Raw genomic sequence first — 57,671 nt, 5'->3', positions numbered from 1 at the left:
TTCAGATCCAGCATATTGCTGATAGTAAAATCTTTCATCATGATGATCTCTTTCCTCCCTGTCCGGAAGCTCGCTCCGGCTTCCTGTAGTTTACAGCGGCCGCATCAAAAAACTGCCGCAGGTTATACTGATAATTGCTTGCCTCCACCTGCCGGGTACGTACCCGCACAAAATGCTCCAGCTTGTCCATATATTCCTGTTCCGTGATGCTGCCCTCTGCCACATAAGTGAGTCCCTTTTCCCAGCTTGCCGTAAGCTCCGGGTTCAGAAGCTGCCGGATAGAACAATTTACCACATCAAAGATCATTTCCCCAAGAAGCGTCGGAGTGATCACCTGGGTCTTTTTGTTCAGTGCCAGATATTTAATATTAAAAAGCTTCTTCAGGATCTCGGCACGGGTAGCACTGGTGCCGATCCCGCTTCCCTTGATCTGGGCTCGAAGCTCCTCATCCTCGATCAGCTGTCCTGCATTTTCCATGGCAAGGATCATGGAACCGGAATTGTATCGTTTGGGCGGTGAAGTCTCACCCTCCTTGATACTCAAACCGTTCACAGGAAGTATATCACCCTTTTTCAGCTTCTGCAACGCCTCCAGGAGCACAGTATCACAGGAAGCCTCGTCTTCCTCTCCATTTCCGTTTTTCTCACTGTCTGAAGCCCTTTTCCGTGAAAAAGAATTGGTGGCTATCTTCAGATAGCCTTCTTCTTTGAGAACCTTAAAGGATGAAAAGAATGCCTCGCCGTCCAGCTTCGTCACAAGACTCACCTTCTGATAAACGGCCGGCGGATAAAAAATACACAAAAATCTCCGTACAATGATCTCGTACACACGCTGTGCAGTAAGAGACACACTTCCCAGCGCATTCAATCCCTGACCGGTAGGAATGATCGCATAATGGTCTGTGATCTGCTTGTCATTCACATATCTGGTCTTTGCAATACTTTTCCAGGATTCCATCCCCAGAACCTCTGCCGCCGCAGCACCGGCCTGCTGATAATTTCGAAGACCGGATATATTCTTGTATATCTCCTTGGCCACTGCCGTGGAAAGAACTCTGGCGTCTGTTCTCGGATAAGTCACCAGCTTCTTCTCATAAAGCTCCTGTACGATCCGGAGCGTCTCGTCCGGACTGATCTTAAACAGCTTTGAGCACACATTCTGAAGCTCCGCCAGGTTAAAAAGAAGCGGCGGATTTTTGTTTTCTTTTTTTCGTTCCACCTTTTCCACAATACAGGAAAGGGGCTGGTTCACCATCAGCTGATCGATCAGCATCTGTGCATGCTCTTTTTTCCTGAAGCCGTTTTCTTTATAAAGATACGGAGACTGGAAATACCGGCTGCCTTCCACAGCTCTCCATTCACCGTCAAAATTTTCGCCTGCAAGTCCAATGCTGCTAAGGACGCGGTAAAACGGTGTCTTTACAAAGACACGGATCTCCCGTTCTCTCCGCACCACCATGCCAAGAACACAGGTCATCACACGCCCAACTGCAATAGCCTGATATTTGGAATGGAGATAATTGGTGACACTGCTTCCGTAGCGCAAGGTCAGAACTCTGGAAAAATTGATTCCCATAAGATAATCTTCCTTTGCGCGGAGATACGCAGACGCTGCCAGATTATCATACTCCGAGATATCCTTCGCTTCACGGATCCCCCTTAAGATCTCTTCCTCTGTCTGGGAATCGATCCACACACGTTTCTGGACTTTTCCCCTTACTCCTGCCATCTGAGCTACCAGACGGTAAATATATTCACCCTCACGTCCAGAGTCGGTACACACATAAATGGTATCCACATCCGGCCGGTTCAGCAGTCCTTTTACGATCTCGAACTGCTTTTTGACCCCGGGGATCACTTCATATTTAAATTCGCGCGGCAAAAAAGGCAGGGTATCAAAACTCCACCTTTTAAACTTGATATCATATTTTTCGGGATAGCTCATGGTAACCAGGTGTCCTACACACCAGGTTACCACAGAATCATCAGATTCCAGATATCCGTCTTTTCTCTGACCGTTGATCTTCAAAGCCTTCGCAAATTCCTGTGCCACGCTGGGCTTCTCCGCTATGTATAAAGCCTTTGCCATACTATTTATCTGCACTCATCTTTCTAAGCGGCCATGCCAGAAGCACAGCTCCGCCAACTATATTTCCCAGTGTTACGATCACCATGCTTTTAAGCATAGCGCCGACAGACAATCCTGGCACCATACAGAATGCAACTGTAAAAATACCCATATTTGCAATACAATGCTCAAATCCGCTGACAACGAAACCTGAAATACAGATCACGATCATCAGGAACTTGCCTGACTCACTCTTCAGCTTAATGCCGCAGAGAACAGCAAGACAGACGAAGAAATTACAAAGTACCGCACGGAAAAACATCTGTCCTGCCGGAATACTCAGTTTTCCGTTTATAAATCCGGCAAAATAATCTGCTGTACCGGACGCTCCGGCACCTGCAAAAATCAGCGCCAGGATCAGGCATCCCACAAAATTGCCGATGTAACTGATTCCCCAGACCTTTCCAACATCTTTCCATGATACGCTCTTGTCATACGCACCAAAAGCCATTACCAGATTGTTACCGGTAAACAGCTCTCCTCCTACCATTACGATCAGCAGGACCGCAATGGAGAACACGATGGCTCCAAGGAATTTCCCCCATTCCGGGAATGTCTTGGAAAATACATTTCCAACAACGTTACTGTAGATCATCGCCACATCAATAAAAAATCCGGCCATGATCGCCCGCATAAAGTATTTTCCGAAATTGCTGTTCAGTAAGTTTATCTTACCCTTCGCAGCGGTTGACAGTTTCTCTACATCCTCCCTGTTCATAAATAGCACCTCCACATATTTTTAGCAAGCGTGGCACTTTGTTGCTGCTTCTTTGTTCACAGCAACACGCTTTCCGGAAATCTGCTTGTTATATTGTAACACTTTACCAATTATTTAACAATAAAAATGCGAAAATTTTCAAAAATTTCTGTTTTGTTACATACAACAAACAATATCCTTTTTATACCAGAACACGGTAGATGCCATCCCAGGCCAGTTCCTTTTTTTTCAGGAATTTTTCTGTTTCCTCCTCTGATTGCTCCACGCATTTCCATGCCAGTCCGCACTGGGCACTGATCTCTGAAGGGATCGGGATCAGTCTTCCTGAAAATTCAGATTCCCTGGCCGTTTTTTCCATTTTCATGGCAGCCGTGGTTGTGGAAAATGTCACAACTGTAGTAATTACTTTTCTGCGCATATCTCCTTTGTTCCTTCCACACACGCAAAAACAGGACACCGGAAAAACCGATATCCCGTTTCTGATGATTTTCTTTATTTCCTGTAAAGGATCCAGTTCTTATTTAGCCTGGATATATCCTTTCGCTTTCAGAGTTTCTGCACAGAGAACTGCTCCGCCTGCGGCACCTCTTACTGTGTTATGGGAAAGTCCGATGAACTTGTAATCATAAACAGTATCCTCACGAAGACGTCCTACAGATACTCCCATTCCATTCTCATAGTTCACATCCATCTGTACCTGCGGACGGTTGTCTTCCTCAAGATACTGGATGAACTGCTTCGGAGCGCTTGGAAGCTCAAGCTCCTGCGGAAGTCCCTTAAACTCAACCAGCTTCTGGATCAGCTGCTCTTTGGTAGGTTTCTTGCGGAATTTAACGAATACAGCTGCTGTATGTCCGTTGAGGACCGGAACACGTACACACTGGCATGTGATGACAGGTGTGGTAGCCGGAACGATCACGCCGTCCTCGATCTTGCCCCAGAGTCTTAATGGCTCCTTCTCACTCTTCTCTTCCTCACCACCGATGTAAGGAATGATGTTGTGCTCCATCTCCGGCCAGTCCTTGAATGTTTTTCCTGCTCCGGAAATAGCCTGGTATGTAGTGGCAACTACTTCATACGGCTCGAACTCTTTCCATGCGGTAAGTACCGGAGCGTAGCTCTGGATAGAGCAGTTCGGTTTAACAGCTACGAAGCCGCGTTTTGTTCCGAGACGTTTCTTCTGGAATTCGATAACCTCGAAGTGCTCCGGATTGATTTCCGGAACTACCATCGGAACGTCCGGTGTCCAGCGGTGTGCGCTGTTGTTGGACACAACCGGTGTCTCTGTCTTTGCATATTCTTCCTCGATCGCCTTGATCTCATCCTTAGTCATATCAACTGCTGAAAATACAAAGTCAACAGTAGCTGCAACCTTCTCAACCTCGTGGATATCCATAACAACCAGCTTCTTTACTGCCTCCGGCATCGGAGTATCCATTTTCCATCTGCCGCCTACAGCCTCCTCGTAGGTCTTACCTGCGCTTCTCGGGCTTGCAGCTACAGTAACCACCTCAAACCACGGGTGATTCTCCAGAAGAGAAATGAATCTCTGACCAACCATTCCAGTTGCACCTAAAATACCGACTTTAAGCTTTTCACTCATAATAAAACTCTCCTCATCTCGTGTCCCTCTATGGCACACATTTGTCTTTTCTGTAAATACTATACCAATTTTTCCGAAAATGCAAGCATTATCTTAATTTTTTTCAAGATATTCTTTATTCTGAGCGATCACCTGCTCCATCACGTCCGGTCCCGGCGCTCCCAAAGTCACACGTTTTTCCACGCAGGTCTTCATACTGATGGCCTCATAAATATCCTCCTCAAACACAGGACTGATTTCTTTGTACTCGGAAAGCGGAAGCTCATCCAGAGAGATTCCCTTATCCAGACAGAGAAGGACCAGTCTTCCGACGATGCCGTGAGCATCACGGAACGGTACACCGTGGTTAACCAGATAGTCTGCTGCGTCTGTGGCGTTTGTAAAGCCTCTTTTTGCACTTGCCTCCATATTGGCTTTGTTGAACTGCATAGTGGAAACCATGCCGGTAAACAGGGCGATACAGCCCTTTACGGTGTCAATGGCATCAAAGGTCAGCTCCTTGTCTTCCTGCATATCTTTGTTGTATGCAAGCGGGATTCCCTTCATGGTTGTAAGAATAGATGTCAGCGCTCCGTAAACACGGCCTGTTTTTCCACGGACAAGCTCTGCGATATCCGGATTCTTCTTCTGCGGCATGATACTGCTGCCTGTGCTGTATGCGTCATCGATCTCAACGAAACGGTACTCATTGGAATTCCACAGAATGATCTCCTCTGAAAAACGGCTCAGATGCATCATGATCGTAGAGAATGCACTGAGAAGCTCAATGACATAATCTCTGTCAGATACGGAATCCATACTGTTTCTGGTTGGTGCATCAAAGCCGAGAAGTTCTGCAGTATAGGCACGATCCAGCGGATAAGTGGTTCCTGCCAGTGCTCCCGCTCCAAGCGGACAGGTATTCATTCTCTTACGGATATCAAAAAGTCTGTCACGGTCTCTGCGGAACATCTCAAAATATGCGCCTACATGGTGTGCCAGAGTTACCGGCTGTGCCTTCTGAAGGTGAGTAAATCCCGGCATGTAGGTGTGAACATTCTCTTCCATGATCTTCTGCAGGGCAAGAAGAAGGTCCTTCAGTTCCTTATCTGTCTCATCGATCTCGTCGCGGACATAAAGCTTCATATCCAGAGCTACCTGGTCATTACGGCTTCTCCCTGTATGAAGCTTCTTTCCGGCATCTCCGATACGATCGATCAGATTCGCCTCCACGAAGCTGTGGATATCCTCATACTCCGCTGTGATCTCCAGCTTTCCTGCTTCCACGTCTGCAAGGATACCGTCCAGTCCTTCTGTGATCTGCTTCTTTTCTTCTTCTGTCAGGATCCCCTGCTTCGCAAGCATGGCAACATGTGCCTTACTTCCGCGGATATCCTGTCTGTAAAATTTCTGATCAAAGGAAATGGATGCGTTAAAATTGTAAACCAGCTTGTCCGTTTCTTTTGTGAAACGGCCTCCCCATAACTGTGCCATATTAATTCTTCCTCACTTTTCTTTTTTGCGGCAGAACTATCTTCTCCGGACATACATGAGATCCGTCTCCCGGACGTCTGCACTTTTCTGTGTTAGTGTAACATATTTTTATAAAAATGCAAAGTTTTTCATAATTATACGTTTGCTGCCTTCAGCCGTTGTTACTGTTCACTCGATTCTCAGTAACCAGCCGTTCTCTGTCCATGGCTTCTTTCTTTGAAAATACACAGCCGCAGTAATTCTGCCGGTACAGAGCATGCTCATGAGACAGTTCAATAGAACGCTTGTAGCCATTCTTTTTCTTGAAATCTGAAGTCAGATGTGGCACTTTATAGATTTCTGCCAGCTCCTCGCCAATCTCATTGATCTTCTGTGCATTTTTCAGCGGACTGATACTTAAGGTTGTGGTGAAATAATCATATCCGCCCTCCTTCGCCAGCTTTGCCGCCTCTTCCATCCGCAGGCGGTAACACCGAAAGCACCGTTCTCCTCCTTCCGGAACATCTTCCAGGCCTTTTGCCATTTCATAAAATTCCTTCGGGTCATACCGACCCTCCATAAGCGTTACCGGATGGACAAATTCCATCTCCCCGATCAGGCGGCGGATCTCAGCCACACGGTGTGAATATTCCTCCACCGGTGCGATATTGGGATTATAAAAAAATATCGTGATCTCAAAATACTGCGACAGATATTCCATCACATAGCTGCTGCATGGCGCACAGCAGGCATGCAGAAAAAGTCTGGGGGTTTTCCCTTCTTTCTGGTTTCTTTCAATCAGTTTATCCAGTTCTTTCTGGTAATTTCTCTTGTTCAATGTTTGTAATTCCTTTCTCTATGACTGTTTTCAGGCAGACATCAAAGTATGCATCTCTGCCATTGGCCTTCTCATGTTTCAGACATATGATAATATTATACCATTATCTACGAAAAGGAGGCAACATCCATGAATCCTGTCCTGAAAGTGCGGGACGTGTGTCTCTCCTATCACACATTGTCCGGTGAGACACCCGCCCTTTCTCATATATCCTTTGATCTGATGCCCGGTGAATTCCTGTCCATTGTAGGACCTTCCGGATGCGGAAAATCCACTCTTCTGAATCTCATTGCCGGCCTGCTCACTCCGGAACACGGTTCCATTACTCTGGGAAACCGTCCGGTATCCTCCGGCAGTGCCGCTGTAGGATATATGCTCCAGAAGGATCATCTTCTGGAATGGCGGAGCATCTACAAAAACATCCTTCTCGGCCTGGAGATCCGGAAAGAGCTCACACCTGAAAAACTGGCACATGCAGAAGCCCTTCTTCAGACCTACGGTCTGGACCGTTTCCGTGATGCCCGCCCTTCCCAGCTTTCCGGCGGAATGCGCCAACGTGCCGCTCTGATCCGGACCCTGGTGCTGGAACCGGAGCTCCTTCTTCTGGACGAACCATTTTCCGCTCTGGATTACCAGACACGCTTAAATGTCAGTGATGATATCGGAAAAATCCTCAAAAGCTCCGGCAAGCCTGCGATCCTGGTCACTCATGACATCTCCGAAGCCATCAGTATGGCCGACCGGGTACTGATCCTTTCTGCACGTCCTGCCACTGTACGAAAGATCATTGATATCGATCTGGATATCAGCGACCGCACTCCCCTCTCCTCCAGAAATGCTCCGGATTTTAAAAAATATTTTAACATCATATGGAAGGAGCTCAATGAAAATGCCTGAAATTTCCAGACAGCAGAAACAATATCTTGCACGGCAGAAAAAAGAAAAACACATTATCCTGGCTGCACGGACACTTCTTTTTGTTCTGTTTATGGGACTTTGGGAAATATCCTCTGATCTTGGATGGATCGATTCCTTTATCTTCAGCAGTCCTTCCCTGATCGCAGAGACCTTTCTTTCCATGTGCAGGGATCAGTCCCTGTTTGCACATATTGCCGTGACACTGGCAGAAACTCTTGTCAGTTTCTTTTTTGTTGTGATCCTGGGTGTAGGAACCGCAGTACTTCTCTGGTGCTCCCGACGGATCGCACGGATCCTGGAGCCATGTCTGGTGGTACTGAACAGTCTCCCGAAATCTGCACTGGCCCCTCTTCTGATCGTATGGCTTGGTGCCAACGAACGTACCATTGTGGTCGCCGGCATGTCTGTAGCCATCTTCGGCTCCGTTATCAATCTGTACTCAGGCTTCTGCCAGGCAGATCCGGAAAAGCTGAAGCTGATCGAAACTCTGGGGGGACACAAAAAGGAAAAGCTTCTGAAGATCGTCCTGCCCTCCTCCGTTCCTCTTATCCTGAGTGTGATGAAGGTCAACATCGGGCTTTGCCTGGTGGGCGTGATCATCGGAGAATTTATCGGTGCCCGAAAAGGCCTGGGATACCTGATCATTTACGGAAGCCAGACATTCAGGCTTACATGGGTCCTGATGTCCATTGTGATCCTCTGCATCATTGCCATGCTGCTGTATTTTGCACTTTATCTTATTGAAAAGCAGGTTCGGAAGCATTAGCTGTAAAAAGGGCGTGTAAAAATGATCTCTCATTTTTTACACGCCCCTTTTGCTCTTATAACCTCTGTTTCAAAGTTTTCCCACGGCAAAGGCCGTGCATAATAAAAACCCTGGATCTCATCGCAGTTCAGGCTTCGCAGGATCTCCACCTGTTTTGCTTTCTCCACGCCCTCGGCAAGAACCTTCATTCCCAGGCTGTGTGCCAGCGAAATGGTATGACGGATCACCTGCTGCCCACGAAAATTCTCTATGTAATCGATCAGACTTTTATCCAGCTTCAGAGTATCGAATGGCAACTGGGTCAAGCTTGTCATAGATGAATAGCCGGAGCCAAAATCATCCATATGAAGCTTGAATCCTGCATCCACCATCTCCTCTATGCGTTTACTGATCTGATCATTATACAACGCAGCAGTTTCTGTCAATTCAATGGGAACAGAAGAAAACGGAATGCCATTTTCTTCCACGATCTTCACATAACGACAGATCATATTATCGTAATGGATACTGGCACGTGACAGATTCACCGAAATCGGAAGTATCTTTTTCCCTAATCTTATACGTTCCCCCTGAATGCTGCATACCTTTCGGAAAACATATTCATCAAGGCGTACGATCAGACCGTCCTTCTCAAAAAGAGGGATAAATTCTCCCGGCGAAACTATAGTCCCTTCCGCTCTCTTCCAGCGCACCAGTGCCTCCGCCCCAACGATCTCTTCTGTCTCCACACTGTATTTCGGCTGCAGGTAGACTACGAATTCTTCATTGCGTATAGCCTCTTCGAAAGCATTCTCCATCTGTCCGTTACGGATATGTCTCCGTCTCATCTCATCATCATAAAAAGCGATCTGGTGCTCATAGTCATCCCGGATACTCTTCATGGCCAGAAAAGCCCTATCACAGATCAGGGTAAAAGGCAGTGTCTTATCCACATTCTCATAGACCCCATAGTTGACCACCAGATTAGGAATCGGTGCTCCACTCTCGACCCTGTGGATAAATTTCTCCATATCTGCCATACGGATCTCTTTCTTTCCATATATGATGGCTACAAACTGGTCTCCTCCATATCTGCCCACCGTCCCGTAGCGAACCTGATTTCTGTACGTATCTCCCAGATAGGTAAGAACCTGATCACCGGTCTTCTCTCCATAGGTTCCGTTAATCCATTTAAAGTTCTTTATATCTGCCACCACCACATGAAAATCCTGATTCGTATTAAAGCGCATCAGCGTCTTTGCATGATGGAAAAAGGCCTGTCTGGTATAAAGCCTGTCTGGTATAAAGCCCTGTAAGATCATCATATTCCAGAGCTGAGAGGACCATCACGGACTCTCTCAGCTTGATCACATTGTTGATCTTACTTTTTAATATGCGGACATTATACGGTTTCCGTACAAAATCCACTGCTCCCAGTTCCAGACATCGCACCTCATCCTCCAACCGGTTACTTCCGGTTATGATGATCACAGGTACAGAGGTCAGCATCACATCATCACGGATCAGCTCCAAAAACTGAAATTCATCACATACCGGCACACTCATATCAAGAAGAATTGCAGAAATGGTTCTGTAATTCTCAGACAGACACTTCATCCCCTCTGCTTCATTCATCGCAGGGATAACCTCAAAACTGCCCTCCAGATGTTCTGTAAGCGCTTTCCGATCCGTTTCGTCATTCGCTACAATAAGAAGTTTTCTTCCGGATGCTGTTCCTCCTGGTTCCAGTATGGCCTCCATCTCACTGTACCGTACATCCATATCCTCATTGGCAAAAGCAAACACCACGGCCTGAAAATCCTCAGCCGTTCCTACCCTGGCACATTTCACATAGAAATATTCAATCTTCCCGTTGCTTCGGCGTACACGATAATGTACCATCAACTGAGGAATCCTGGTAAGGCGTTGGCATATCTTCTCAAAATCCATCATCTGATGCATCCGGATCCTGTCCTCTGCCGCAACACTGCTCTCAATATAAATATCCATGATCTTCTCATAGGGTTCATCCCTGCGAAGTCCCTCTTCCACATAAGCTCCGCTCTGTCCCTGGAAGCGGCACACCTGGACCTTATGAGTCTCTCTGTCAACAGAATAGATATTGATAAAATTTTTTCCGAGAACATTAATGATCCCCATAAGAAGCGGATTCTCCATCATTCCGCTGCTGATCTCATCATTAGTCTCTGTATCCGAAAAGACAAGGGCATGTCCTGTCCCGCCGGATTCCAGCGGAATCTCCACAGCATCAACCGAACGCAGGATATTCTGCCCCGGTTCCAGATAGTTTTTCGGACCTTTGACCCCGTTAATGATCGGACAGACCTCACAGGGAGTTTCTCTGTTTCTCAGACAGCGATAGCATTTCTCGCCACTTCTCAGCTGCGGATAGATCTCACGTGCTGCCTGGTTATAGCTGACAATCTTATAATCCTCATCTATGACATACATTCCTGATGTATTTTTCCCCACGATCATCACCTCCGGATTCGTAAATTTCTCATAGATCCTTCGTGACAGTTACTGTCTCAAAATCCGCAAATATGTCTCCATTGTATACGATTTTTCTGATAATCGCAATTATCTTTCGTATTATTTATTTTTATTTTTCATATTGGTTTCATTATATTTCGGGTATCAGCGCATCTGAAAAGATTTCCCCCTGAGAGGGACTCCGGCAAGCTCCGCAAGCCTTTTGATCCCGGAATCTGCTATGGATACCGCACTCTCCACATGATTGAAATCTGTGGCACTGTAATCAAACAGGATATTTCCCTGAGCTTCAAACTCCTCGTCCCGCTCCCAGAAGAAGAATCTCATAGGCATACAGTCAAAGGCCCTGATCTCATATCCCACATCACCCTGGGGCAGTTCCCTTCCGTCAAGCTTGTGAAACGCTTCCCTCAGTTCCTTTTCATGACCGGAAAATGTAGCACCGAACACATCCGTCTCTCCGATCTGATACGCCGGCGCAAATGGTCTTGCATTCCTGAGATCAGCAAAAGGGACCCACTTATCCATAATAAAAGCCCCCTCTTTCGCATACCCCAGAAGCGTATAAATATTCAGCATCTCCGTAGTATCCGGTTCTCTCTGTCCATCCAGGCTCCGGATACTGCCGTCTTCCAGACTCACCCCATATTTTCTTCCGAAATGAATGATCGTGAGAAACCCGTTTTCTTCCTTCAGTTCCGGCACCCGTTTATGCAGATCTGCCTGGTCCATCTTCAAAAAGCGTTGTGCCCACTCTTCACATAGTTTTACATAGTTGGACATTCTTTCTTCTTTCATCCTGTCTTCTCCTGTCTGATATCGATATTCTTCCTCCGCTGTATTCCGGACTTTTTTTACAGAATACACTGCTTTCACATTTTCCGCAAGAATCTTCGCCGATGTATCCGAAATCCGGATATTTCCAATGTTACTTTTTTTCAGCATCCCGGAACCTTCTTAAACGTTTCTTTTTTCGACAGATCCTCCGGCAATTTTTCCAAATTCGTCTAATTTTTTAACATAAAAATAACGTTTTTTTGCACAAAAAACTGGATTTTCTTTTTTAAAAGGTGTATAATATTAACAAAGTTTATTGTTTTTATGGTTAAAGACACCTGGCAGTAAACAAGAAATGAAAGTGAGGATTCGCCATGAAACAAAACAGTATGTTAGCAATGATCCTGGCCGGTGGAAGAGGAAGTCGTCTTCACGAATTGACGAATAAAGTTGCCAAGCCAGCCGTTGGTTATGGTGGTAAATACCGTATCGTGGATTTTCCGCTCAGTAACTGTGCCAACAGCGGCATTGATGTCGTAGGTGTACTGACACAGTATGAATCAGTTTTACTGAACAGCTATGTAGCAGCCGGTGGCCGCTGGGGCCTTGATGCCAAGGACAGCGGAGTTTATGTACTTCCTCCACGTGAGAAGGCTGATGCCGGTCTGGATGTATACCGTGGAACAGCTGATGCGATCTCTCAGAATATTGATTTCATCGACTCACAGAACCCGGAATACCTTCTGATCCTTTCCGGTGACCATATCTATAAGATGAATTATGCAAAGATGCTTGATGACCATATCCAGCATAAGGCAGATGCGACTATTGCAGTTATTGAGGTTCCCATGAAGGAAGCCAGTCGTTTCGGTATCATGAACACCGGTGAAGATGACCGCATCGTGGAATTTGAAGAGAAACCGGAACACCCGAAGAGCAATCTTGCCTCCATGGGTATCTACATATTTAACTGGAAGCTTCTGCGCAAGCTCCTGCTGGCAGATATCAAGAATCCGGATTCCAACCACGATTTCGGTAAAGACATCATCCCTACACTCCTTGCACAGGACAAAGCACTCTACGCCTACAAGTTCAAAGGCTACTGGAAGGATGTAGGAACCATCGATTCCCTCTGGGAAGCAAACATGGATCTTCTCAGTCCAAACAGTGAACTGGATCTTAACGATCCTACCTGGAAAATCTACACTGAGGATGCTACCTCTCTTCCACAGTATATCTGTGATACCGCTGTGATCAACACTGCTTTCATTACTCAGGGCTGTGTTGTAGAAGGTGAGATCACCAACTCCGTACTTTTCACAGGCGTCAAGGTCGGTCCTGGTGCCAAGATCATCGACAGTGTCCTGATGCCGGGTGTTGTTGTTGAAGCAGGTGCCGTTGTCCAGCGTGCTCTCGTTGCAGACGGAGTCGTGATCGGTACCAATGCTCGTGTCGGTTCCAAGGACAGTGAGCACATCGAACTTGTATCAAAACGTGTAAAGGGGGCTGAGTAATATGTTTAAAGCATTTGGAATCGTGAATTCCTCAGAAAGAAATATCCATGTGGAGGGGCTTCAGGACTACCGTGCGATCGGCGCCTTTTCATTTCTCGGAAGATATCGTGTCATCGACTTCCCGATCTCAAATATGACCAACAGCGGAATTGAGTACATTCAGGTCTATGTAAAGAACAAACCCCGTTCTCTTGTAGAACATCTCGGAACCGGACGTCACTACAACATCAACTCCAAGAGCGGTAATCTCCAACTCCTCTTTTCAGAGCATTTCGGAGTCAACGATATCTATAACACCGATATCGACAACTACTACTCCAATCTGGAGTGCATCGAAGCAGTTCATTATCCGTATGTTGTTATCGCTCCGAATTACATGATCTACACCACCGACTATTCCAAGCTGATCGATGCCCATATCGAATCCGGTGCAGATGTGACCATGCTTTATCATTCCGTTGATAATGCCAAGGAGAACTATCTGAACTGCCACATCCTGAACCTGAACCGTCAGAAGGGTGTTCTCTCCATTGAGCACAACCACGGCAATGCAAAGAACCGCAACATTTTCATGGATACCTACGTAATGAGCAAGGAGCTTTTCATCAGCCTCATCCATAAGGCAAAAGAGATTTCCTCTCTTTATACCCTTGCAGACGTGATCAATGCCGGCTGCAGAGACGGTGAGCTGGATGTGCGTGGTATATCTCATCGCGGATATTTTGCATCGATCACTGATTTCAAGAGCTATCACGATGCAAATATGGATCTGATCGACTACAAAACTGCAACCGATCTTTTCCATGATAACTGGCCGATCTATACACGCACCAATAACTCCTGCCCGACCCATTATTTTGACACAGCTAATGTTTCCAACTCCGTTATCTCCAACGGCTCCATGATCGAGGGAACTGTAGAGAATTCCATTGTCGGACGTGGCTGTACCATCAAAAAGGGCGCTGTTATCAAGAACTGTGTAGTTCTTGCAGACTGCACCATCGGTGAGAATGTCCATATCGAAAATCTGGTCGTAGACAAGCATGCCAAGATCACACATGCCAAGGAGATCATCCGTCCTGCGGATGAGCCTGGCTACATCAAACGTAACGATACACTGTAATATTCATATATAATAAGGCCTCCGGTTCCTGTGTTACGAACCGGAGGCCTTATTTATCTCTGTACTCAGCTAAGCATATGGATTCATCATTTCAGAACAGACTGGATCCATTTCAACGCATTCTCTTTATTCTTCACATTACCCGGAAGGCAGATGCACACCGGATCATATCTCAGGCCAAATTCCTCTGCAACACTACTGCTGCCGTCAAGCTCCAGATGCTGATCATCCACAGCGCCCAGAGACTCAAACACCTCATCTCCAAACGTTTCCCTGAGATTTGCATACATTCCGCTATCTTTCTCATGTTCATAGAGTTCCTTCGGCATGATCAGGACATCAACGGTAGCACTCTGGATTTCCGTCACATATGCGATCCTGGCATAGTAATCAAAATCCTCTCCTGTCTCGTCCGTCATCAGATTCTGCGCCACACTGACTTCTGCATATTTATCCTCTGTTCCCAGTGTCTTCAAAACATCCTCTTCCACCTTCTCAGAGTCATAATTCCCTGCATTCACCACCGCAATGGAAAGCACCGTCTTCATCTGTGCGTGACGATAAATATTCACTCCCAGACAGACTCCGCCAATGGCAAGAAGCACGCACAGCATATGTATCTTATAATACATCCAGATATACTGAATCTTCTTACCTGTTCCCATTCCCTTCAGTTTCTCTCTTTCGATCCGGCGGCGTTCCTTCTTCGTCAGATCAGTTTCGTTGGGCATCTCCGGATTCAGTACACTCTCATCGTGTCCGTCACTGCCGGCCTCCGCTCTGTTTTGTAAATCCATAAAAATCTCCTTTTTCTTTCATGTCTCAGTATTTCTTACCCTGAAGCGGGATATTCCAGTCGCTTTCCCCTCATCCTCCGGGTGGGTGCTGTGACTTATCAATAAAGGATATTTTAGCATATTTTGGTACAAAATCACAGCGCATAAATATGAAAATACCATAAACTCTTCTATTTCCGGCAGATCTTCATTCCATATCCATACATTACCGCCACAGCAGTCACAAGAACACAGACCATCACCGGTCTCATCCACAGATATAAAAGATTTTTCTCAATTCCAGCTGCCACAGCCACATCCTTCAGGATATCAGCCACGCAGAGATGGAACAGATAAATAAAAAACGCATATTTCTGACCGATGGCTGCCGGAAGCTCGGGCACTTTCCGATTCTTTCCCATGATCGCAATGAGAAAAAGACCAACAGCCATAAATACTGACCCCAGAAACAATTCCAGTTTGCCAAAATACCGGTATTCCAGCAGACTTGCGATCCCGCCGCCAGCTACCATGCCATACAAAAGAAGCACTTTTTTTCCGGCAAACCAGGCTTCCAGCTTTTCCTGATGTCTGTGTATCAGATGTCCCAACATAAAAAACGGAAATCCGGTAAACAGATAGTTTCGAAACTGCATAACACGGAAATGCTTTTCCGGGAACAGGAAGATTGAAAATTCCTCCATTCCGAAATGGATCAGAAGAAGCACCGGTATCAGAACATATGCCTGCTTACAGAGCCGAAATCTTGCTGCCAGGGCAAAAAGAAGATAACAATAGAGCAGTGCCGGGAGAAACCACAGATGCCATTTCACCTGAGAGCTGTTATTATATAGAAGAAACTGGCGGATATGTTCCCCCGAAACCAGTGCTTCCAGCCATTCCTTCTGGCTTGCTCCGTCGATGTGGTTCTGGATCAGCTCCCACAGACAGCAGACCGGAAATGCCACAAGCATCAGCCTCAGAACATGCCGGATCTTTTTTCCGGTTCTTATAAATTCCGTATCATCGCCACGGAAACAAAAATATCCGGATACCATAAAAAACACAGGTACTGCAAATCTGGCAAGTACATTGGCTATAATTCCGGCATTTCCCGGAAAATGGACATGAAGAAGCACAACTGCATAAGCACAGATCGCCTTTACCATATCCAGAGTACGGTTTCGCATAAAAATTACTCCTTTTTTATCGAACGCTTATCCCGGAAATATGATTCCGGGGTTTCCTTTTTTTCGAAACGATATACTAGCAAACCAGCAGAATTTTGTCAATGCTGTTTTTCTCCTGTGCGGTTTACTCTTATACGTTTTTCTCTTGTACGGCTTCCGGATCTGAATTATAATTCTTTTATGACTTCTATTGCAGGATGTTTATTATTTCCTCAGAAAGGATTTTATTTTTTATGAAAAAAGACGGCTACTATTCTTCCGGCGAATTTGCACGCATGGCACATGTAACTCTGCGTACTGTCCGCTATTATGATAAACAGGATATCCTGAAACCCTCTCTCGTTACCGAATCCGGCGCACGTTTTTATACAGACGAGGATTTTGCAAGGCTTCAGCAGATCCTCCTTCTGAAATATCTGGGCTTTTCCCTGGATGACATCCGTGAAATGACCATCGGTGATTCCGATTATCACTTCATGCTGAATTCTCTGAATATCCAGCTTCGTCTGGTCCGTGACCGGATCGAACAAATGCAGCTGGTGGAAAAAGCGATCCAGGATACCGCACAGGTGATAAAGGAACAGCACACCATTGACTGGAGCCAGATGCTGAACCTGATCCACCTGACCGGCATGGAAAAAAGCCTCAAGAATCAGTATCAGAATGCCACCAACATTTCCTCCAGGATCAACCTCCACAGCCTGTACTCCCAGAACAAACAGGGATGGTTTCCCTGGATCTTTGAGCAATGCCGGATCTCACCCGGTCTTCGTATTCTGGAGCTGGGCTGCGGGGACGGAACGTTATGGACCGACAACCTTTCCCTTCTGCCGGAGGATATCTCCATCACACTTTCCGATATTTCCAGCGGTATGCTCCGCGATGCCAGACGAGCCATCGGTTCCTCGGATACCCGGTTTGCATTCCGGGCCTTTGACTGCCGAAAAATCCCCTGCAAGGACGAAAGCTTTGATCTGGTGATCGCCAATCACGTGCTTTTTTACTGCGATGATATTCCCTCTGTCCTGAAGGAAGTCCGCCGTGTCCTCGCTCCCGGCGGAAGATTTCTCTGCAGTGCTTACGGAAAGGCACATATGCAGGAGGTCAGCCAGCTGGTGCAGGATTTTGATGAACGGATCGTGCTTTCCGCAGACCGGCTTTATGAACGGTTCGGACGTGAAAACGGCCAGAGTATCCTGGCGCCTTTTTTCCCAAAGGCTCAGTGGCTTTCTTATGAAGACTGCCTTCTGGTCCAGGATGCGGAGCCGCTGATCTCCTACGTCCTCTCCTGCCACGGCAACCAGAATCAGTATATATTGGACCGTTACAAGGAATTCCGGGCCTACACCGCCAGAAAAACTGCCAAAGGATTCCGCATTACCAAGGATGCCGGCGTATTTCTTTGTGAAAAATAGCCAAAAATAAAAAATATGAAAAAAGCTCTTGAAGGTGACCTTGCGTCACCTTTTATAATACAGTTACAGTAACAAAGTTATGTGCAGGCACGACTTATGCTGCACATCATCACGCAAAGGAGAAAACATATGAAAGGAATTATTTTAGCCGGAGGCTCCGGAACACGTCTTTACCCGCTTACCATGGTGACCTCCAAACAGCTTCTGCCGATCTTTGACAAACCGATGATCTACTATCCTATGTCTGTTCTTATGAACGCAGGCATCCGTGATATCCTGATCATCTCCACCCCACAGGATACCCCGAGATTTGAGGAGCTTCTCGGTGACGGCCATCAGTTCGGTGTCAACCTTACCTACGCTGTACAGCCAAGCCCGGACGGACTTGCTCAGGCATTTATCATCGGCGAGGAATTCATCGGCAACGACACCGTATGTATGGTCCTTGGTGACAACATTTTCGCAGGACATGGCCTCAAAAAGCGCCTGAAAGCTGCTGTAGACAACGCAGAAACAGGCAAAGGTGCCACTGTTTTCGGATACTATGTAGATGATCCGGAGCGTTTCGGCATCGTGGAATTCGACCAGAACGGAAAAGCTGTTTCCATTGAAGAGAAACCGGAAAAGCCCAAAAGCAACTACTGTGTAACCGGTCTCTACTTCTACGACAACAAGGTTGTAGAGTACGCAAAAAATCTGAAGCCAAGCGCAAGAGGCGAGCTTGAGATCACAGACCTGAACCGTATCTACCTTGAGAAGGGACAGCTGAACGTTGAGCTTCTGGGCCAGGGCTTCACATGGCTGGATACCGGTACACACGAAAGCCTTGTAGAGGCAACCAACTTCGTAAAAACCATGGAGCAGCATCAGCACCGCAAGATCGCATGCCTTGAGGAGATTGCTTACTTAAACGGCTGGATCACAAAGGAGGACGTGCTCAAGGTTTACGAAATCCTTAAGAAAAACCAGTACGGTCAGTATCTCAAGGATGTTCTGGACGGAAAATATCTGGACGCTCTTCACTGAGCCGATCTGTTTTTTAACACTGTATTTACCGGCGGGCTCCGTTCCGACGGAATCCGCATAAGATCAATCATTCATATTATAAAGGAGATTTTTTATGACAATCATTGTTACCGGCGGTGCCGGATTTATCGGAAGCAACTTTATTTTTCATATGATGGAGGCTCATCCGGACTATCGTATCGTATGCCTGGACTGCCTGACTTACGCAGGAAACCTTTCCACTCTTGCACCGGTTATGGACAAACCGAACTTCCGCTTTGTAAAGGAGAGCATCACAGACCGTGACGCTGTTTACAAGCTTTTTGAGGAAGAGCATCCGGACATCGTGGTAAACTTCGCAGCTGAGAGCCACGTAGACCGTTCCATCGAAAACCCGGAGGTATTCCTTGACACCAACATCAAGGGTACTGCTGTTCTCATGGATGCCTGCCGTAAATACGGAATCCAGCGTTATCATCAGGTTTCCACAGATGAGGTTTACGGAGATCTTCCTCTTGACAGACCGGACCTCTTCTTCACAGAGGAAACTCCGATCCATACAAGCAGCCCGTACAGCTCCTCCAAAGCAGGTGCTGACCTTCTTGTTCTCGCATACCACAGAACCTACGGCCTGCCTGTGACCATCAGCCGCTGCTCCAACAACTACGGCCCGTATCACTTCCCGGAAAAGCTGATCCCGCTGATGATCGCCAACGCTCTGAACGACAAACCACTCCCGGTTTACGGAAAGGGTGAAAATGTCCGCGACTGGCTCTATGTTGAGGATCACTGCCGTGCCATCGACCTGATCATCCACAAAGGACGTGTAGGCGAGGTTTACAATGTAGGCGGACATAACGAGATGAAAAACATCGATATCGTAAAACTGATCTGCAAGGAGCTTGGCAAACCGGAAAGCCTGATCACACATGTAGCAGACCGTAAAGGCCATGACATGCGCTACGCTATCGACCCGACCAAGATCCACAACGAGCTTGGATGGCTTCCTGAAACAAAATTCGCAGACGGAATCAAAAAGACCATCAAATGGTACCTTGACAACAAGGAATGGTGGGAAACCATCATCTCCGGTGAGTATCAGAACTACTACGAAAAAATGTATGGAAACCGCGAGGAGGTTAAAGCATGAGATTTTTCGTAACAGGTGTTGGCGGCCAGCTTGGCCATGACGTAATGAATGAACTGTCCGGCCGTGGACATGAAGGCGTAGGAAGTGACATTGCTCCTTCCTACAGCGGCATCGCTGATGGTACTCCTGTTACCACCATGCCTTATGTGCAGCTTGATATCACAGATAAAGAAGCGGTAGCAAAAACCATCCGTGAGGTAAAGCCTGATGCAGTGGTACACTGTGCCGCATGGACAGCCGTAGACGCTGCAGAGGACGAGGAAAACCGTGAAAAGGTACGTCTTGTCAATGTTGTAGGAACACAGAACATTGCGGACATCTGCAAGGAGCTTGGCATCAAGATGATGTATATTTCCACAGACTACGTTTTTGACGGCCAGGGAACCACACCATGGGATCCGGACTGCAAGGACTACGCTCCACAGAACGTATACGGTCAGACCAAGCTTGACGGTGAACTGGCAGTATCCGGCACTGTAGATAAATTCTTTATCGTACGTATTGCATGGGTATTCGGCAAAAACGGCAAGAACTTTATCCGTACTATGGTAAATCTGGGAAAAACCCATGACAAGCTTACCGTAGTCAGTGACCAGATTGGAACTCCGACCTACACCTACGACCTTGCACGTCTTCTGGTAGACATGGTCGAGACAGAGAAATACGGCTACTATCACGCAACCAACGAAGGCGGCTTCATCAGCTGGTATGATTTCACTAAAGAGATCTTCCGCCAGGCTGCTGCCCTCGGCCACAAGGAATACGAAAAAGTAGAGGTATCTCCTGTCACAACTGCAGAGTACGGCGTTTCCAAGGCTGTACGTCCATTCAACAGCCGCCTGGATAAATCCAAGCTTGTAAAAAACGGCTTCCAGCCACTTCCAACATGGCAGGATGCCCTGGAAAGATATCTGAAAGAGATCCTGTAAAAAAAATCCATCGGTGATCGCCGGTGGATTTTTTTCGTTCTGTTTCTCATGAAAAAACAGCCGGTGGAAAGTTTTACGCTTCCCCGGCTGTTCTTATGCTAAAATTTAATAATTTTATCTTACTGCTGTGCAACAGTTCCGTCTGCACTCTGGGCATCTGCTGTGCCATTCTGTGTGGCATCTGCAGTCTCACCCTGCGCTTCTGCTGTACTTCCCTCTGCAGCTGCCTGTGCATCATTATCCGTAGCTACTGCCGCTGATGTTGCACTGTCTGCCTCCTCCTGTGAAACAGTCTCACCGTCACGAACCTTCTTCATCATGGTCTCTGCCTTCTGAACAGTAGACTCATCCGGAATCATAACGTAAGCCTTCTGGCTCATGGAGTACGGCTTCTGTGTGTCACCGGTACCATTTACACTGTAGCTTACGATATTCCAGTCGCCACCGTTGTTCAGCTGCTGCTGGAGCAGTCTGGCGATCTCCTCATAGGAGATATTGGTCTCAAAGCATCCCTGGATGCTGGAAAGGACAGAAGAATAATTCTTCAGAAGCTCCGGTGAAAGAGCCTTGTTGATCACACCCTTGATCACTGCCATCTGGTTCTTGCCACGCTGACGGTCGCCCTCTTTAAAGGCATAACGCTCACGGCTGAATACCAGAGCCTGCTCACCGTTCAGGTAGTTCTCTCCCTGATTGAAGTGATATCCTGTCTCATTCTTGGAATCAAAGTCATAGTCAGAATAAACGGTAACTCCGCCAAGCGCATCGATCAGCTGCTCAAATCCCGCAAAGTTGATACGGAAATAATAGTTGATATCCTCATTATAAAGCATTCCCAGAGTATCCATACATACATTGATACCATAGATACCTGCATGTGTCAGCTTATCTCTCTGTCCGCCTGAAATAGAAAGCGGTACAAAATAATCACGAGGTGTAGAAACCAGAAGCACCTGTCTGGTAGCTGTATTTACCGTAGCAATGATATTGGAATCGCTTCGGCTCTTTGCAACAAGGCCGCTGCGGCTGTCGATACCACTGATAAAAATGGTATATACAGAACCGTCATTGGTATTCTCTTCAGCCTTCGCCTCTGTCTCCTGCGGCTCAATGGTCGTCTCCACCTTCTTCACAGTCAGCTCTCTGATCCTGGAAGAAATATCGGAATATCCATCCATCTCTTCAATAACGCTTAAATATGCGCTGTTCAGCACGATCGCACCTGTCTGTCCGTTCAGAAGACCGTCAACCAGCTCTGTAAGTCCTGCAAACTCCTGGACCTGCACAGTCTTGCCTGTCTCGGAATCCACCTCCTGGATAGCCTTGTCAGAATTAGCTCTGTCAAGATCTGTCAGCACACCATACACATAATCTGCTGTAGCCCCTATGGAATCTGCAGAATCATCTGCACGGACATAAATGCCGACCTCCGTAACCTCTGTGTTCACACCGGAAATCCCTGCCAGTGTGGAATGTGTCTTATAAACATACATACTTCCGAGAATGAATACTGCTGCAAAGACTGCTGCAAGGATCACTCCCACTACAAATCTTATCTTACCATCCGTACTCCATACAAGCGCTCCGACGATCACGACCAGAACCAGCATTACCAGTCCGATCACTGCAATGAACTTCGTCGGGATCACCTTCATATTCAGAAGCATGACCGCAAATACGATCGCTGTGATCAGAACCACAAGCGTCACGATCAGCCCTGGGATATGTTTTCCCATTTTTCTCATATGCAATCCTCCATTTTTGCTGGTACAGAAAATATTCCATATGGACACTCTCTGTACAGATTCAAATATCCTAATCATTTTACGCTTTTTTACTGATAAAAGCAAGAAATATCGTAAATCGCCAAATGCAAAAACAGTTCCGTGATATCATGATTCTTTTATGCTCTCACGATGTCACGAAACTGCCGCTAAAATGTTCCTTCTGTAAAATGGATTTCCTTATTCCACGGTAACACTCTTGGCAAGATTTCTCGGCTTATCCACATCCAGACCTTTATTTACACTGACATAGTAACCCAGAAGCTGCAGCGGGATCACTGCCAGAGAAGTTGCAAAATGCGGATCTGTTTTCGGGATATAAACCGTAAAGTCAGCAGTATCCTCGATATTATAGTTTCCAAACGTAGTAAGCCCCATCAGATATGCCCCACGACTTCTGCACTCCACCATATTGCTGACTGTTTTCTCATAAAGCTCCGGCTGTGTCAGGACACCGATCACAAGGGTGCCGTCCTCGATCAGGGAAATGGTGCCATGCTTCAGCTCACCAGCTGCATACGCCTCAGAATGGATGTAGCTGATCTCCTTCATCTTAAGGCTTCCCTCAAGGCTGATGGCATAATCGATCCCTCTTCCGATAAAAAAGATATCCTTTGCATTGGCCTGCTTGGAGGCAAACCACTGAAGCCTTTCCTTATCCTCGATGATCCTGCCGATCTTGTCCGGAAGTGTCTTCAGTTCCTTAATGTAGGACTCACACTGCTCCTCTGAGATCTTTCCGCGGACCAGTGCCATCTGCAATGCCAGCACATAGGAAGCGATCAGCTGTGTACTGTACGCCTTGGTGGTAGCGACCGAGATTTCCGGTCCTGCAAGTGTGTAGAATACATGATCCGCCTCTCTTGCAATGGAAGAACCCACCACATTGACAATAGCCAGCGTGCGGATTCCCTTCTCCTTACATTCCCGAAGTGCAGCCAGACTGTCCGCAGTCTCACCGGACTGACTGATGATCACTGCCAGGCCGTCAGGATCCAGAAGCGGCTTCCGGTAACGGAACTCCGAAGCAAGCTCCACACGCACCGGAAGACCTGCCAGATCCTCGATCACATACTGTGCAGCCATTCCCACATGGTAAGCAGAGCCGCAGGCCACGATATAAACCTGGCTGATGCTGCGGATTCTCTCATCATCCAGACCGATCTCCGTCAGATCCAGCCTGCCCTCCCGGATAACAGAGTTCAGTGTATCTGCAACTGCTTTCGGCTGCTCATGGATCTCCTTCATCATGAAATGCTCAAAACCGGCTTTCTCCGCTGCCTCTGCATCCCACTCAATGACCTTAGGCTCCTTCTCGATCTCCTCACCATCCAGATTGTAGAAAGTGATCTCACCCGGTTTCACACATGCCAGCTCCAGATTTCCGATATAATAAACATTTCTTGTATACTTCAGGATCGCAGGAACATCCGATGCGATATAGGATTCTCCATTCTCCACCCCCAGGATCATAGGGCTGTCTTTTCTCGCTACAAAGATCTCTTCCGGATAATCACGGAACATCATTGCCAGCGCATAGGAACCACGGATACGCACCATGGCATGACGCACTGCCTCAACCGGAGATCCGCCGTATTTCTGGTAGTAATAATCCACCAGCTTCACAGCAATCTCCGTATCTGTGGAAGAATAAAAAGAATATCCCCTGCGGAGGAGCTTCTCCTTCAGCTCCTGGTAATTCTCGATAATGCCGTTATGCACAGCTGCCACATTTCCGTTATCACTGACATGAGGATGGGCATTGACCTCTGATGGTTCTCCATGAGTTGCCCAGCGGGTATGACCGATTCCGCACATACCCGGAACAGATTCACCTGCGTTTGTTTTCTCCAGAAGGACCTTCAGACGCCCCTTCGCCTTAATGATCTCGATATCCTTTTCCCCGTCACGCACTGCGATGCCGGCGGAATCATATCCCCTGTATTCCAGTTTGGAAAGCCCGTCCAGAAGGATGGGTGCTGCCTGATGCCTGCCTGTAAAACCTACAATTCCACACATGATTTTTTTCTCCTCTTATTGCATTTTTATATTCTTCTGACTGCTCCGTTCTTCAGACACCTGCGGTCTGCATCCAGGACATTACTCTGCCACATGCCCTTTCTTACGGACGATCTCAACCACCTGATCCACATATTTTCTGCAAAGCTCCTCGCTCTCTGCCTCTACCATAACACGGAGCAGGGGTTCTGTGCCGGATTCTCTCACCAAGATCCTTCCGGTGTCTCCAAGCGCCTCAGCCACACTCTCTACTGCTGCCTGCACATCCACATCTGCCTGCGCCGCTGCCTTGTCATGGACACGCACATTCTCAAGAACCTGGGGATAGATCGCTAGATCAGCGGTAAGCTCACTGAGCTTTTTCTTCCTTGCCATTATAACTTCCATCATCTTCAGACTTGTAAGGATGCCATCCCCGGTAGATGCATACTTGGAAAAAATAATGTGCCCGGACTGCTCACCACCAATACGGCAACCATTCTGCATCATATATTCATAAACATATTTATCCCCTACTGCCGTCTTCGCATAATCGATATCAAGAGCATCAAAAGCCTTGTAAAGGCCAAAATTGGACATTACCGTGGTTACAACCGTATTGGTGAGAAGCTTTCCGCGCTCCTTCATGTAACGACCGTACACATAGAGGATCGCATCCCCGCTGACCACATTTCCCTTCTCATCCACACAGAGACAGCGGTCCGCATCTCCGTCGTAGGCAAAACCAACATCCAGCCCCTTCTCCACTACAAGCTTCTGAAGACCCTCGATATGGGTGGAACCGGCATTGTTATTGATATTGGTACCATCCGGCTCAGCATTGATCACATAAGTCTTCGCTCCCAGCGCATCAAAAACCGCCTTTGCGATATTCCATGCACTTCCGTTGGCACAGTCCAGACCAATCCTCATTCCCTTAAAGGAATATACTCCCAGGGAGATCAGATATCCTATGTAACGGTTCCGGCCTGCAGAATAATCCACCGTCCTGCCGATTTCACCGCCCTTTGTAAAAGGAATCTCATGCCATTTCTGTCCGAACAGCTGAAGACGGTCATCCAGATAATCCTCCACCAGTGCGATGATCTCCTCTTCCATCTTCTCACCCTGGCCATTGATCAGCTTGATCCCGTTATCATAATAGGGATTATGGCTGGCAGAGATCATAATACCACAGTCAAAGCCATCGGTACGGGCAACATAAGCCACAGACGGCGTTGTTGTCACGTGGAGAAGATAAGCATCCGCTCCGGACGCCACCAGTCCGCCAACCAGCGAATACTCAAACATATAGCTGGAACGTCGGGTATCCTTGCCGATCACGATCCTGGCTGCAGCCGTCTCTCCGGCCCTCCTGCGCAGTTCATTATAATACCATCCCAGAAAACGCCCGATCTTAAATGCATGATCCGCCGTCAACGAAACACCCGCCTCCCCACGGAAGCCATCTGTACCAAAATATTTTCCCATTTCAGTTCTCCTTTGTGTATTAATATTTATAACTTATCTCATATATGGTTGTGTCATACAGGGTTAATCAGAATTGTTCTTATCTTTGATTGATTTTACAACCTCGCAACTTTTCAATATACTTTTGTATATATTCCGAGTGTATCTCGTAATATTCTCCCACATCTGGAAGCATTGATCCCGAAAATGTTTGCGAATCATATTCTTCTACGCCAAGTATATTGCTATTTTCTTCTATAAATGTCTTATAAATTCTTTTACCTAAACGGAAAGTACGTTCCATTGTATTGCGATTTTCCAACATATCCAACAATTCATCAGATTCTATTTTCCGATATATATATATTCCGTTGTAGGAATCATATGTCATAACCAAATATCTATTATTCTTATCATCAATACATACAAAGAGTACAGGTTCTATCCCCACAACCAGTTCCTCTTCTACATATAATTTACCTATTCCCCTGATTTCGTCCCAATATTCTTCTGGCATAGTTCGTCCACCTCTATGATTTTGAATTCATTACTAGCTGAATCAATTTTATCTTCGAATAAATACCAATTATGATGTGTTTTTCCCTCTTGAAAATCTGCTAGTCCATACTGACATTTCATGATTTTCTAGCATGATCTGTATCTCACCCTTATTTTTTCTTATATCGCTGTATATAATTCGTGCTTTCAGAGTAGCACAATACGCTCTATGTGTCTATTGATTTATTTCGACTCCGTTCGACAAACATATCCGCTTTAATTGCGAAGCTCTGAAGCTTTTTCACAAAAATCCTCTTTCCAAAAGCAATAAACTATGTTACCTTGAAAATGGATCAGATGATAAAATAACTCTGATCACATAACAAGATCGAAGGTGGTGAAACCTATGGGTACAAAGGATACCATCACCAAAGATTACATGGCTGACAACCCACAGAGAAGCAAAACAATGGCCCTCCACATCCGGAGAATATCTCACCGGCTTCTACAAAGATGACCGGCTGATTCCGGTCATCACCGTAGTCGTATACTTCGGCTCCGATACCTGGAAAGCTCCCAGGAGCCTCCACGAAATGCTCTCTGTCCAGGACCCCGAAATTCTTTCTCTGGTCCCAGATTACCGGATCAATCTCTTCTCACCTGCCGAGATAAAGGATGAAGAACTTAATAAACTTCAGAGTAATCTAAGAGAAGTCATGCTCTTCATCAAATATGCCAAAGATAAACGGAAACTTAAAGAGCTCACATTCGAGAACTCCAGTTTCCAGTCACTCGAGCTCAAAGCAGCCCGGGTCATTGACTCCATAACCGGTATCAACTTACGTTTCACAGAAACAGAAAGGAGCGTTAATATGTGTCAGGCTGTTCAGGAAATGTGCGATGACGCACGCGCAGAAGGTCATGCCCAAGGCCTTCAGGACCAAGCTTTACTCACTGCGCAACGCATGCTGCAGGATCCCAGGTTCTCCCCGGAGGATATCAGCAGATTCTCAGGGGTGCCACTGGAGGATGTTTTGAAATTGCGGGAGAAATGATGAGTTTTCTGTGATTTCCTTTTGTATGCAGTGCTTCCTGTTACCACTATTATTATCAACTCTAATATGCAAGTAAATCCTTGTTGCTATAAATGAGATGTCATGTCATTTCATTTTATCTAACAAGAGATAATTAATATTCGCACTTACTACAGAATGCCCAGGAAGTAAAAGCGCTTCCTAGGCATTATTTTTCTCAAAAAATGTCCATATAACTTTATTTCTCATTAATATAAGACACATTCCATATACAATACACGATAATAGAATAGACAATACTAACGTTGCAATACTTGAAAGAGAAAAATGTTTTACAAATTTACAACTCAGCCATATACCAATGCATCCAACACAAACCGTACAAATATTATATGCTACGCCTGCATTAAGTCGAACAATTTTCCGTCCAACATAAACACAAACAATCATCATTATAGCTTCTGCAACTATAGTTGAAAAAGCCACTGCATTTTCTCTCCAAAATGGAATACAAACAAAATTTATTGCAATATTTGCTAATGCACTAACCAAGGTTGCTATAAGCACGATTTTTTCCTTACGCGCCGGAATTAATACACACTGATTATATATCCATCCAAAAATACAAAATATAAGCGCTATACTTAATAATTTCAATGAATTTGTAGCTTTTATATATTCTTTTCCAGAAATCAATAATACGACTTCTTTGCTTAATAATATCAATCCTGTAACCGAAGGAAGCACCAACATAACCAGGACATTAAAAATCTGAGTTAAAATATTTTTATATTCTTCTATCCTTTTTTGTCCCATTAACAATGATAATCGTGGAATTGTAACAATCAGAATAGCAGCCAACATCTGTTTTACGATCCTATATATTTTTGAGGAAACAGAATATATGCCTACCTCGAAATCTGTTCCCATAAATCCTAACATGGTCGTATCGGAATTAATATAAATAGTTGTTGCAACTGTAGATGCAAAAATAATCATAATAGGTTTCAGATGTCTCTTCAATGCCAAACCCATATCAAATTTTAACAAACAGTACTTTTTAGCATGAATAAAATTCAATATATTAGATCCTGCATTTGCAAATACTGTTATTCCTGCATATACAATATAGTCATCAGGTTTTTTAACAAGCAAAAACAGCAAGATAATTGAAATTACTTTAAATACAATACTTCGAATCGTTATGTACACGTATTCCTCATATATAGAATAAATCCATTCTGTTCCAATCGTTGTAAAAAGAATTTCAATACTGAACACAGCAATTATCACAGCATAATCTTTAAATTTAGGAACAGCTGCAACTGTAAACACTAATAAAATATAAGCTGTTATTGTTGATATAATATTAATTGTAAATATTTCATTAGCAAATATACTGAACTTTTTTTTATCATCCCGAAATTTTGTTCCTTCTCTAACTGCATATGTCGATATACCCAATGCGGCAATCAGTAAAAAATATTGAATAACTGATAATGCAAAATTATATTTTCCTACATTTTCAACAGAAAGAACTCTGGAAATATATGGAAACGTAATTAATGGAAATAATGTATTCAAAACTGTTCTTATACCATTTAATAGTGCATTAAGACCAAGTGACTTTTTTTTCATATTTCTAACTATTCCTCTTAACTTTAAATTACAATTTTATGCTTAGATTTGGAAGTCAAATAAGCTAATCCCCAAATTATTATTATCGGCGCCCAAAATTCTGGATATAATAATCTTCCAACAAATGCATCAAATGTTGATCGCGGTGCCTGAAATAAAGAATTTAACATAAATAGACCAACTGCTATCTTCCAAACATTTTTGCCATCAGATATAATTTGGGATAATACTCTAAAAGTCAAGCCGTAAATAATATTTCCTATGAATACACCTATATATCCATAATCAATATACAGTTCTTCAAAGTAACAGGAACCGTAACCAGTACCAATTGCATACCCATATGAATTTGCATAGTAGGACACAAAATCTGCTAAATATGTTCCATGTAAAGCAGTACTTAATGATTGATTTCCAAAAGAAAAATCTAAATCCAAATTAAATAAGCTATTAAATGGACTATTTTGTAGCCATCTCAATATATTATATAAAGAATAGTGCGCTTCAGAATCCAAATTATTTTTATATAACTCAGCATACTTTACTGCATTTACAGATGTACCTTGTCTTACAAAAAAGCCTACAATAGGAGAATAATCATTTGCTTGCCCTACATAATTATTAGATCTAATATATTCAAATAAATACATTGCTCCCATAAGTATTGGAACACATAAACATATTGCCCAAATACCTTTTTTTCCAATCCAAGGTTTTTCACCTGGTCTTATTTTATTTCTACACATTGCATATGCAAAAATAATAAGTAAACTTGTAATAAAATTTACTCTTCGTCCCGTTCCTAAAGATAAAAATGCATATAAAATATATAACATTATTGGAACTTTAGCATCCTTTTTTTCTGGTAATGTTGCCAAAAATACATAAAATGCTGTCGGCGCAAAATATCCAATCTGTCGTACATACCATGGTATTCTACTTGAATATGAAATGTAATACGATGTATAACCATAACGTCTTACATATAAAACAACGTCTATAACTGTTAATATCCAAAATACATAACAGCCGTAAAACATTCCTTTACTAATTTGGATTATATTATTCATATAACCTTTTTTATTTTTATATTCAATTTTAGGTATATTATTTTTAATTTTGATTCTTTTTCTTGCTACGCCAAAATATCCTACACATAGTCCTACAAGGCTGATAAAAATACACACATCCATATGTTTCTCTATTACATCTGGAAAATTATAATAATAAACTTTCATAAAACGATTCAAAATCTGCCCACACAATAAAAATGTAAAGAAACATACAAGAAATGAAAACATAAATATGTTTTCATCTATATTTTTTACAGTAAGATAAAAAAAGCAAATAAAAATAGCCGCATTTAGTGCTAATATTCCATTTGTATTTCCTATTCCAAAAACAATAACAGATATAATGGAAAATATAATCAATAGTATTATATTATAATATACTTTGTTGCCTGTTTTTGAATCCATCTTTATTTTCCTTTCCTTTTATATAATTCACATATTTGTTTAATATGTATAATTCCAAAATAGATTCTATATTGATATAAAATACTCTTCATTTTATTTCTATTACTCATATATTTTCTATTTTCTTTATTGCCTGCAAATATCCATGGTTTCTCCGAATATAATTTTTTCTTAATTATCTTTTTTTCTTTTTTACTCAAATCACACTGTATATTTCCAATATAACAATCGTATATTTTTTTTAGTTCATCCAGAATATGAATACTAAATGCAGATCTCATTGGTTCACTTTCCAAATTTATTTGTTCTCTAATACAAGGCAACTCTTTTTTTATATTATAAAGCATTTTGGGATTGTACTTATGATTTGCTGAATTGCTATTCACATAATATAAATACCATATTCTTTCTACAAGCATTATTTTTTTACACTTATCTAACAGTTGGAGATTCCATACTATGTCTTCTCCCATTTTCAACTCAGTATTAAACAAAATGTTTTCAGCTATCTCTTTTTTTATCAATCTTGTCCACGGTCCTCGTCCATAGTATCCTTTCATATTTCCAAAATATTTTAATTCTCCAACTGAATTACATTTAAAACTCTCTTTTTCTATATCTGATATAATTCTATAATTTATAGGAATTCTTTTTTGCTTTACTTCATTGAATTCTTCATTATCTAATAACGTATTTCCTCCAATAAGAAAATCTACATTTTCTTTTTCACATAAATGTACCGCTTCTGAAAAAAAATATGGTACTAATACATCATCCGCATCTACAAATGTAAGGTATTTTCCTTTAGAATGTTTAATGCCTTCATTCCTTGCAGCGGATACTCCTAAATTGCTTTGTGTTATAACTTTTATTCGTTCATCAAGTCGAGCAATGTCTCTTATTTCGCTTCGAAACGTCTCTTCGCTTCCGTCATCAATTAAGAGTATCTCATAGTTCATATATTCTTGATTTAATACACTTAAAATGCATCTCTGCAAGATTTCTTTTTCTACGTTATAGCATGGAACAATTACACTTAAAAACATTTTTTTATCCTCAATTACTTATTTCATTTATAAATTTCTGATAGTTGTAGTCTGCATTAAATTTTTTATTCCAAAAACATCTAGCATCATCTCTGTTTTTTCTATATTGGTATGAATCTAATTTGCAAAAATCCGTTATTTTTTTAGCCAATTCATTTGCCGTTATATTCTGAGATAATAAAACCCCATTTTCTTTATCACTAATTATCTCCTTCGTTCCCCCTGCATCTGTTGCGATGCACGGAATTCCAAAAGATGTTGCTTCCATAATTGATACAGGAATTCCTTCTGATGAACTTACATTCACGAACACATAGTAATTTTTATTCTGATATTGTTTCATTAATTCTGTGTTACTGACATTTCCTTTAAATTCATACTGAATATTATCTCTCAGTTTGTCTTTTGCCATTTTTTTTATTTCATCCATTAAAATTCCATCCCCATAATGTGTCCACTTAATCGGGATAGCCTTAATTTGAGATAACGCATTTATCAATAAATCCAGTCTTTTTACCTTTGTCACTGTAGAACAGCTGACAATTTCATAACATTTATCATTGAAAAGATACTCCTTTTCTCCATGATCTATTGTTCCTAAGAATCTGGTATGCACTTTCTGTTTATATTGAGGAAATCTTTTTCTCAGATAATCGGTACCATGATCTGAACACGGATATATATTATCAATTTTTGAAAGAATTCCCTCTCTCATTGGTATATAATTCCCTTTATGTTCTTCTTCATAAAGATCATACCGATGTGCCCTGCTTACAATCTTACTGTTCAATTTCCATTTCTTTTTTAATAACATTGCCACATATGGCTGATATTCAAAACGATATGAATAAAATATTGACTCTTTATTCACATGTCCTTTCATTTTTTTATCTATTAAATCTGCTTCATAATGAGAACGACTGAAATAAACAAACATGTTTACAAAATTTCGCACAGATAATCTACGTGATTTCACCAGACGTGCAAATTCTTTATATAAATTAATATCTGCCAGAGTCCTGAAACTATATAATAAATAGGTCTTATTTGACGCTTTCATAATTGGAATTACTTTCACATTGTTTCCAACAGTTCTTTTTCTTTTTAAGTGTTCTTTTCTAATCTGTAATGCAAAAATATATACTTCGTCAAAGTCATCATAATATTTTATTTCTGTTTCCAAATAAGGCTCCCAATCTCCATAAGGAAAGGAATTTGTAAGCAAATACAGCGTTTTCATTAATCTTCCTCTTCTATCTTTTCTTAAAATCGTATACAGCTGGCCATTTATAATTTTTATAAACAGCCAGCTATACTGCAGTTCTCCTATTTGAGTTTTATTTCAATATTACTCATGATTTTATTGATTTTTGCTCTACACTCATCCAATGTAGAGTCTTTTACAATAATCTGGCCAATACAATCTGCTGAAAATACAAATTTTCGAATCTGATCTCCTGGTTTTTTAAAGAATGTTATTTCCAGAATATCTTCATCCATTTCTCCGGTATATTTGATATCTTCTAGGGTTCCACTTTCTTCTGTTGAAAGAATCATTCGTGCCAATCCTGCCGTTGTTTTGGAATTTCTCTTTCCCCAATACTCCAACGGATTTTCTCCAACAGCCATTGCTGCGATCATTTTGTAATATTCGATTCCAAAGTTTATCTCCACCAGCTCTGGAAGACAGTTTGCGCCTACACGTCCGGTAAGCTCTATGACATAGACTTTATTATCCCGGAGAATCAAATCCACATTTACTGCACAGTTATTTAATCCCAATGCTTTGATTGCACTTTTTACTGCTATTTCTGTCTGTTTGTGAATATCTTCATCACAGTCAAGCGGAACATAATGGCCTACCGGTACTGCCGTATGGCTCATATAAGTTTCGTCACCATGCGGCATTACAAAAAGTACTTCATTGTTATAGACAAATGCCTGTGCACCAAACTCCCATCCTTCTATGAACTCTTCTACAATACAATAAGATCTTTTTGTTAGTCCCATTGCTGCATGAAATCCGTCATAGGCATCTTTTTCTGTTTTTGCTATGTAAATTCCATTACTTCCCTGAAGATCTGTGGCTTTGATAATTACAGGCAACTTTATTTTATCCAATGCATTTTTTAATTCCTCTTCACTGGAAATTTCAAAATACTGTGCTGTACTTACACCGTATTCCATAAATGCCTTTTTCATTTTTGACTTATCATTACACATGATGGCAGCTTTTTCCTGAAGTCCTGTTAATCCTAAAGAATCACAAGTTTTTCCAAGAGCTGAAATTCCTGTATCCAGACAGCAAGTGGCCACTCCGTCCAATTTAAGCTTCGCTGCTTTTTTAGCAACCTCATCAGGATCTGCGATATTCATAAAGCACACTTCATCTGCCAGAGGAATTCCCGGAGGATTATTATCAGGCATGGTTCCTGCAATTGTTGTGATTCCCATCTCTTTTGCTGCTTTATACAGTCCGATCTGTCCTCTTCCAGCACCTAATACTAAAAGTCTTTTTCCTTCAACACCCATTATTTCTTCTCCCTTCTAATTTGTATAAACATTTTTTCTGCATACTACAGTTTCAATTGTTTTAAAAAAAATCTTCAGATCACCCAGAAATGTTACTTTCTGTGCATATTTTGCATCCAGAGCCAATTTGTCTTCCTGTGAAATATTATTTCGATAATAGGCCTGTGTATACCCTGTAATGCCTGGTTTTACTTTTAAACGATCTTTTCTTTTCTGGTCATACTCAGACAATGGTCTGTCTGTTGTTACTGGCCTTGGTCCGATCCAGCTCATGTCTCCTTTCAGAATATTAAACACCTGCGGTAGCTCATCAACTGAAATTTTTCTCATTAGCTTTCCGATTTTTGTTACTCTTGGATCATCTGCACTGTTAAAAGTTGAATTATCCTTATTTCTAATATCTGGCGCATTTACCTTCATGGAACGAAGCTTATACATATTAAAGATTGTCCCGTCTTTTCCCCTTCTCTTTGCCAGATAAAAAATCGTTCCCCTGTCCTCTAGCCAGATCAATGTCCCAAAAATAATACAGACTACTAATACGATTGGCAGTGCAATGACTGCAAATATAACATCCAAACCTCTTTTTATGTATCTTTCATACATGAATTTATACTTCCCTTACTCCATTTCTATTTCTATTAAATCCAGCGCTTTTTCACATATTTCTACAGCCACTTCAGCTGTATCTGCCTGAGCGATTACAAAACCGCTGCGATCTCCACTGCTCTTTATGCCATTCATTTTTTCCCCGATTCCATGTACAACATAAATCTGTTTTACGCCTGGAATCTTTCTGGCTTCTTCAAGTCCCCTGATATCTCTGATGAAACCTTGCTCAACTCTAAAATATCTTATAGCAGATGCTTTATGAAACTTAGGCTTTAAGTCTGCAGTTTCACCAAGTGCAATTCGTATACAACTTTCAACCATATCTACACCTGTAGAAAGAGGCGTAAGATAAGTCGTAATATTGTCTCCTCCCAGCCGTGCTCCAAGCTCTACAACTTTAGGTCCATCCTTCGTTATTTTGATTTCTGTATGGGATGGTCCATTTGAAATACCGATTGCGTGATTCGCTGCAATAGCCACCTTCGCTATCTGCTTCTTTATTTCTTCTGTATGACCTGATGGCTGTGAATGTCCCATTTCTACAAAATATGGTGCATCTGTTGTCAGCTTATCTGTAATCTGAATAACATGGCATACGCCGTTGACACTTAAAGTTTCTACACTTACCTCTGGCCCTTCCATATACTCTTCAACCATGAGATCTCCGGACCTTGAAGATTCCTTACTGTAGTTATAAGCCTTTTCCACAGTTTCACTGTCATAATCTTTAAGCAGATCGATTCCCCTGCTTCCCGAATTATCTGCCGGTTTTATAATACATCGATAACCTGCTTCTTTTATTTTTTCTACTGCTTCCAGATATTCTTCTTTAGTAGATACTTTGTAAAATACAGGAATTGGAACACCTGCTTTTTTCAGTGCCTTCCGCATTTCCGCTTTATTTGTTGCTTTCACAGCTGTCTCTGCACTAATTCCGATCAAATTCATTTCCTTTGCCACTGCTGCCACTGCTCTCATTGGCATATCTGTAGCAAGTGTCATGATTCCATCAATAGAATGTCTTTTTGCAGCTTTCACTATCTCAGGTATATCAATCGTGCTTATGATTTCTTTTTCGATTCCTTCTGTCTGAAAGCCTACTGCGTCCGGATTCATATCGACAACTACAACTTCCAGCCCCATTTCCTTTGCCTTTTTTATCGCTGGAAGCTGTAATATACTTGCTCCCAAAATCATAATTTTTTTCATTTAATATATTCCTTCACAATCCCACAATACATCTCAATCACATACTCCACTTCCTCATCCGTCAATTTCGTATGCAGCGGCAATGTGATCTCATTTTCAAATCGCTTATAAGCATTCGGGTAATCCTTAATGTCAAATCCCATATTTTTATAAGCAGTCATCATTGGCAGTGGTTTGTAATGTACGTTGCAGGCAACGCCTTTTTCTGCCATTTTGACGATGATCTCGTGTCTCTGCTCCAGAGTGATTCCCGGAATTCTGGTGATGTACAGGTGTCCGGAGGACTGATGCTCTTCGTTGTAATGATCCAGTACTTCGATGCCAAGTGGTTTAAATGCTGCATCATATCTGCTGATGATTTCTTTTCTTCTTGCAAGCAAAGCTTTATACCGTTTCATCTGCGCCAGTCCGATTCCGGCAACTACATCGGTCATATTACATTTAAACCAAGGTCCGATGATGTCATACTCCCATGCTCCAAGCTGCGTTTTGGCAAGGGCATCCTTTGACTGACCATGAAGTGATAACAGCTGATACTGATGATAGATTTCTTCACTATCAATTCCTTCGATATCTCTCCATGCCACAGCGCCGCCTTCTGCTGTTGTAAAGTTTTTCACTGCATGGAAGCTGAAGTTTGAAAAATCCGCAATGCTTCCCACTGGTTTTCCATGCCAGGTTGCACCAAATGCATGTGCTGCATCTGCCATTACAATGACTCTTCCAATTGCTTCCTGAAGCTTATTGTCTGGATGAAAAAGCTTCTTTTTCTCTTCTACGATAGAGAAAATCCTGTCATAGTCGCATGGCACTCCGCCAAGGTCCACCGGAATGATCACTTTTGTTTTTTCTGTAATAGCTTCTGCCAGCTTGTTATAATCCATTTCCAGAGAATCTTTCTGTGTATCAATCAAAACAAGTTTTGCACCGACATGACACACCACAGATGCACTTGCAGTATAGGTGTAAGCACATGTGATCACTTCATCTCCTTCACCAATTCCCAGAAGACGTAATGTCATTTCCGCACATGCTGTCTGTGAATTCAGGCAGACTGCACGGCTGATACCACACAGATCTGCCACTTCTCTTTCCAGTTCCTTGGTTTTCGGTCCGGTGGTGATCCATCCGGATCTTAAAGCTTCTGCTACCTGTTCGATTTCTGCCTCTGTAATATCTGGCGGTGAAAATGGGATTTTCATTTTTTCAACACTCCTTCGTTTTCGTATATATGTAAATTATTGATCAGTTATCAGTTCTTCTCCGCAGCCACAGCCGCCTCACTCATCAGCTCCTCATACACCTTCTTATGCAGCTTCAGGTCGGAATCCGCAGAGTGATAGGTCGGTACGATCGCAGCTACAATGTCTCGGATCTTTTCGCTGTTGGCGTAGCCGTATGCTGCCAGGACTTCCAGCTGTTTGAAGAATTCCTGTACGTCCATTTCGATGGGTTTGCCGATGTGGATGAGGTCGTTTGGAGTTTTCTCCATGCCTTCCTCGGCCATCAGCTTTTCTTCGTAGAGCTTTTCGCCTGGGCGGAGACCGGTGTAGGTGACTTTGATGTCTACATCCGGTGTGTAGCCGGAAAGCTTGATCAGGTTTCGGGCAAGGGTGTCGATCTTTACCGGGGCGCCCATGTCCAGGACGAAGATCTCGCCGCCTTTGGCGTAGGTTCCTGCCTGGAGGACAAGGCTTACGGCCTCCGGGATAGTCATAAAGTAACGGATGATGTCCGGATGTGTGACAGTGACAGGACCGCCTTTTTCAATCTGGCGCTTGAACAGCGGGATTACGCTTCCGTTGCTGCCGAGAACGTTTCCGAATCGTACAGCTACGAATTCTGTGCCGGTTCCTGCTTTTGATGCAGGGTTCTCACTTACATATGCCTGGCCTTCGTTGTCGTGAAGTGCATCCAGGGTATCCTTTCTGTGTCCGCCAAGTCGTGGCAGCCAGTCGGTGTGTCCGTTGTGGCTGACCATGTTCATGCTCTGGACTACCATTTCGCAGAGTCGTTTGCTGGCGCCCATGATGTTGGTCGGGTTTACGGCCTTGTCGGTACTGATCAGCACAAATCGCTGACAGCCGTTCATCATTGCCGCATACGCAGTCTTATAGGTTCCTACCACATTGTTCTTGATCGCCTCACAGGGGCTGTTCTCCATCAGCGGCACGTGCTTATGTGCGGCTGCATGATATACGATCTCCGGCTTGTAGGTTTCAAATACCCAGTTGATCCTTTTGCTGTCACGGACGGAGCCGATCAGTACCTTCAGGTTCAGGTTCGGATAACTGGCCTTCAACTCCTGTTCAATGTCGTAAGCATTATTTTCATAAATATCAAAGATCACCAGAAGCTCCGGCTCATGACCTGCGATCTGACGGCAGAGCTCGCTTCCGATGGAGCCGCCGCCTCCTGTTACCAGGATCCTTTTACCCTTCAGATACTGAAAGATTTCTGACATGTTGACTTTGATGGTGTCTCGTCCGAGAAGATCCTCCACTGCTACTTTTTTCATCTTGCTCAGGGATACTTCTCCGTTTACAAGCTGATATACACCCGGAAGCTGCTTCAGCTCGCACCCGGTTTCCTTGCAGATGTTCAGGATATCCCGCTTCTGATGCGGTGTTGCAGTCGGAATCGCAAGAAGGATCTGATTGATATGATACTTATCCACATTGAGAAAAATATCGTCTCTTCCGCCTACCACCGGAACTCCTTCCATGTATCTTCCCCATTTATTCGGATTATCATCGATCAGGCAGCGTACTCTGGAATTGGTTTCCTTTGCATTCTGAAGCTCCCGGACAATTGTTCTTCCCGCTTCTCCTGCACCGATGATCATCACGTTTTTGCTCCGCTCTTCACGCTCGCTCTTTTCTCTGCGGTTCCGCTCAAGAAGTACAAAACGATAGGAGAAACGTACGCCTACAGTCAGGAAAAACTGCAGCATGATACCGATCAGATAATAGGAGGCCGGCATCCGTCCCCAGAAGATCGTGATACCCGCAATATGCAGAACGCCTGTGATCACAGTTGCTACCGTGATCTTGATCAGCTCATGGAAGCTTGCGAAACGCCATACACTGTTATACAGATGCATGCATCCGAACACTGCCAGGATGATAATGGTATAGATCGGTGCAAAACTCCTCCATGCAGCAAAATAATCTGTGGGGATCGAGGAATACCGAAAATCGAATCTCACCAGCAGTGCCATAAAATAAGAAAAATTAACAGCTATTATGTCATAGATGATCAGATATATCGCAATTACTTTCCAATGTTCTAACTTCTTCATACTTCCTCCGGTCTGTCTTACTGTTTCTGCATAATCCCTGATGTATTCTTCCTGCTTTTTATCTTCTGTCTGCTTTTCTCTGGGACTTTGTTTTGCCAGTGCCAGAAGCAGGACCAAGAACGCGAGAAGTACTACGATCAGCATGATCAATAAAATCTGCATTTTTAACTTCCTCTTTTATATTTATAACTTATCTAATTTATTTTTATCCCCGGACTGCATCTCCGCAGTCCGGGGCATTATATTCAATCTCAATATGTATTGATCATTTCGCGCCGCTTCCGCGGAAAACGACCATAACTGTCTTAACCAGGATCTCAATGTCCAGCTTCAGACACCATTCGGCAATGTACTTCGTATCAAGCTCTACGACTTCCTCGAAATCTGTGATATCACTTCGGCCGCTTACCTGCCACATACCGGTAAGTCCCGGCTTGATGGCCAGACGTTTGCGATGGTGAAGCTCATACTTCTCCCACTCATCCATTGTCGGCGGTCTGGTTCCTACAAGGCTCATATCTCCTTTCAGAATATTCCAGAACTGCGGAAATTCATCCAGGGATGTCTTTCGGATAAAATGTCCTACACCTTTGATGATTCGTGGATCATCATCCATTTTGAACATCATTCCGTCTTTTACGTTATTCTGTTTCATCAGTTCTTTTTTGCGTTCTTCTGCATCCATATACATGGAGCGGAATTTATAGATCTTGAACGGACGACCGTTCTTTCCCATGCGGACCTGTGAAAAAAATGCAGGACCCGGAGATTTGATCTTGATGGCCGGAATCAGAAAGATCGCTGCGATTCCTGTAAAAAGACAGCCTACCAAACCGCCTGCGATATCCATGGCTCTCTTAACAAACATCTGGCGCGGCGTTACAATGTGGATACTGCTGGAAAGCACGGTATATCCACCAAGCTCCTCCACCACCTGGTTCTTGCCAAGGGATTTCATGGTTGCCAGTCTCATATGGATGACAACTCCCATTGCAGAGCAATCCTTAATCATCTGCTCCGGGATTGGAATTTGCTTAGGTACTGCAAAAAATACTTCGTCGATCCAGTTCTTATGGATATAGGAGATCATATCCTCCTTCCCGGCTACTACCGGTACTCCACAGACGGATGCTCCCTTCCTGTCACAATCCATAAAAACAATTCCTGCCAGATGATAGGTTCCGTAATTATTCTTGCGGATGGTTTCCACCACATTGTCTGCATCTTCACTGACTGTAACGATCAGCAGGGATCGTTTCTCGCTTTCTTCGTATCTGCGATCCTTCAGGAATTTCTTCAGTGCCTGTCTGCCGCAATAGCTGAAGCAGGTATAAAGCACATAGGTGATCAGCAGGATCATTCTGGAATAATTGTTTCCAATTCTTAAAAGAAACATATATGCCAGAACCAGAAGGCAGACCAGTGTACACTGTTCAAAGGTTTTCTTCAGTTCCACCAGCATTCCTCTTCGCAGAACTCCGCTGAAGCTCTCATTAAAAAATGTGACCATCAGCTGGATAAGAAACATCACCACTGCCACATTTCGGTACAGCTCTGTCTCGTATGGCTGATCGATCCCGTTTCGGATCCAGTATGCAAGTACAAACGCAAGCTGCAGACACAGCATATCGCAGATCGCAAAATCCGCATGTTTTACCCAGCTACTGTTTTCTTTTTGATACATATCCTTTTATACGCCTTCCCTCGCTTACAGTATGTTATACTGTGTTTATTTTACCCCCCCCCGGTATTTTGAAGACCACGGAGGGGTATCATGCACTATTTTACAACAACAGTCAGTACGGCTCCGTTGGAGCTGTTTCCACTGTTGTCGACTACATAATATGTAAGCTCGTAAGTTCCCGGTGCGGCTGTATTTACATCACCGGTGATCTGGATTTTTTTGAAAAGATCACTGGTTGATTCTGTATCATCCTGGATATCCTTTACATAGCTTAATTTATCCAACGTAGTTCCTACCGGTACCTCTACGTAATAGGTAGTCAGATACATCTTTGGATCCTGCGGAGAGAGCTGCTCGATCTTGTCTTCCTGTGTCTTCTGCGCCTGTTCCTCCGGGGTCAGTTCTCCTTCTGTGGAATCTCCGCTTTCAGCATCTGTGCTGTCTGCTTCTGCCCCATCCGGCATATCTGTCTCTTCTGCCGGCTCTGTGATGTCTGCGGAATCTCCGTCCTCTGGGAGTCCATCATTATCGATCAGTCCCAGCTGCGGATTTTCGGCGCTGCCGTCCTGAGCCTCCATGGTAAATTCTTTTTTTGTTACATTGTTGTTTTTGTCTTTTGCAACAAAGATAACGGAAACCTGTTTTCCGTCGTTCTTCGGATATATGGTTTCTACGGTAAGAGAATCTGTAACATCTCCGTCCCTGTCATCCTGTGCCTTTACACCATTCAGAAGATCTTCTTCTGTCATATCGGATGTATAATTTGTATCTTTTCCCTCTTCAAATGTGATCTTCGGTCCTTCATTATCCTCAGAGCTCTTCATGTATACTACACCGGCTCCCATACCAAGGCAGATGACCACTAATAAAAACACAAAAAATTTCTTCATATTTTTGCTGCTCCCGGCCTTTCCCAACACTTTGATCCGTTGTTGTTATTTTTATGCGTGACGTTTCTTTTTCCTTTTGGATTTCTTGCCCATTTTGGAAGAGTACGGAATCGTACCAAGTACACTTAATCCAAGATATTTCTCTACGTCTTCCGGTGTCTTTACGGTATCGTTTGTCAGATATACGATGATCACAACGGCTGCTGCCAGAAGGATACCCAGAAGTCCGCCGATCACACCGTTTTTCGGTACGCTTGGGCTTGACGGCTCATCCGGAATGTTTGCTGTCTCTACCACATTTACTGCCTTGATATCCATAACCTGCTGGATATGCTTGGAAGCAATATCTCTTACTGCATTTGCGATCTCTGCCGCTGTATAAGGATCGGTATCTGTAACTGTGATGGATACTACTCGTGTATCGGTTGGTGTATCTACGGAAAGCTTCTTAAGGAGCTTCTCATGTGTCATATCCAGGTTCAGCTGTGCGATCACACCCTCGGTAACTGTACGGCTCTTGATCAGCTCCGCATAGTCCTTTGTCAGTGATGTACTCGTCTGGATATCCTGATTGGTCAGTGTGTTGCCGTCCTGCTTGGACAGTACCACGATCTTGGTTGTGGATTCATACTTCGGTGTGATCAGAAGCATGGTTCCCATAACAGCTGCCAGGCAGAAAACAATACCGGATAAAATGATAACACCCAGCTTGCTCAGTAACAGGTGAAATACCTCACCAAGATCGATCTCTACTTCGTCGTTGTTGTTAACAGTCTGATTTTCCATTTCTTTTCTCCATTACCCTGTGATTTTCCGGGGATTTTTGATAAAGATCTTCTTTACATATTCGCTCCCCATTGTTTTTTCCATTTTGGCGACACATTTGCCGATCTCCGGGATACGCTCCGTCTTACGGTGTCCGTCGGAACCGACAAAATCCAGAAGCCCATGCTTCATGACTTTCCGTGCGAAGGTTTTTGCCCCGAATCCGTCCTGACCGCTGATGGTATCTGCGTTGACCTGGATATGTGCTCCCATATCCTTCAGCTCTGTCAGGAATCCGATATCGTTCCGGGTGGCCTTATAACGTTCCACATGAGCGATGATCGGGATAAAACCATTCATCAGAAGACTTCTGACCCGTTCTTCAATATAATTTTTCTCATCTCCGTTGCTGAATTCCACAAGCACATATCTGGAACCTGCAAGGGTAAGCCGCCGTCCCTTCTTAAGGCATTCCACCATATCCATACTGGAATGGAGTTCACAGCCCAGATAAAGCCTCATGCCTTCATCGCCAATATTCATGGCTGCTCTACGCAGCTGCATAAACTGTCTTGTCACAATGTTCATATGCGGCTCAAACATATCATACCGGAAATGTGGTGTCAGGATCACATGACGTACGCCCTCCTGATACTCCTTATTGAGCATCCAGAGTGATTCTTCCATGTTTCTTGCACCGTCATCCACCCCGGGGAGGATATGACAATGAATATCATAAAGTCCCTTCATTAAAATAACCCACTCATTTCTGTTGTCAATGTCTTTTTATTTACTGCTGCTCTCACCATAATCTCCGTAAGAACCATACTTGCCGTACTTGCCGTATTTACCATACTTGCCATAGTGACCATAATTGCCGGCCTTGCTGTAGTCCACCTTGTTCAGGATGGTTCCCAGGATCGGACAGTTGCTCTTGGCAAGCTGATCTCTTACTTCCTGTACAAAACGATAGCTGATGGTACCGGATTCAACGACGATTACAGATCCGTCACAGGAATCTGCTATGATAGCACTGTCGATGATCAGTCCAAGCGGCGGTGTATCTACAATAACATAATCATAAACATCTCTTACCACACGGATCATATCCTTGAAAAGTCTGTTTCCGAGAAGCTCTGCCGGGTTCGGAGGTACGATACCGGAGAAGATAATATGGAACTTCGGAAGTGTAGTGGCACAGATCACGTCGGAAAGCTTGGCCTGCTTGGAAAGATAATGGGCAAGTCCCATAACCTCCTGGTCTACTGTCACACGTCCCATCAAAACGGATTTACGCAGATCGGCATCGATCAGAAGCACAGATTTGCCGCTCTCAGCAAGAGAGGCAGCAAGATTAAATGCCACACTGCTCTTTCCCTCATTAGGAGTACAGCTGGTAAGTGCGATCACTTTCTTATCTGCTCCGCAGAACTGGATATTTGTTCGCAGAGCTTTATAAGCCTCATCCATCTGGTGATCAGACTTCCAGTTGCTCAGTTTAACTTTAATCATAATTCCTTTTCACCTTTACCTTTATGTTCTATCTGATGACAGTCTTGCCCCTTGGGCATGTCTACAGATTATTATACAATCTCATTTCTTAATACGCAAGTTCTTTATTCGACAGAAAAGCCGTTAAATATGTACAATTTGCCTAATTTTTATTTCCCCGCTCAGAAACAGGATAGATTATTTTTATTCCCTGTGTTAAAATAAACCCACGGCAATGAGTGCAGCGGTTACAGGAGGAGCCTTATTTTTTGCCAACCGTGATTGGCTGCCATAAGGAGGATATAAACATATGACAAAACAGGAATTTCAGAAACTGACCGAAAATCATGTCCTGCTGCTGGATGGTGCTACCGGCTCCAACCTGATGAAGGCCGGCATGCCACGTGGTGTCTGCACAGAGAGCTGGGTGCTTGAGCACAAGGATGTGATCCAGTCTCTGCAGAAGGCATATATCGAGGCGGGAAGCCATATCATCTATGCGCCTACCTTCGGCGGAAACCGTATTAACCTCACTATGCACGGGCTGGAGGATCAGATCGAACAGATCAATCATACCCTGGCCGGCTATTCAAAGGAGATCGCACCGGAGGGTGTTTTAGTAGCAGGTGATATCACCACCACCGGCAAGATGATGGCACCGGCCGGTGACATGACTTACGAAAAAGCCTTCGAAGTCTATCAGGAACAGATCGGCTATCTCCGTGACGCAGGTGTGGACCTGATCGTAGCGGAAACCATGATCAACATCGAGGAGACACTGGCTGCTGTAGACGCCTGCCAGAGTGTCTGCGAGCTTCCTATCATCTGTACCGTGACTGTAGAAGCAGATGGAAGTATCTTCAGCGGCGGAAATGCCATAGAGGCTGCCATGTCCCTGGAAGCTGCAGGTGCAGACGCTGTCGGCATCAACTGCTCGGTTGGCCCGGATCAGCTGGTATCGGTTATCCGCAATATCAAAGAGAACGTTTCCATTCCGGTCATCGCCAAACCCAATGCTGGAATGCCCCAGATCGATGATCTTGGAAATGCAGTTTACAGCATGACGCCTGCGGATTTTGCAGGTTATATGAAGGTGCTTGTGGACAACGGTGCTTCCGTGATCGGCGGATGCTGTGGTACCACACCGGAGTTTATTTCGGAAACCGCCCAGGTGCTTGGACTTCGATAACTTTAACCGGAACAGATATTTTTCCACGCACTGCTTCAATTGAGAACAACAATAAGCCGTGAGTGGAAGATTCCGTCAAAAAAATCCTGAGGATCCTATGTGAGATATCAACAGATATCAACATAGAAATTCCCAGGATTTTTGTTTTTTCGGATATTATTTCTCTTTTACTGCTTCCGCCGGCCGGTTTGCCTCATCCGCATAAGAGCTGCGGATCGCTTTTCGCACAGGAAGTACACAGGCAGGAACAACGGAAAGGCCGTCCACTCCCATCTGGATAAAAGCTTCTGTAAGATTGGAATCTGCTGCCAGCTCTCCACATATGTAAACTTCACATCCTGATTTATGTCCTGCCTCTGTTACCATGCGGATCATCTTTACAAGTGCCGGATGATGATCGTTGTATTTATCCTTCAAAAGAAGATTCTGCCTGTCCATGGCCAGAGTATACTGGGTCAGGTCATTGGTTCCAAGGCTCAGAAAATCCACACGTTTTCCAAGTTCTTCACTGATCATGACCGCTGCCGGTGTCTCGATCATAATTCCGGTACGGATGTTTTTGTAAGGAATGTTCTTCTCATCCAGACCCTTTTTTACCTCCCGGATCAGCTTCTCGATCTCATCCAGCTCATCCTCGGACGTGATCATCGGATACATCAGGTTGATATTTCCATAGGCACTTGCACGGTAAATAGCCCGAAGCTGCGCTTTGAACATTTTTTTGCGATCAAGGCAGAGGCGGATGCCACGGTTTCCCATCATAGGATTGACCTCATCAGGAATTGCCATATATTCTGCCTGACGGTCTGCCCCCAGGTCCACGGTACGTATCACTGCCGGACGTTCATCCATACCCTCGGCTATTTTTTTATAGGCACGGAACAGCTCATTCTCTCTTGGATAATTCTCTCTTCCGAGATACTGGAATTCACTTCGGAGAAGGCCGATACCTGCCGCTCCGTAATAAAGAACCGTATTCAGATCGTCCAGATTTCCGATGTTTGCCAGAAGCTTGATCTCCTTGCCATCGGCTGTGATATCCTTCTGGTTCCGAAGTCTCAAAAGTTCTTCCCGTTCTTCCTTATCTGCTGCATGACGGATCTCATATTCCTTAAGAAGCTCCGGCTCCGGATCGATATACAGTGTTCCTGTATACCCATCTACAATAGCCATATGGCCATCCCATTCTTTCTCTATCTCCACCTCGACCAGGGTGGGGACTTCCATGGATTTTGTCATGATCGATACATGGGAAATAACAGACCCCTGATGCATGACTACCGCCAGAAGACTGGATTTGTTCATCTCCAGAAGTTCATTGGGGGAAAGCTGCTCTGCTGCAAGGATCACCGGCTCATCTCCCAGATTGATCCGTGCATGGGAGCCACCCATGGCGCCGATCAGCAGTTCGGAGATCTCCCTGATATTTTCGATCTGTTCTTTGACAGCCTCGTCCTCCAGTTTGCGGAACACATTGGCAAGCTCATCCCTGGTTGTCTGGACTGCGTAAGCTGCACTGACCTTTTCTGTCGTGATCATGCTTTCCACGGCCCGCTGGAAGCTGCCGCCACTTAAGAGCTTCAGCTGCCGTTTCAATGTCAGCTCCTGCTCTTTTGGGAGGGGTGCTCCGTTTTTATACATATGCTGGATCTGGTTCTTTACCGCTGTTCTTGCATTATCCAGACGATCCAGTTCCTTTTTTACATTGTCTACCATGGACTGACGGATCTGATATTCGCCTCTGTGGTAATACAGTATTTTTCCAATGGCTATTCCGGAAAAAGCGGATGTACCTTTGTATATCTCCAACTAAAAAACCCCCTTACTGGTCCGTCTGCTCAATCGCAGGCAGCTTTAAACTCTGTCCAGATCTTATTGTATTCCTGCTCTGCTTCCTGGCTTACATTCTGTACGATCTCACCCTTTGTCACACTGTCCGGAACAACCAGGCTCTCGTCTACCAGATCATCTGCTGCCTTGTTTGTATTGTAGTATCCGATATAGTTGATGCACTGTGCAGATACTTCCGGCTCCAGGATATAATTGATAAATTCATTGGCAGCCTTCGCATTCGGTGCTTCACTCGGCACAAACATTCCCATAATACCAAATCCAAGACCTTCCTCCGGATAAACCACCTTAAGATCCGGATTATCCTTCAGTGCCTGTGTTACCTGTGATGTATAAAGAAATGCCACACTTGCCTCTCCGTTGAGAAGTGCATTCTGTGTATTGTCATCCTGGATCATGCGAATGTTCGGTGCCAGCTCTTTCAGCTTCTCACCGGTCTTGTCGATCACGGCTACATCTTCTTCGTTCATGCTCTCTCCCATGGAAAGCTGTGTGATGCCACAGATCACGCGGTAATTACCTACGATGGCAATACTATCCTCCAGAGACTTATCCCAGAGATCCTTGTATCCTTTAATGTCGATATCTACCTGCTCCGGATCATATACGATCAGTGGGATTCCTGCTCCGTAAGGTACTGTATATTCATCATCCGGATCATAAAACTGTCCCTGGTAAAGGGGGTTGATGTTCTTAAAATTGGAAACGGTATCCTTGTCGATCTTCTGGACAAGTCCCTCTTTTACCGCGCTGTCGATAATATAATCATCTGCAATTACCACATCGTAATCGCCGCCCTTTGCCTGAGAAAGCTTCTCAAGCATGGTCTCATCGGTATCAAAGTTGGAATATACCACCTTAGTCCCTGTTTCTTTTTCAAAATCATCCAGCACTTCCTGTGGAAACATTCCGTCCCATGTATAAAGTACCAGTTCATCCTTATCCTTTGCGCTGACGCTGACACCTGTTGCCACAGATGTTCCAAGTACCACACATAACATGATCGCTGCTGCTTTTTTTAATTTCATAGAACCTCCTTCATGTCTCTCTCTGACGTCTTGTTATTTTGCTTTTACCTTTGTCCAAAGCTCTGCGAATTTCTGCTTGATCTTTGGCTTCTGGTATCCGAAGATCTCATTCTTTGGATTGTCGATCTGCGGAATATAGGAAGAAATTCCCTCATAAGTTCCGTTCTTCATCTCCTCGAATGCACTCTTTACAGTAGAAGTATATCCTACTTCTTCGGTATTGGAAAGAGCATTTTCATCATCCAGCATAAAATTGATGAACTCATGAGCCAGATCTACTTCATTGCAGTCCTTGGTGATGACCATGGCATCATACCAGGTATTGGTTCCCTGCTGCGGAGTATAATAGCCAAGCTCCGGATTTTCGCTGATAATATAGGAAGCATCTCCGGAATAAACAACCGCCATTGCCTTGTTTCCTGAGATCATGTTGTCGATCACATCATCACCTGCATAGATCGGATCCATGGTATCTCTCTGCCGGATCAGCCACTCATAAGCCTGCTGGATCTCATCAGGATTCTTTGTGTTCATGGAATACCCCAGCGCTTTCAGGGCGATCATAAAGGAATCCCTTTCGGAATCATACATATAAAGATCTCCCTTATATTTTTCATCGCAGAGAATATTCCAGCCCTCTTTGTCAAGATCCTCCTGAGAGACTACATTCTTATTATAAAGGATTCCTACAGTTCCCCAGAAATACGGACAGGAATAACGATTTCCCGGATCATAGTCCTTATTCTGAACCTCGGGAAGAAGATTTTTGCTGTTAGGGATCTTCTTCCAGTCAAGTGCCTGAAGATATTCCTCCTTGATCAGTCTTTCGATCATATAATCTGACGGAACCAGAACATCGTAGGTTTCGCCACTGGCCAGCTTGGTGTACATCATCTCATTGGACTCGAAGGTTTCATATACAACGGTACAGTTATACTGCTTCTCAAATTTGTCCAGAAGACTCAGGTCCATATATTCTCCGGCATTATATACACGAAGCACATGGCTTCCCTGACTTACGATCGTCCACTTTCCCAATACCAGAACAACAGCAGCAGCTGTGACAAACGCAACGATCCTTCTTTTTTTCGGATCCATTTTTTTCACGGTGGAAGCCTGTAGCTTCGGCATGATCAGATTTGCAAAAAGAAGCACCAGTACAATGACCACGATCACAATGGTAGAAAGAGCGTTGATGGTGGGATTGATACGCTTTGTCATATTATATACAACAATGGAAATATTCTTTACTCCGTTTCCGGAAACAAAGTAGGAAATTACAAAATCGTCAAAGGACATAGTAAATGCCAGGAGCGCTCCCGCAAAAATCCCTTCTTTGATCATAGGCACAATAACCTTGGTAAGTGCCTGATATGGCGTTGCGCCAAGATCCATGGCTGCATTGGCAAGGTTCGGATCCAGGCTTCGTACCTTCGGATATACGCTGGTGATCACATAGGGCGTACAGAATGCGATATGTGCCAGCAGCATGGTCAGATAGCCTTTCGTCATTCCCAGCGAGGAAAACAGCAGCATCAGACCAATCGCGGTTACAATCTCCGGGTTCAGGATCGGAAAGTTATTGATGGTAAGGACCATCTCCTTCAGCACCTTTCTGGATTTTGAAAGTCCGATGGCTGTGATGGTTCCCAGCACTGTGGAAATAACGGTTGCCAGAATTGCCACTGTGACCGAAACATAAACCGCCTTACTGATCTCCATGTTGTTTATCAGCTCCCCGTACCAGCGCAGGGAAAATCCTGTAAATCTGGTCAGGGACTTGGATGAGTTAAAGGAAAAGATCATGGTCACAAGGATCGGAAGGTAAAAAAATGCCAGACACAGCACTACGTATAATTTTGAAAATATGGTATTTTTTCTTTTCATCTCCTGCCTCCTTTAATCGTCCTGGGTGTCCATCTTCTTCATCAAACTCATAAAGATCAGGATGATCACTGCCAGTATCAGAGAGATGGCACTTCCGAAGTTCCAGTCGCCTACAGAAATAAACTGTGACTCGATGAGATTACCGATCAGCATGTACTGACCGCCGCCGAGTAGCTTCGGAATAACGAAGGTTGATATGGACAGAAGGAATACCATCATGATACCATTGACCACACCCGGCATGGAAAGCTTCCAGGTGATCCTCCAGAAGGTCTGGAAGGGATTGGCACCAAGGTCGTTGGCCGCTTCGATCAGTGACTTGTCCATTTTACTTAAGGATGTATGGATTGGAATGATCATAAACGGCATAAAGTTACAGACAAGGCCCACGATAACGGAAAAATCTGTATACATCATGGTGATTGGTGAGATTCCCAGCATTTTCAGAAGGTTGTTCACCAGACCATTGTCAGAAAGAATGTTCATCCATGCATAGGTACGGAGAAGCATGTTGATCCACATGGGAATGGTGACCATAAGGATCAGAAAGCTCTGCACCTTTTCGGAATATTTGGAGATAATGTACGCCAACGGATACCCGCAGACCAGGCAGATCAGTGTGGTCAGGATACCCAGGCGGAAGGATTTCAGGATAACACTTAAATATGTAGCTTCCAGAAATTTTGCAAAATTCGCCCATGTAAAATGCAGGGTCAGAACTTCATTTCCATCTGAGGTAAATGCATAAAGCACGATCAGGATCAATGGTACCACGATCAGGATCGAAGCCCAGATGATATACGGCTTGATCAGATGCTTGAACTGTTTCATTAGTATCCTCCCATTCTACACATAACATGGATATCCTCAGGACCAAACTTCAGTCCCACTTCACGTCCCACTTCTGCATAATCGGTAGTGTGAACCATGTATGTGCGAAGCTCCGTCTCGATCAGGATCTCATAGTGCACGCCCTTGAACGTAATGTTCCGTACAGTTCCTCTGATCTTGGCCTGATCCGGTTCCACAATATCCAGATCCTCCGGGCGGAGAACAACCTCAATGGCTTCGTTGTCCTCAAATCCTTTATCCACACATTCAAACCGGAAACCATCAAATTCCACCAGGAAATCTTTGATCATAGTTCCTTCTATAATATTGGACTCTCCGATAAATCCTGCCACAAAACGGTTCTCCGGCTCATTGTAGATATCTGTCGGGCTTCCGATCTGCTGAATTTCACCATTGTTCATAACAACTACCGTATCAGACATGGAAAGTGCCTCTTCCTGGTCATGGGTAACATAGATAAATGTGATTCCTACTTCTCTCTGGATTTTTTTCAGCTCGATCTGCATCTGCTTACGGATCTTGGCGTCCAGAGCACCAAGCGGCTCATCCAGCAGAAGGACTTTCGGTTCATTGACAAGAGCTCTGGCAATGGCAACTCGCTGCTGCTGTCCACCGGAAAGAAGGGTGACATCTCTTTTTTCGAAGCCTTCCAGCCCTACCATCTTCAGCATTCTTTTTACCTTCTGCTCAATAACAGATTTATCTACCTTTTTCAGGTTCAGGCCGAAACCGATATTATCCATAACATTGAGATGCGGAAACAATGCATATTTCTGGAATACCGTGTTGATCTCTCTTTTATATGGAGGCAGCTTGGAGATCTCAATACCGTTAAACAGCACCTCTCCGCCGCTTGGCTCCTCAAAGCCGGCGATGATCCTTAAGGTTGTTGTTTTTCCACAGCCGCTGGGGCCCAGAAGCGTAAGGAATTCGTTTTCGTGGATGTCCAGATTAATACCCCGGAGCACCTGCTGGTCATCAAAGTTTTTTGTGAGATTTTTTAACTCGATCAGTTTATTGCTCATCTTTTATATTCCCTTTCCCGCGTTTTCCTGCGATCAGATGTACTGCCAGTACCAGAAGGATCACTCCCAGCATTATGGTGCAAAGTGCATTGATCTCCGGCGTAACGCCTGTTTTCATCTGTGTGTAAACTTTTATCGGCAGCGTGGATACACGCGGCCCGGTTACAAAAATGCTGATCACCACATCATCCATGGACATGGCAAAGGCCAGCAGAGAGCCGGATATAACAGCCGGCATGATCAGTGGCAGGGTAATATCCCAAAATGCCCGGAAGGAACCGGCGCCAAGATCTCTGGCTGCCTCTTCCAGGGACGGATCCATTCCCACAAGTCTTGCCTTTACCTCCATCAAAATATAGGGCACGCAGAAAACCGTGTGTCCGATCAGAAGTGTCAGCATTCCAAATGGCAGGTTCAGCATATAGAAAAATGCCATCAGTACCATTCCCAGAATGATCTCCGGGATCATCAGAGGCAGAATGGAAATATACTCCATCACTCCTTTTGTTTTCCAGTGTATCCTGGAAAGTCCTACAGCCCCCAATGTTCCGATCACCGCAGATACCCCACAGCTGGACACCGCCAGGATCAGACTGTTTTTCAATGCCTGGATCAGATCCCTGTCCTGAAACAGTTCCTGATACCATTTCAGAGAAAAGCCGGTAAAGCGCACCGGAAGTCTTGCTTCATTAAACGAAAATACCACTACCACACCAATGGGCAGATACATAAGGAAAAACAGGATTCCCAGGTACAGTCCTGAAAGCTTTGAGTTCTTTTTCATCCGATTCCCTCCAGTTCCTTCACATTGGTAAGTTTCCGATATAATACGATCATCAGAGTTGTCAGTATCATCAGTACCACAGCCAGTGCTGCGGCAAAGGGCCAGTTATTGCCTCTTGTCATCTGCTCCTGGATCAGGCTTCCCACAAGTACGATCTTGTTTCCGCCCAGGATATCCGCAATAAAAAACAAACCCATAGACGGAATAAATGTTAGTATCACTCCGGAAAGAAGTCCCGGCAAAGTCAGCTTAAAGGTGACGCTCCAGAAGGCCTTCCATCTGCTGGCTCCGAGATCTCTGGCCGCTTCCACAAGGGACCAGTCCAGCTTTTCCGCACTGGAATATACGGACAGTGCCATAAATGGCAGCAATACATAGATCATACCGATCACGATCGCAGGATAGCTGTACAGGATTTTTAAGGGCTCCTGAATGATGCCAAGCTTCATCAGCAGATAATTCAGAAGCCCCTTTTTCTGGAGAATAATGATCCATCCATAAAGACGGATCAGGGAATTCACCCAGAAAGGCAGCATCAGGAAAAGCATTGCCATCTTCTTTTTGCCCTCGGAAAGCTTTGCCATAAAGTATCCGAAGGGGTAGCCCACCAGACAGATGATCAAAGTGCTGGTGAGCGCAAGACGAAAAGATCCCGTAAAGGTCTGCAGGTATACAGGCTCCAGGATCTGCTTGTAATTATCCAGAGTAAATTTCCAGTTCACGCCGTAGCCGCCGTCTGCTGTGGAAAAGCTCAGTGCGACCACATACAGAAGGGGCAGTGCAACAAAGATCAGCGTGAAGAGATACAGCGGCAGGATCATCCATACGGAGCCTGCTCTATGCTTACGCATTGGTTCCTCCTGCACTGATATCTGACCGTTCCGGCAATACTTCTTCTGATCTTTCTTCCCGATCTACCAGCACTGCATCTGTGGGAAGAAAACAGCAGTGCACCTTTTCTCCTACACTGACATTTGTGTCAATGCCGTAACGGCTTGCCACGATTTCCTGCCCTTCCGAAGTTTTCAAAACAACACGGAGCTGGCCGCCGGCGAAGGTTTTTTCAATGACTTCGGCGGTTAAGCCATCGCAACTGTCATCTGTGTTTTTTTCTGCGGGTTCATGTACACTCTTTTGTGTGTTTTCTGACGTGCAATTCGGCGTGCTTTGTTGTGCATTTTTTTTATTTTCTTCAAACCGGATATTTTCGCTTCTTACTGCGATGGTGACCTTTTCTCCTTTTTGCGGAAAAAATCCTCTGTCAGATCTGGCTGCGGTGTTCATTGATACTTTTACTTTTCCGGCATCAGTTCTTACGGTGATCTGAGCGGAAGTACCGTCAGACTCCTCTTCCGCAATACTTTCCACAATACCGGTCAGTATATTGGCATTTCCAACAAAGGTTGCCACATAGCTGGTCTTCGGATGATTATATATCTCATCCGGCGTCCCGATCTGCTCAAAGCGTCCGTGGTTCATCACAGCGATCGTATCAGACATGTTGATAGCTTCTTCCTGATCGTGGGTGATATAGATAAAAGTGATCCCCAGCTTCTTCTGCAGGCGCTTCAGCTCTTGCTGCATAGCACGCCTCAGCTGCAGATCCAGCGCACCAAGGGGTTCGTCCAGAAGAAGTACCTCCGGATTGTTCACAAGTGCTCTGGCTATGGCCACACGCTGGCGCTGACCGCCGGAAAGCTCTGACGGCTTACGCCTCTCAAAGCCCGGAAGCTGAACAAGCTCCAGCATTTCTTTGACTCTTCTGCTGATCTCTGCTTTCGGTGTTTTTTTCAGTTTCAGCCCATATCCAATGTTATCTGCTACATTCATATGGGGAAAAAGTGCATAATTCTGGAACACTGTGTTTACATTGCGCTGATTCGGTTCCAGAGATGTCACATCCTTTCCATCCAGAAAAACCTGTCCGGAATCCGGCTGTTCCAGACCTGCAATGATCCGCAGTGTGGTGGTTTTTCCACAGCCGGAAGACCCCAGCAGGGTGACAAATTCTCCTTTTTTTGCTGTAAGACAGATGCTTTCCAGGATGTCCTCACCTTCCTGGAAGCTCTTTTTTATATTTTTCAGTTCTAATGAAATTTCGGACATTTAGTTCTCCTTCTGTTTGCTACGATATCCGCCCCCTGCATGGGCTTCTCTGATATAAGATTGCTTATTGCACTCTCGCAAGGGCGTTCCTGGTTCAGGATTGCTTATTGTACCACGCATGGGATTCTCTGATTCAGGATTGCTTATTATACTCCGCATGGGATTTCCTGATTCAGGATTGCTTATTATACTCCGCATGGGATTTCCTGATTCAGGATTGCTTATTATACTCCGCACGGGCTTTCCTGATTCAGGGTTGCTTATTATACTCCGCATGGGATTTCCTGATTCAGGATTACTATAGGTTAACTACTCATTTTCATGAAAATTATCTCGTATATACTGACAATAAGTTTCTTTGTTAAATACAGGTTTAAATTCCTGACAGATTTTTTTTGCTTCTTTTGCCTGGTCACAGAGAAGACGATACGTAGTCAGTGCCAGAAGCTTGGCTGGTTTAATATAAGCCAGTTCTTCATCCATGATCTTAAAATCTGCTCCGTGGAGTTTTCCCGCAAATCCTCCGAATGTAAAATTCAGCACCGGAAACAGATGGGTCAGGTCTCCTACGTCGGTACAGGCGTTGTTAAAATCTGCCGGCTTTGAACACCGGTATGAAGCATCCAGAAGCTTTACGGATTCTTCCATCACTTTATCCGCACCTCTGTGCAGGATCGGCATATATCCCTGAAGCGGTTCTCTTTCGATCGTACCACCGAATGCATAGGCAGCTCCGTCATAGGCACGGTCCATTTTTTCCTGTGTTGCCCTGATCGCATCCAGAGACGCTGCACGGACTTTTGTTTCGATCACCGCTTCGTCCGGAACTGCATTGATCACATCTCCGGCTTTCCGGATCACGTTGTGAAGACGCACATGGTCTTCCTCCCGGAACGTTTCACGCATCAGTCCCATCATCTGGATGGCACTGGAAGTAATACTTAATGCATTGACGCCATCCCATGGATCAATGGCTGCATGTGCGGCTTTTCCTCTTACTGTCACTCGTTCTGCGGAAAATCCATTGCAAGCCGCATTCCCCAGGTAGAAATCTTCCTCCACCTGCATCATGTGCACGTGGGTTGTCAGAATAATGTCAGAATGGTCAAATTCTCCAAGACGGATCAGTTCGCTTTTTCCGGATGCAGGAAAACCGATTCCCTCTTTACGAAGCCGTGCACGTTTATCTGCATCGATGTATTCCTCCGCCGGAACGGCAAAAAAAGATACGGACCCAGACAGAGAGGCTTGAACCTCCTCATTGGTCAGTGCCAATGCTGCGCCGATCATGGCTGCAATCTGTGCGTGGTGTCCGCATGCATGTGCTGTCCCGTTAACGGGATCAGCCATCGGATGCGACTTACATCCGATGGCGTCAAGTTCTCCGATAATAGTAACGTTCGGTCCGTCCTGTTCCATCCACTCAGCGCGAACCCCTGTGCGTGCAAGTCCCCCATGTACACGGAGTCCAAGGCCACGCAAAAAAGCCGCTACGTGTGCGGCTGTTCTCTCCTCATAAAACCCTGGCTCCGGATGACTCTGAATATCCTTCGCAAGGGCTATGATTTCTTCTCTATGTTCATCTATAGTCTGAATGATTTTTTCTTCAATATGATTCATGTTTCGTAACCTCCATTTTCCGCAGGTTAAGCTATATGATATCATAAAACAGTTGGTTTGAAAATAGATATTTTTTGGAGATATTTCGCTACTCCGTCGTTTTCATTGGAACCGATGATCCCGGTTGCCACAGCTTTCAGTTCACTCACTGCATTTTCCACTGCATAGGCTTCATCCGCTATTTCAAACATATCAATATCATTTTTTCCATCACCAAAAACAACTAATCTGTCACATTCCAGTTTTTGTTTTAGCTGCAAAGCAGCCTGCGCTTTGGATGCTTTTTGCGGCATGATCTCCAGCCACTGCTCTCCTGTGTAGATGTCCTTCTGATAAACAACATGATATTTATTTTTATATTTATGATAAAATGGTTCAAGCTTCTCCGGCTTATCAATGCAGGTAATATAAAAAAGATCTCCATACATCAGTTCAGATTCTGTAGTTACAATATTCGTACGTTTGTCGCCCTTCCGGCTGTTTAAAAATGCCTGCATTCCACTTGTTGCCTTTGCCGCTATATAAGAAAACTTTTCAATATTATTCTGATATGAATATATGATCGGATATATTTCATGCGCAAAAAAATCCCTCAATACCTCATATATATCCTCTGCAAAATAATTGGCAATAAGGATTTCCTCTGTTATATTATCTTTCACAAATGCACCATTGTATATAATAAGAGGGAAATGTGTGTTAAGGCCTTCTGTTACTTTTTTTGCCGTATTTAAGGAACGAGCTGTTGCATAGGAAAATAACATGCCTGAAGAAGTTAAAGCATTGATTATTTTTATTGTATATGAAGATAAAGTTTCATTTTTTCTCAAAAGAGTTCCGTCAAGATCTGATACGTATAGTATTTTCATAAATAAATCCTTTCGTTTTGCTATGAACTGAATAGGGAAACTTTTTTCAGTTGACAGGAAAATTGATGATAAAGTATTTCTTTATTATAGCACAAAAAAAGTGGCTTAAATGGCCACTTTTTTACGATTGTATATTCAAAACTACATACATGTTCTGTTGATGATCGTTAATCTTTTTTGAATCAATTCTTAACCTGCGTTTCTTGGTCAAGCCCTCACCCGATTAGTAACAGTC

Annotated in this window: 50 protein-coding genes (1 of these 50 running past the window's edge); 10 read left to right on the top strand and 40 right to left on the bottom strand. The window is 44.2% G+C overall.

Features of this window, described 5'->3' with window-relative positions:
- The 7 genes from DWX61_RS11250 to DWX61_RS11220 all read right to left on the bottom strand — a co-directional run.
- Positions 1–41 carry the 5' end (the start) of an LbetaH domain-containing protein gene (locus DWX61_RS11250; RefSeq protein WP_021651109.1) on the bottom strand. Its footprint begins 628 nt before the window's first position, so the window shows 41 of its 669 coding nt (coding positions 1–41); its start codon is at positions 39–41; its stop codon lies off the left edge, out of view.
- The gene (locus DWX61_RS11245; protein WP_118625341.1) at positions 38–2,089 is read right to left on the bottom strand and encodes a DNA topoisomerase; all 2,052 of its coding nucleotides are present in this window, start codon (positions 2,087–2,089) and stop codon (positions 38–40) included. The genes DWX61_RS11250 and DWX61_RS11245 overlap by 4 nt, the downstream gene beginning before the upstream one ends.
- A 1-nt stretch (position 2,090) precedes the next feature.
- Positions 2,091–2,846, bottom strand: a complete 756-nt coding sequence (locus tag DWX61_RS11240) for a formate/nitrite transporter family protein (protein ID WP_059086310.1) — start codon at positions 2,844–2,846, stop codon at positions 2,091–2,093.
- A gap of 181 nt (positions 2,847–3,027) precedes the next feature.
- Positions 3,028–3,264: a putative Se/S carrier protein gene (locus tag DWX61_RS11235; protein ID WP_118514906.1), complete on the bottom strand. Its 237-nt coding sequence runs from the start codon at positions 3,262–3,264 to the stop codon at positions 3,028–3,030.
- 99 nt (positions 3,265–3,363) lie between these two features.
- On the bottom strand, positions 3,364–4,449 hold the full coding sequence (asd, locus tag DWX61_RS11230; RefSeq protein ID WP_015525720.1) for an aspartate-semialdehyde dehydrogenase: 1,086 nt from the start codon (positions 4,447–4,449) through the stop codon (positions 3,364–3,366).
- A 93-nt stretch (positions 4,450–4,542) separates the two neighbouring features.
- Positions 4,543–5,922 carry an argininosuccinate lyase gene (argH, locus tag DWX61_RS11225; protein WP_118514908.1) on the bottom strand — a complete coding sequence of 460 codons (1,380 nt, stop codon included), beginning with the start codon at positions 5,920–5,922 and terminating at the stop codon, positions 4,543–4,545.
- Positions 5,923–6,073: 151 nt separating this feature from the next.
- Positions 6,074–6,739 (bottom strand): epoxyqueuosine reductase QueH, encoded by a 666-nt coding sequence (locus tag DWX61_RS11220; RefSeq protein WP_092069260.1) that lies wholly within the window; start codon positions 6,737–6,739, stop codon positions 6,074–6,076.
- Positions 6,740–6,868: 129 nt separating this feature from the next.
- Here DWX61_RS11220 and DWX61_RS11215 point away from each other — a divergent pair, with 129 nt between their 5' ends.
- The gene (locus DWX61_RS11215; RefSeq protein WP_044961273.1) at positions 6,869–7,636 is read left to right on the top strand and encodes an ABC transporter ATP-binding protein; all 768 of its coding nucleotides are present in this window, start codon (positions 6,869–6,871) and stop codon (positions 7,634–7,636) included.
- Positions 7,623–8,423 carry an ABC transporter permease subunit gene (locus tag DWX61_RS11210; RefSeq protein WP_330604111.1) on the top strand — a complete coding sequence of 267 codons (801 nt, stop codon included), beginning with the start codon at positions 7,623–7,625 and terminating at the stop codon, positions 8,421–8,423. Before DWX61_RS11215 ends, DWX61_RS11210 begins: the two co-directional genes overlap by 14 nt.
- A gap of 29 nt (positions 8,424–8,452) precedes the next feature.
- Here the strand turns inward: DWX61_RS11210 and DWX61_RS11205 are convergent, their stop codons facing one another.
- The 3 genes from DWX61_RS11205 to DWX61_RS11195 all read right to left on the bottom strand — a co-directional run bounded on the left by DWX61_RS11205 (position 8,453) and on the right by DWX61_RS11195 (position 11,861).
- Entirely contained in the window at positions 8,453–9,727 is a 1,275-nt protein-coding gene (locus DWX61_RS11205) for a putative bifunctional diguanylate cyclase/phosphodiesterase (RefSeq protein ID WP_118625337.1), read from the bottom strand.
- Positions 9,642–10,895 (bottom strand): response regulator, encoded by a 1,254-nt coding sequence (locus DWX61_RS11200; RefSeq protein WP_182433986.1) that lies wholly within the window; start codon positions 10,893–10,895, stop codon positions 9,642–9,644. The genes DWX61_RS11205 and DWX61_RS11200 overlap by 86 nt, the downstream gene beginning before the upstream one ends.
- Positions 10,896–11,060: 165 nt before the next feature.
- A complete protein-coding gene (locus tag DWX61_RS11195) occupies positions 11,061–11,861 on the bottom strand; it encodes a DUF3786 domain-containing protein (RefSeq protein WP_227752292.1) in 801 nt (266 codons plus the stop codon).
- A gap of 206 nt (positions 11,862–12,067) precedes the next feature.
- Here DWX61_RS11195 and DWX61_RS11190 point away from each other — a divergent pair, with 206 nt between their 5' ends.
- Positions 12,068–13,207, top strand: a complete 1,140-nt coding sequence (locus DWX61_RS11190; protein ID WP_059086314.1) for a glucose-1-phosphate adenylyltransferase — start codon at positions 12,068–12,070, stop codon at positions 13,205–13,207.
- 1 nt (position 13,208) lies between these two features.
- Complete coding sequence (gene glgD / locus DWX61_RS11185; RefSeq protein ID WP_118514924.1) at positions 13,209–14,330, top strand: glucose-1-phosphate adenylyltransferase subunit GlgD; 1,122 nt, start codon at positions 13,209–13,211, stop codon at positions 14,328–14,330.
- Positions 14,331–14,416: 86 nt separating this feature from the next.
- Here the strand turns inward: glgD and DWX61_RS11180 are convergent, their stop codons facing one another.
- Both DWX61_RS11180 and DWX61_RS11175 read right to left on the bottom strand, forming a co-directional pair.
- Positions 14,417–15,127 carry a hypothetical protein gene (locus DWX61_RS11180; protein WP_118514926.1) on the bottom strand — a complete coding sequence of 237 codons (711 nt, stop codon included), beginning with the start codon at positions 15,125–15,127 and terminating at the stop codon, positions 14,417–14,419.
- A 170-nt stretch (positions 15,128–15,297) separates the two neighbouring features.
- Positions 15,298–16,296, bottom strand: coding sequence for an acyltransferase (locus DWX61_RS11175; protein WP_118514928.1), 999 nt, complete (start codon positions 16,294–16,296; stop codon positions 15,298–15,300).
- 233 nt (positions 16,297–16,529) lie between these two features.
- Between DWX61_RS11175 and DWX61_RS11170 the strand changes: the two genes are divergently transcribed.
- From DWX61_RS11170 to rfbD, 4 genes are all read left to right on the top strand, one after another.
- Entirely contained in the window at positions 16,530–17,711 is a 1,182-nt protein-coding gene (locus tag DWX61_RS11170; RefSeq protein WP_118514930.1) for a MerR family transcriptional regulator, read from the top strand.
- Positions 17,712–17,840: 129 nt separating this feature from the next.
- A complete protein-coding gene (gene rfbA, locus DWX61_RS11165; RefSeq protein ID WP_015525711.1) occupies positions 17,841–18,737 on the top strand; it encodes a glucose-1-phosphate thymidylyltransferase RfbA in 897 nt (298 codons plus the stop codon).
- Positions 18,738–18,831: 94 nt separating this feature from the next.
- Complete coding sequence (rfbB, locus tag DWX61_RS11160; protein WP_015525710.1) at positions 18,832–19,866, top strand: dTDP-glucose 4,6-dehydratase; 1,035 nt, start codon at positions 18,832–18,834, stop codon at positions 19,864–19,866.
- Positions 19,863–20,795, top strand: coding sequence for a dTDP-4-dehydrorhamnose reductase (gene rfbD / locus DWX61_RS11155; RefSeq protein WP_092069245.1), 933 nt, complete (start codon positions 19,863–19,865; stop codon positions 20,793–20,795). The genes rfbB and rfbD overlap by 4 nt, the downstream gene beginning before the upstream one ends.
- Before the next feature lie 119 nt (positions 20,796–20,914).
- Here rfbD and DWX61_RS11150 read toward each other — a convergent pair whose 3' ends face one another.
- The 4 genes from DWX61_RS11150 to DWX61_RS11135 form a co-directional block, all read right to left on the bottom strand.
- Positions 20,915–22,540, bottom strand: a complete 1,626-nt coding sequence (locus tag DWX61_RS11150; RefSeq protein ID WP_118625333.1) for an LCP family protein — start codon at positions 22,538–22,540, stop codon at positions 20,915–20,917.
- 219 nt (positions 22,541–22,759) lie between these two features.
- Positions 22,760–24,598: a glutamine--fructose-6-phosphate transaminase (isomerizing) gene (gene glmS, locus DWX61_RS11145; protein WP_118625331.1), complete on the bottom strand. Its 1,839-nt coding sequence runs from the start codon at positions 24,596–24,598 to the stop codon at positions 22,760–22,762.
- Between the two features lie 81 nt (positions 24,599–24,679).
- Complete coding sequence (gene glmM, locus DWX61_RS11140) at positions 24,680–26,068, bottom strand: phosphoglucosamine mutase (RefSeq protein ID WP_118514940.1); 1,389 nt, start codon at positions 26,066–26,068, stop codon at positions 24,680–24,682.
- A gap of 79 nt (positions 26,069–26,147) precedes the next feature.
- A complete protein-coding gene (locus DWX61_RS11135; RefSeq protein WP_118514942.1) occupies positions 26,148–26,564 on the bottom strand; it encodes a hypothetical protein in 417 nt (138 codons plus the stop codon).
- Positions 26,565–26,964: 400 nt separating this feature from the next.
- Between DWX61_RS11135 and DWX61_RS11130 the strand changes: the two genes are divergently transcribed.
- Entirely contained in the window at positions 26,965–27,600 is a 636-nt protein-coding gene (locus tag DWX61_RS11130) for an Rpn family recombination-promoting nuclease/putative transposase (protein ID WP_353652875.1), read from the top strand.
- Between the two features lie 180 nt (positions 27,601–27,780).
- On the opposite strand, the gene DWX61_RS11125 is transcribed toward DWX61_RS11130, so the two are convergent.
- From DWX61_RS11125 to DWX61_RS11060, 14 genes are all read right to left on the bottom strand, one after another.
- Positions 27,781–29,217, bottom strand: coding sequence for a flippase (locus tag DWX61_RS11125; RefSeq protein WP_118514944.1), 1,437 nt, complete (start codon positions 29,215–29,217; stop codon positions 27,781–27,783).
- 23 nt (positions 29,218–29,240) lie between these two features.
- Positions 29,241–30,695 (bottom strand): O-antigen polysaccharide polymerase Wzy family protein, encoded by a 1,455-nt coding sequence (locus DWX61_RS11120; RefSeq protein WP_118514946.1) that lies wholly within the window; start codon positions 30,693–30,695, stop codon positions 29,241–29,243.
- A 2-nt stretch (positions 30,696–30,697) separates the two neighbouring features.
- Entirely contained in the window at positions 30,698–31,741 is a 1,044-nt protein-coding gene (locus DWX61_RS11115; protein ID WP_118514948.1) for a glycosyltransferase family 2 protein, read from the bottom strand.
- Positions 31,742–31,751: 10 nt separating this feature from the next.
- Positions 31,752–32,981, bottom strand: coding sequence for a glycosyltransferase (locus tag DWX61_RS11110; protein WP_118514950.1), 1,230 nt, complete (start codon positions 32,979–32,981; stop codon positions 31,752–31,754).
- Positions 32,982–33,067: 86 nt separating this feature from the next.
- The gene (locus tag DWX61_RS11105) at positions 33,068–34,273 is read right to left on the bottom strand and encodes an ATP-grasp domain-containing protein (RefSeq protein WP_118514952.1); all 1,206 of its coding nucleotides are present in this window, start codon (positions 34,271–34,273) and stop codon (positions 33,068–33,070) included.
- A 15-nt stretch (positions 34,274–34,288) separates the two neighbouring features.
- Entirely contained in the window at positions 34,289–34,879 is a 591-nt protein-coding gene (locus DWX61_RS11100) for a sugar transferase (RefSeq protein WP_015525697.1), read from the bottom strand.
- 15 nt (positions 34,880–34,894) lie between these two features.
- Positions 34,895–36,094: an ATP-grasp domain-containing protein gene (locus DWX61_RS11095; RefSeq protein WP_118514954.1), complete on the bottom strand. Its 1,200-nt coding sequence runs from the start codon at positions 36,092–36,094 to the stop codon at positions 34,895–34,897.
- The gene (locus DWX61_RS11090) at positions 36,091–37,296 is read right to left on the bottom strand and encodes a DegT/DnrJ/EryC1/StrS family aminotransferase (protein WP_118514956.1); all 1,206 of its coding nucleotides are present in this window, start codon (positions 37,294–37,296) and stop codon (positions 36,091–36,093) included. The genes DWX61_RS11095 and DWX61_RS11090 overlap by 4 nt, the downstream gene beginning before the upstream one ends.
- 50 nt (positions 37,297–37,346) lie before the next feature.
- Complete coding sequence (locus tag DWX61_RS11085) at positions 37,347–39,557, bottom strand: polysaccharide biosynthesis protein (protein ID WP_353652873.1); 2,211 nt, start codon at positions 39,555–39,557, stop codon at positions 37,347–37,349.
- Between the two features lie 103 nt (positions 39,558–39,660).
- Complete coding sequence (locus DWX61_RS11080; RefSeq protein WP_118514958.1) at positions 39,661–41,079, bottom strand: sugar transferase; 1,419 nt, start codon at positions 41,077–41,079, stop codon at positions 39,661–39,663.
- Between the two features lie 95 nt (positions 41,080–41,174).
- The gene (locus DWX61_RS11075) at positions 41,175–41,969 is read right to left on the bottom strand and encodes an immunoglobulin-like domain-containing protein (RefSeq protein WP_118514960.1); all 795 of its coding nucleotides are present in this window, start codon (positions 41,967–41,969) and stop codon (positions 41,175–41,177) included.
- A 51-nt stretch (positions 41,970–42,020) separates the two neighbouring features.
- Entirely contained in the window at positions 42,021–42,755 is a 735-nt protein-coding gene (locus DWX61_RS11070) for a YveK family protein (protein WP_118514962.1), read from the bottom strand.
- Positions 42,756–42,767: 12 nt separating this feature from the next.
- Positions 42,768–43,484, bottom strand: a complete 717-nt coding sequence (locus tag DWX61_RS11065) for a CpsB/CapC family capsule biosynthesis tyrosine phosphatase (RefSeq protein WP_015525687.1) — start codon at positions 43,482–43,484, stop codon at positions 42,768–42,770.
- Between the two features lie 36 nt (positions 43,485–43,520).
- Positions 43,521–44,246: a polysaccharide biosynthesis tyrosine autokinase gene (locus DWX61_RS11060; protein ID WP_015525686.1), complete on the bottom strand. Its 726-nt coding sequence runs from the start codon at positions 44,244–44,246 to the stop codon at positions 43,521–43,523.
- Positions 44,247–44,535: 289 nt separating this feature from the next.
- Here DWX61_RS11060 and DWX61_RS11055 point away from each other — a divergent pair, with 289 nt between their 5' ends.
- Complete coding sequence (locus DWX61_RS11055) at positions 44,536–45,414, top strand: homocysteine S-methyltransferase family protein (RefSeq protein WP_118514964.1); 879 nt, start codon at positions 44,536–44,538, stop codon at positions 45,412–45,414.
- A 156-nt stretch (positions 45,415–45,570) separates the two neighbouring features.
- Here DWX61_RS11055 and ptsP read toward each other — a convergent pair whose 3' ends face one another.
- The 10 genes from ptsP to DWX61_RS11005 form a co-directional block, all read right to left on the bottom strand.
- Complete coding sequence (ptsP, locus tag DWX61_RS11050; RefSeq protein ID WP_118514966.1) at positions 45,571–47,223, bottom strand: phosphoenolpyruvate--protein phosphotransferase; 1,653 nt, start codon at positions 47,221–47,223, stop codon at positions 45,571–45,573.
- A 29-nt stretch (positions 47,224–47,252) separates the two neighbouring features.
- A complete protein-coding gene (locus DWX61_RS11045) occupies positions 47,253–48,293 on the bottom strand; it encodes a polyamine ABC transporter substrate-binding protein (RefSeq protein WP_118625329.1) in 1,041 nt (346 codons plus the stop codon).
- A 33-nt stretch (positions 48,294–48,326) separates the two neighbouring features.
- Entirely contained in the window at positions 48,327–50,180 is a 1,854-nt protein-coding gene (locus DWX61_RS11040) for an extracellular solute-binding protein (protein WP_118625327.1), read from the bottom strand.
- 12 nt (positions 50,181–50,192) lie between these two features.
- Complete coding sequence (locus tag DWX61_RS11035; RefSeq protein WP_015525682.1) at positions 50,193–51,011, bottom strand: ABC transporter permease; 819 nt, start codon at positions 51,009–51,011, stop codon at positions 50,193–50,195.
- A complete protein-coding gene (gene potA, locus DWX61_RS11030) occupies positions 51,011–52,057 on the bottom strand; it encodes a spermidine/putrescine ABC transporter ATP-binding protein (RefSeq protein ID WP_118514974.1) in 1,047 nt (348 codons plus the stop codon). Before potA ends, DWX61_RS11035 begins: the two co-directional genes overlap by 1 nt.
- Positions 52,047–52,841, bottom strand: a complete 795-nt coding sequence (locus DWX61_RS11025) for an ABC transporter permease (protein ID WP_118625325.1) — start codon at positions 52,839–52,841, stop codon at positions 52,047–52,049. The genes potA and DWX61_RS11025 overlap by 11 nt, the downstream gene beginning before the upstream one ends.
- Positions 52,838–53,692, bottom strand: a complete 855-nt coding sequence (locus tag DWX61_RS11020) for an ABC transporter permease (protein ID WP_118514976.1) — start codon at positions 53,690–53,692, stop codon at positions 52,838–52,840. Before DWX61_RS11020 ends, DWX61_RS11025 begins: the two co-directional genes overlap by 4 nt.
- Entirely contained in the window at positions 53,685–54,947 is a 1,263-nt protein-coding gene (locus tag DWX61_RS11015; RefSeq protein WP_118514978.1) for an ABC transporter ATP-binding protein, read from the bottom strand. Before DWX61_RS11015 ends, DWX61_RS11020 begins: the two co-directional genes overlap by 8 nt.
- A gap of 309 nt (positions 54,948–55,256) precedes the next feature.
- Positions 55,257–56,567 carry an amidohydrolase gene (locus tag DWX61_RS11010; RefSeq protein WP_118625323.1) on the bottom strand — a complete coding sequence of 437 codons (1,311 nt, stop codon included), beginning with the start codon at positions 56,565–56,567 and terminating at the stop codon, positions 55,257–55,259.
- Between the two features lie 41 nt (positions 56,568–56,608).
- Positions 56,609–57,436 carry an HAD family hydrolase gene (locus tag DWX61_RS11005; RefSeq protein ID WP_118625321.1) on the bottom strand — a complete coding sequence of 276 codons (828 nt, stop codon included), beginning with the start codon at positions 57,434–57,436 and terminating at the stop codon, positions 56,609–56,611.
- Positions 57,437–57,671 lie beyond the last annotated feature (235 nt).

This window comes from Ruminococcus sp. AF20-12LB (assembly GCF_003478985.1).
Lineage (GTDB): Bacteria > Bacillota > Clostridia > Lachnospirales > Lachnospiraceae > Blautia_A.
Note: the sequence above shows the minus strand (reverse complement) of the source record. Positions and strands in the feature narration are given on the sequence as shown.

Bases quoted from the DNA above. Each gene is read 5' to 3' on its own strand.
- DWX61_RS11170 (WP_118514930.1), top strand. From the start codon at position 16,530: ATGAAAAAAGACGGCTACTATTCTTCCGGCGAATTTGCACGCATGGCA.
- DWX61_RS11040 (WP_118625327.1), bottom strand. From the start codon at position 50,180: ATGAAAAGAAAAAATACCATATTTTCAAAATTATACGTAGTGCTGTGT.
- DWX61_RS11060 (WP_015525686.1), bottom strand. From the start codon at position 44,246: ATGATTAAAGTTAAACTGAGCAACTGGAAGTCTGATCACCAGATGGAT.
- DWX61_RS11015 (WP_118514978.1), bottom strand. From the start codon at position 54,947: ATGTCCGAAATTTCATTAGAACTGAAAAATATAAAAAAGAGCTTCCAG.
- glgD (WP_118514924.1), top strand. From the start codon at position 13,209: ATGTTTAAAGCATTTGGAATCGTGAATTCCTCAGAAAGAAATATCCAT.
- DWX61_RS11045 (WP_118625329.1), bottom strand. From the start codon at position 48,293: ATGAAATTAAAAAAAGCAGCAGCGATCATGTTATGTGTGGTACTTGGA.
- DWX61_RS11095 (WP_118514954.1), bottom strand. From the start codon at position 36,094: ATGAAAAAAATTATGATTTTGGGAGCAAGTATATTACAGCTTCCAGCG.
- DWX61_RS11210 (WP_330604111.1), top strand. From the start codon at position 7,623: ATGAAAATGCCTGAAATTTCCAGACAGCAGAAACAATATCTTGCACGG.
- DWX61_RS11100 (WP_015525697.1), bottom strand. From the start codon at position 34,879: ATGTATGAAAGATACATAAAAAGAGGTTTGGATGTTATATTTGCAGTC.
- DWX61_RS11195 (WP_227752292.1), bottom strand. From the start codon at position 11,861: ATGCTGAAAAAAAGTAACATTGGAAATATCCGGATTTCGGATACATCG.
- argH (WP_118514908.1), bottom strand. From the start codon at position 5,922: ATGGCACAGTTATGGGGAGGCCGTTTCACAAAAGAAACGGACAAGCTG.
- DWX61_RS11025 (WP_118625325.1), bottom strand. From the start codon at position 52,841: ATGAAAAAGAACTCAAAGCTTTCAGGACTGTACCTGGGAATCCTGTTT.
- DWX61_RS11105 (WP_118514952.1), bottom strand. From the start codon at position 34,273: ATGGGTGTTGAAGGAAAAAGACTTTTAGTATTAGGTGCTGGAAGAGGA.
- DWX61_RS11080 (WP_118514958.1), bottom strand. From the start codon at position 41,079: ATGTATCAAAAAGAAAACAGTAGCTGGGTAAAACATGCGGATTTTGCG.
- DWX61_RS11115 (WP_118514948.1), bottom strand. From the start codon at position 31,741: ATGTTTTTAAGTGTAATTGTTCCATGCTATAACGTAGAAAAAGAAATC.
- DWX61_RS11190 (WP_059086314.1), top strand. From the start codon at position 12,068: ATGAAACAAAACAGTATGTTAGCAATGATCCTGGCCGGTGGAAGAGGA.
- DWX61_RS11070 (WP_118514962.1), bottom strand. From the start codon at position 42,755: ATGGAAAATCAGACTGTTAACAACAACGACGAAGTAGAGATCGATCTT.
- DWX61_RS11055 (WP_118514964.1), top strand. From the start codon at position 44,536: ATGACAAAACAGGAATTTCAGAAACTGACCGAAAATCATGTCCTGCTG.
- DWX61_RS11150 (WP_118625333.1), bottom strand. From the start codon at position 22,540: ATGAGAAAAATGGGAAAACATATCCCAGGGCTGATCGTGACGCTTGTG.
- rfbB (WP_015525710.1), top strand. From the start codon at position 18,832: ATGACAATCATTGTTACCGGCGGTGCCGGATTTATCGGAAGCAACTTT.
- DWX61_RS11135 (WP_118514942.1), bottom strand. From the start codon at position 26,564: ATGCCAGAAGAATATTGGGACGAAATCAGGGGAATAGGTAAATTATAT.
- DWX61_RS11085 (WP_353652873.1), bottom strand. From the start codon at position 39,557: ATGCAGATTTTATTGATCATGCTGATCGTAGTACTTCTCGCGTTCTTG.
- DWX61_RS11120 (WP_118514946.1), bottom strand. From the start codon at position 30,695: ATGGATTCAAAAACAGGCAACAAAGTATATTATAATATAATACTATTG.
- DWX61_RS11215 (WP_044961273.1), top strand. From the start codon at position 6,869: ATGAATCCTGTCCTGAAAGTGCGGGACGTGTGTCTCTCCTATCACACA.
- potA (WP_118514974.1), bottom strand. From the start codon at position 52,057: ATGAGCAATAAACTGATCGAGTTAAAAAATCTCACAAAAAACTTTGAT.
- glmM (WP_118514940.1), bottom strand. From the start codon at position 26,068: ATGGGAAAATATTTTGGTACAGATGGCTTCCGTGGGGAGGCGGGTGTT.
- rfbA (WP_015525711.1), top strand. From the start codon at position 17,841: ATGAAAGGAATTATTTTAGCCGGAGGCTCCGGAACACGTCTTTACCCG.
- DWX61_RS11205 (WP_118625337.1), bottom strand. From the start codon at position 9,727: ATGATGATCTTACAGGGCTTTATACCAGACAGGCTTTATACCAGACAG.
- DWX61_RS11240 (WP_059086310.1), bottom strand. From the start codon at position 2,846: ATGAACAGGGAGGATGTAGAGAAACTGTCAACCGCTGCGAAGGGTAAG.
- DWX61_RS11110 (WP_118514950.1), bottom strand. From the start codon at position 32,981: ATGAAAACGCTGTATTTGCTTACAAATTCCTTTCCTTATGGAGATTGG.
- DWX61_RS11090 (WP_118514956.1), bottom strand. From the start codon at position 37,296: ATGAAAATCCCATTTTCACCGCCAGATATTACAGAGGCAGAAATCGAA.
- asd (WP_015525720.1), bottom strand. From the start codon at position 4,449: ATGAGTGAAAAGCTTAAAGTCGGTATTTTAGGTGCAACTGGAATGGTT.
- DWX61_RS11180 (WP_118514926.1), bottom strand. From the start codon at position 15,127: ATGGATTTACAAAACAGAGCGGAGGCCGGCAGTGACGGACACGATGAG.
- DWX61_RS11065 (WP_015525687.1), bottom strand. From the start codon at position 43,484: ATGAAGGGACTTTATGATATTCATTGTCATATCCTCCCCGGGGTGGAT.
- rfbD (WP_092069245.1), top strand. From the start codon at position 19,863: ATGAGATTTTTCGTAACAGGTGTTGGCGGCCAGCTTGGCCATGACGTA.
- DWX61_RS11125 (WP_118514944.1), bottom strand. From the start codon at position 29,217: ATGAAAAAAAAGTCACTTGGTCTTAATGCACTATTAAATGGTATAAGA.
- DWX61_RS11075 (WP_118514960.1), bottom strand. From the start codon at position 41,969: ATGAAGAAATTTTTTGTGTTTTTATTAGTGGTCATCTGCCTTGGTATG.
- DWX61_RS11010 (WP_118625323.1), bottom strand. From the start codon at position 56,567: ATGAATCATATTGAAGAAAAAATCATTCAGACTATAGATGAACATAGA.
- DWX61_RS11235 (WP_118514906.1), bottom strand. From the start codon at position 3,264: ATGCGCAGAAAAGTAATTACTACAGTTGTGACATTTTCCACAACCACG.
- DWX61_RS11035 (WP_015525682.1), bottom strand. From the start codon at position 51,011: ATGAAACAGTTCAAGCATCTGATCAAGCCGTATATCATCTGGGCTTCG.
- DWX61_RS11005 (WP_118625321.1), bottom strand. From the start codon at position 57,436: ATGAAAATACTATACGTATCAGATCTTGACGGAACTCTTTTGAGAAAA.
- DWX61_RS11175 (WP_118514928.1), bottom strand. From the start codon at position 16,296: ATGCGAAACCGTACTCTGGATATGGTAAAGGCGATCTGTGCTTATGCA.
- glmS (WP_118625331.1), bottom strand. From the start codon at position 24,598: ATGTGTGGAATTGTAGGTTTTACAGGCAGGCATCAGGCAGCACCCATC.
- DWX61_RS11020 (WP_118514976.1), bottom strand. From the start codon at position 53,692: ATGCGTAAGCATAGAGCAGGCTCCGTATGGATGATCCTGCCGCTGTAT.
- DWX61_RS11245 (WP_118625341.1), bottom strand. From the start codon at position 2,089: ATGGCAAAGGCTTTATACATAGCGGAGAAGCCCAGCGTGGCACAGGAA.